Source organism: Thermosynechococcus sp. FA-CM-4201 (assembly GCF_054689355.1).
This window is the reverse complement of the sequence record NZ_CP079920.1, coordinates 1,891,258-1,947,269: the sequence shown is the minus strand read 5'-3', so window position 1 is coordinate 1,947,269 and position 56,012 is coordinate 1,891,258. Positions and strand designations below refer to the sequence as shown.

Annotated in this window: 60 protein-coding genes and 2 pseudogenes (1 of these 62 running past the window's edge); 27 read left to right on the top strand and 35 right to left on the bottom strand. The window is 53.7% G+C overall.

Features of this window, described 5'->3' with window-relative positions; genetic code table 11:
* Nucleotides 1–176, bottom strand: partial view of a leucyl/phenylalanyl-tRNA--protein transferase gene (gene aat / locus KV190_RS09520; RefSeq protein ID WP_460193056.1) — the start only. Its footprint begins 415 nt before the window's first position; the window shows 176 of its 591 coding nt (coding positions 1–176); its start codon is at nt 174–176; its stop codon lies beyond the left edge, outside the window.
* 37 nt (nt 177–213) lie between these two features.
* On the opposite strand from aat, the gene KV190_RS09515 reads away from it, so the two are divergent.
* The 9 genes from KV190_RS09515 (at nt 214) to KV190_RS09475 (ending at nt 8,324) form a co-directional block, all read left to right on the top strand.
* Nucleotides 214–750, top strand: coding sequence for a pentapeptide repeat-containing protein (locus KV190_RS09515; RefSeq protein WP_460193055.1), 537 nt, complete (start codon nt 214–216; stop codon nt 748–750).
* Nucleotides 751–888: 138 nt separating this feature from the next.
* Complete coding sequence (locus KV190_RS09510) at nt 889–1,881, top strand: NAD(P)H-binding protein (RefSeq protein WP_149817603.1); 993 nt, start codon at nt 889–891, stop codon at nt 1,879–1,881.
* Between the two features lie 8 nt (nt 1,882–1,889).
* Nucleotides 1,890–2,810: an NAD(+) kinase gene (locus KV190_RS09505; protein WP_460193054.1), complete on the top strand. Its 921-nt coding sequence runs from the start codon at nt 1,890–1,892 to the stop codon at nt 2,808–2,810.
* 18 nt (nt 2,811–2,828) lie between these two features.
* Complete coding sequence (ligA, locus tag KV190_RS09500) at nt 2,829–4,901, top strand: NAD-dependent DNA ligase LigA (protein WP_460193052.1); 2,073 nt, start codon at nt 2,829–2,831, stop codon at nt 4,899–4,901.
* Nucleotides 4,902–5,059: 158 nt separating this feature from the next.
* Nucleotides 5,060–5,746 carry a V4R domain-containing protein gene (locus KV190_RS09495; protein WP_460193051.1) on the top strand — a complete coding sequence of 229 codons (687 nt, stop codon included), beginning with the start codon at nt 5,060–5,062 and terminating at the stop codon, nt 5,744–5,746.
* 45 nt (nt 5,747–5,791) lie between these two features.
* Nucleotides 5,792–6,265, top strand: a complete 474-nt coding sequence (locus KV190_RS09490; protein ID WP_460193050.1) for an allophycocyanin — start codon at nt 5,792–5,794, stop codon at nt 6,263–6,265.
* A 21-nt stretch (nt 6,266–6,286) separates the two neighbouring features.
* Nucleotides 6,287–6,757, top strand: a complete 471-nt coding sequence (locus KV190_RS09485) for an allophycocyanin (protein WP_460193049.1) — start codon at nt 6,287–6,289, stop codon at nt 6,755–6,757.
* Nucleotides 6,758–6,901: 144 nt separating this feature from the next.
* Nucleotides 6,902–7,789, top strand: coding sequence for a PRC-barrel domain-containing protein (locus tag KV190_RS09480; RefSeq protein WP_460193048.1), 888 nt, complete (start codon nt 6,902–6,904; stop codon nt 7,787–7,789).
* Between the two features lie 16 nt (nt 7,790–7,805).
* A complete protein-coding gene (locus tag KV190_RS09475; RefSeq protein ID WP_460193046.1) occupies nt 7,806–8,324 on the top strand; it encodes a DciA family protein in 519 nt (172 codons plus the stop codon).
* Here the strand turns inward: KV190_RS09475 and cysE are convergent.
* The 3 genes from cysE to KV190_RS09460 form a co-directional block, all read right to left on the bottom strand.
* Nucleotides 8,321–9,061: a serine O-acetyltransferase gene (cysE, locus tag KV190_RS09470; RefSeq protein ID WP_460193045.1), complete on the bottom strand. Its 741-nt coding sequence runs from the start codon at nt 9,059–9,061 to the stop codon at nt 8,321–8,323. The genes KV190_RS09475 and cysE overlap by 4 nt on opposite strands.
* A 75-nt stretch (nt 9,062–9,136) precedes the next feature.
* On the bottom strand, nt 9,137–10,747 hold the full coding sequence (cimA, locus tag KV190_RS09465) for a citramalate synthase (RefSeq protein WP_460193043.1): 1,611 nt from the start codon (nt 10,745–10,747) through the stop codon (nt 9,137–9,139).
* Entirely contained in the window at nt 10,744–11,298 is a 555-nt protein-coding gene (locus KV190_RS09460; RefSeq protein WP_460193042.1) for a late competence development ComFB family protein, read from the bottom strand. The genes cimA and KV190_RS09460 overlap by 4 nt, the downstream gene beginning before the upstream one ends.
* Before the next feature lie 114 nt (nt 11,299–11,412).
* On the opposite strand from KV190_RS09460, the pseudogene KV190_RS09455 reads away from it, so the two are divergent.
* Nucleotides 11,413–11,628: pseudogene (locus tag KV190_RS09455) on the top strand (Uma2 family endonuclease); the annotation flags it as partial.
* A 9-nt stretch (nt 11,629–11,637) separates the two neighbouring features.
* Here the strand turns inward: KV190_RS09455 and xcsA are convergent.
* From xcsA to KV190_RS09440, 3 genes are read right to left on the bottom strand one after another with little or no spacing between them, the layout of a single operon-like run.
* Nucleotides 11,638–13,848 carry a cellulose synthase XcsA gene (xcsA, locus tag KV190_RS09450; protein WP_460193040.1) on the bottom strand — a complete coding sequence of 737 codons (2,211 nt, stop codon included), beginning with the start codon at nt 13,846–13,848 and terminating at the stop codon, nt 11,638–11,640.
* A 31-nt stretch (nt 13,849–13,879) separates the two neighbouring features.
* On the bottom strand, nt 13,880–14,959 hold the full coding sequence (locus KV190_RS09445) for a PIN/TRAM domain-containing protein (protein WP_149819124.1): 1,080 nt from the start codon (nt 14,957–14,959) through the stop codon (nt 13,880–13,882).
* Nucleotides 14,960–15,008: 49 nt separating this feature from the next.
* Entirely contained in the window at nt 15,009–15,971 is a 963-nt protein-coding gene (locus KV190_RS09440; protein ID WP_460193039.1) for an HMA2 domain-containing protein, read from the bottom strand.
* A gap of 105 nt (nt 15,972–16,076) precedes the next feature.
* Between KV190_RS09440 and KV190_RS09435 the strand changes: the two genes are divergently transcribed.
* From KV190_RS09435 to KV190_RS09425, 3 genes are read left to right on the top strand one after another with little or no spacing between them, the layout of a single operon-like run.
* The gene (locus tag KV190_RS09435; protein ID WP_460193037.1) at nt 16,077–17,099 is read left to right on the top strand and encodes an ABC transporter ATP-binding protein; all 1,023 of its coding nucleotides are present in this window, start codon (nt 16,077–16,079) and stop codon (nt 17,097–17,099) included.
* A complete protein-coding gene (locus tag KV190_RS09430) occupies nt 17,099–17,509 on the top strand; it encodes a hypothetical protein (RefSeq protein ID WP_460193036.1) in 411 nt (136 codons plus the stop codon). Before KV190_RS09435 ends, KV190_RS09430 begins: the two co-directional genes overlap by 1 nt.
* 3 nt (nt 17,510–17,512) lie before the next feature.
* Nucleotides 17,513–18,652: an LptF/LptG family permease gene (locus KV190_RS09425; RefSeq protein ID WP_460193035.1), complete on the top strand. Its 1,140-nt coding sequence runs from the start codon at nt 17,513–17,515 to the stop codon at nt 18,650–18,652.
* Here the strand turns inward: KV190_RS09425 and KV190_RS09420 are convergent.
* The 5 genes from KV190_RS09420 to ndhO all read right to left on the bottom strand — a co-directional run bounded on the left by KV190_RS09420 (nt 18,649) and on the right by ndhO (nt 23,493).
* Nucleotides 18,649–19,830 (bottom strand): M20 family metallopeptidase, encoded by a 1,182-nt coding sequence (locus KV190_RS09420; RefSeq protein ID WP_460193034.1) that lies wholly within the window; start codon nt 19,828–19,830, stop codon nt 18,649–18,651. The two genes, KV190_RS09425 and KV190_RS09420, sit on opposite strands and share 4 nt — an antisense overlap.
* A gap of 38 nt (nt 19,831–19,868) precedes the next feature.
* A complete protein-coding gene (locus tag KV190_RS09415) occupies nt 19,869–20,351 on the bottom strand; it encodes a CYTH domain-containing protein (protein ID WP_460193032.1) in 483 nt (160 codons plus the stop codon).
* Nucleotides 20,352–20,354: 3 nt separating this feature from the next.
* Complete coding sequence (locus KV190_RS09410) at nt 20,355–21,818, bottom strand: carotenoid oxygenase family protein (RefSeq protein WP_460193031.1); 1,464 nt, start codon at nt 21,816–21,818, stop codon at nt 20,355–20,357.
* Nucleotides 21,815–23,170: a folate/biopterin family MFS transporter gene (locus tag KV190_RS09405; protein ID WP_460193030.1), complete on the bottom strand. Its 1,356-nt coding sequence runs from the start codon at nt 23,168–23,170 to the stop codon at nt 21,815–21,817. The genes KV190_RS09410 and KV190_RS09405 overlap by 4 nt, the downstream gene beginning before the upstream one ends.
* A 110-nt stretch (nt 23,171–23,280) precedes the next feature.
* Entirely contained in the window at nt 23,281–23,493 is a 213-nt protein-coding gene (gene ndhO, locus KV190_RS09400; protein ID WP_181494778.1) for a photosynthetic/respiratory NAD(P)H-quinone oxidoreductase subunit O, read from the bottom strand.
* Nucleotides 23,494–23,750: 257 nt separating this feature from the next.
* Here ndhO and KV190_RS09395 point away from each other — a divergent pair, with 257 nt between their 5' ends.
* Nucleotides 23,751–25,181: a mannose-1-phosphate guanylyltransferase/mannose-6-phosphate isomerase gene (locus KV190_RS09395; protein ID WP_460193028.1), complete on the top strand. Its 1,431-nt coding sequence runs from the start codon at nt 23,751–23,753 to the stop codon at nt 25,179–25,181.
* Between the two features lie 15 nt (nt 25,182–25,196).
* Here KV190_RS09395 and KV190_RS09390 read toward each other — a convergent pair whose 3' ends face one another.
* Nucleotides 25,197–25,646 (bottom strand): divergent PAP2 family protein, encoded by a 450-nt coding sequence (locus KV190_RS09390; RefSeq protein WP_460193027.1) that lies wholly within the window; start codon nt 25,644–25,646, stop codon nt 25,197–25,199.
* An 84-nt stretch (nt 25,647–25,730) separates the two neighbouring features.
* Here KV190_RS09390 and KV190_RS09385 point away from each other — a divergent pair.
* Nucleotides 25,731–26,411 (top strand): annotated as a pseudogene (locus tag KV190_RS09385) (RNA-guided endonuclease InsQ/TnpB family protein); the annotation flags it as partial.
* Here KV190_RS09385 and crtE read toward each other — a convergent pair.
* From crtE to KV190_RS09350, 7 genes are all read right to left on the bottom strand, one after another.
* On the bottom strand, nt 26,410–27,333 hold the full coding sequence (gene crtE, locus KV190_RS09380) for a geranylgeranyl diphosphate synthase CrtE (protein ID WP_149819144.1): 924 nt from the start codon (nt 27,331–27,333) through the stop codon (nt 26,410–26,412). The pseudogene KV190_RS09385 and the gene crtE sit on opposite strands and share 2 nt — an antisense overlap.
* A gap of 10 nt (nt 27,334–27,343) precedes the next feature.
* Entirely contained in the window at nt 27,344–28,264 is a 921-nt protein-coding gene (gene folD / locus KV190_RS09375; protein ID WP_302677668.1) for a bifunctional methylenetetrahydrofolate dehydrogenase/methenyltetrahydrofolate cyclohydrolase FolD, read from the bottom strand.
* A gap of 162 nt (nt 28,265–28,426) precedes the next feature.
* A complete protein-coding gene (locus tag KV190_RS09370; RefSeq protein ID WP_149819148.1) occupies nt 28,427–28,762 on the bottom strand; it encodes a hypothetical protein in 336 nt (111 codons plus the stop codon).
* Complete coding sequence (locus tag KV190_RS09365; RefSeq protein WP_149819150.1) at nt 28,759–28,956, bottom strand: DUF454 family protein; 198 nt, start codon at nt 28,954–28,956, stop codon at nt 28,759–28,761. The genes KV190_RS09370 and KV190_RS09365 overlap by 4 nt, the downstream gene beginning before the upstream one ends.
* A gap of 77 nt (nt 28,957–29,033) precedes the next feature.
* Nucleotides 29,034–29,678, bottom strand: coding sequence for a pentapeptide repeat-containing protein (locus tag KV190_RS09360; protein ID WP_460193025.1), 645 nt, complete (start codon nt 29,676–29,678; stop codon nt 29,034–29,036).
* A 5-nt stretch (nt 29,679–29,683) separates the two neighbouring features.
* Complete coding sequence (locus tag KV190_RS09355; protein ID WP_460193023.1) at nt 29,684–30,145, bottom strand: Fur family transcriptional regulator; 462 nt, start codon at nt 30,143–30,145, stop codon at nt 29,684–29,686.
* Nucleotides 30,146–30,279: 134 nt separating this feature from the next.
* Nucleotides 30,280–30,579: a TMEM165/GDT1 family protein gene (locus KV190_RS09350; protein WP_460193021.1), complete on the bottom strand. Its 300-nt coding sequence runs from the start codon at nt 30,577–30,579 to the stop codon at nt 30,280–30,282.
* A 162-nt stretch (nt 30,580–30,741) separates the two neighbouring features.
* On the opposite strand from KV190_RS09350, the gene KV190_RS09345 reads away from it, so the two are divergent.
* The 3 genes from KV190_RS09345 to KV190_RS09335 all read left to right on the top strand — a co-directional run bounded on the left by KV190_RS09345 (nt 30,742) and on the right by KV190_RS09335 (nt 33,302).
* Nucleotides 30,742–31,722: a hypothetical protein gene (locus tag KV190_RS09345; protein WP_460193019.1), complete on the top strand. Its 981-nt coding sequence runs from the start codon at nt 30,742–30,744 to the stop codon at nt 31,720–31,722.
* Entirely contained in the window at nt 31,719–32,045 is a 327-nt protein-coding gene (locus tag KV190_RS09340; protein ID WP_460193017.1) for a hypothetical protein, read from the top strand. The genes KV190_RS09345 and KV190_RS09340 overlap by 4 nt, the downstream gene beginning before the upstream one ends.
* Nucleotides 32,046–32,159: 114 nt before the next feature.
* The gene (locus tag KV190_RS09335; protein ID WP_460193016.1) at nt 32,160–33,302 is read left to right on the top strand and encodes a histidine kinase; all 1,143 of its coding nucleotides are present in this window, start codon (nt 32,160–32,162) and stop codon (nt 33,300–33,302) included.
* Here KV190_RS09335 and KV190_RS09330 read toward each other — a convergent pair.
* Nucleotides 33,299–34,258: a hypothetical protein gene (locus KV190_RS09330; protein ID WP_460193015.1), complete on the bottom strand. Its 960-nt coding sequence runs from the start codon at nt 34,256–34,258 to the stop codon at nt 33,299–33,301. The two genes, KV190_RS09335 and KV190_RS09330, sit on opposite strands and share 4 nt — an antisense overlap.
* 107 nt (nt 34,259–34,365) lie before the next feature.
* A complete protein-coding gene (gene lpxD, locus KV190_RS09325) occupies nt 34,366–35,388 on the bottom strand; it encodes a UDP-3-O-(3-hydroxymyristoyl)glucosamine N-acyltransferase (protein WP_460193013.1) in 1,023 nt (340 codons plus the stop codon).
* Between the two features lie 204 nt (nt 35,389–35,592).
* Between lpxD and KV190_RS09320 the strand changes: the two genes are divergently transcribed.
* A complete protein-coding gene (locus tag KV190_RS09320) occupies nt 35,593–35,778 on the top strand; it encodes an NblA/ycf18 family protein (RefSeq protein ID WP_024125509.1) in 186 nt (61 codons plus the stop codon).
* A 231-nt stretch (nt 35,779–36,009) separates the two neighbouring features.
* Here KV190_RS09320 and KV190_RS09315 read toward each other — a convergent pair whose 3' ends face one another.
* Entirely contained in the window at nt 36,010–36,756 is a 747-nt protein-coding gene (locus tag KV190_RS09315; protein ID WP_460193011.1) for a hypothetical protein, read from the bottom strand.
* Nucleotides 36,757–36,989: 233 nt separating this feature from the next.
* Between KV190_RS09315 and KV190_RS09310 the strand changes: the two genes are divergently transcribed.
* Entirely contained in the window at nt 36,990–37,271 is a 282-nt protein-coding gene (locus KV190_RS09310) for a hypothetical protein (RefSeq protein WP_460193010.1), read from the top strand.
* Nucleotides 37,272–37,317: 46 nt separating this feature from the next.
* On the top strand, nt 37,318–38,040 hold the full coding sequence (locus KV190_RS09305; RefSeq protein ID WP_460193008.1) for a superoxide dismutase: 723 nt from the start codon (nt 37,318–37,320) through the stop codon (nt 38,038–38,040).
* Here KV190_RS09305 and KV190_RS09300 read toward each other — a convergent pair.
* The 4 genes from KV190_RS09300 to rpsP are packed head-to-tail and all read right to left on the bottom strand — an operon-like array spanning nt 37,985 to nt 39,802.
* Entirely contained in the window at nt 37,985–39,007 is a 1,023-nt protein-coding gene (locus tag KV190_RS09300; RefSeq protein ID WP_460193007.1) for a PhoH family protein, read from the bottom strand. The two genes, KV190_RS09305 and KV190_RS09300, sit on opposite strands and share 56 nt — an antisense overlap.
* 9 nt (nt 39,008–39,016) lie before the next feature.
* Nucleotides 39,017–39,190 (bottom strand): 30S ribosomal protein S21, encoded by a 174-nt coding sequence (gene rpsU, locus KV190_RS09295; RefSeq protein ID WP_015126245.1) that lies wholly within the window; start codon nt 39,188–39,190, stop codon nt 39,017–39,019.
* Between the two features lie 3 nt (nt 39,191–39,193).
* Complete coding sequence (locus KV190_RS09290; RefSeq protein WP_181494762.1) at nt 39,194–39,547, bottom strand: KH domain-containing protein; 354 nt, start codon at nt 39,545–39,547, stop codon at nt 39,194–39,196.
* A gap of 3 nt (nt 39,548–39,550) precedes the next feature.
* Nucleotides 39,551–39,802, bottom strand: coding sequence for a 30S ribosomal protein S16 (gene rpsP / locus KV190_RS09285; protein ID WP_149819178.1), 252 nt, complete (start codon nt 39,800–39,802; stop codon nt 39,551–39,553).
* Between the two features lie 106 nt (nt 39,803–39,908).
* Between rpsP and fabD the strand changes: the two genes are divergently transcribed.
* Together fabD and KV190_RS09275 are read left to right on the top strand one after the other, a co-directional pair.
* On the top strand, nt 39,909–40,799 hold the full coding sequence (gene fabD, locus KV190_RS09280) for an ACP S-malonyltransferase (protein ID WP_460193005.1): 891 nt from the start codon (nt 39,909–39,911) through the stop codon (nt 40,797–40,799).
* Nucleotides 40,796–41,431 (top strand): lysophospholipid acyltransferase family protein, encoded by a 636-nt coding sequence (locus KV190_RS09275; protein ID WP_460193004.1) that lies wholly within the window; start codon nt 40,796–40,798, stop codon nt 41,429–41,431. Before fabD ends, KV190_RS09275 begins: the two co-directional genes overlap by 4 nt.
* On the opposite strand, the gene gap is transcribed toward KV190_RS09275, so the two are convergent.
* The 8 genes from gap to KV190_RS09235 all read right to left on the bottom strand — a co-directional run bounded on the left by gap (nt 41,428) and on the right by KV190_RS09235 (nt 50,731).
* The gene (gene gap, locus KV190_RS09270) at nt 41,428–42,450 is read right to left on the bottom strand and encodes a type I glyceraldehyde-3-phosphate dehydrogenase (RefSeq protein WP_460193002.1); all 1,023 of its coding nucleotides are present in this window, start codon (nt 42,448–42,450) and stop codon (nt 41,428–41,430) included. The genes KV190_RS09275 and gap overlap by 4 nt on opposite strands.
* A gap of 23 nt (nt 42,451–42,473) precedes the next feature.
* Nucleotides 42,474–42,809, bottom strand: coding sequence for a rhodanese-like domain-containing protein (locus KV190_RS09265; RefSeq protein ID WP_460193000.1), 336 nt, complete (start codon nt 42,807–42,809; stop codon nt 42,474–42,476).
* Nucleotides 42,810–42,861: 52 nt separating this feature from the next.
* Entirely contained in the window at nt 42,862–44,409 is a 1,548-nt protein-coding gene (locus tag KV190_RS09260; protein WP_460192998.1) for an NAD(P)H-quinone oxidoreductase subunit N, read from the bottom strand.
* A 95-nt stretch (nt 44,410–44,504) separates the two neighbouring features.
* Nucleotides 44,505–46,598, bottom strand: coding sequence for a protein kinase domain-containing protein (locus KV190_RS09255; RefSeq protein WP_460192996.1), 2,094 nt, complete (start codon nt 46,596–46,598; stop codon nt 44,505–44,507).
* 43 nt (nt 46,599–46,641) lie between these two features.
* Entirely contained in the window at nt 46,642–47,541 is a 900-nt protein-coding gene (locus tag KV190_RS09250; protein ID WP_460192994.1) for a S66 peptidase family protein, read from the bottom strand.
* 1 nt (nt 47,542) lies between these two features.
* Entirely contained in the window at nt 47,543–48,079 is a 537-nt protein-coding gene (locus tag KV190_RS09245) for a DUF2808 domain-containing protein (RefSeq protein WP_460192992.1), read from the bottom strand.
* A gap of 3 nt (nt 48,080–48,082) precedes the next feature.
* The gene (locus KV190_RS09240) at nt 48,083–48,604 is read right to left on the bottom strand and encodes a transcriptional repressor (RefSeq protein ID WP_181494752.1); all 522 of its coding nucleotides are present in this window, start codon (nt 48,602–48,604) and stop codon (nt 48,083–48,085) included.
* A 195-nt stretch (nt 48,605–48,799) separates the two neighbouring features.
* On the bottom strand, nt 48,800–50,731 hold the full coding sequence (locus tag KV190_RS09235; protein ID WP_460192991.1) for a transglycosylase domain-containing protein: 1,932 nt from the start codon (nt 50,729–50,731) through the stop codon (nt 48,800–48,802).
* Between the two features lie 175 nt (nt 50,732–50,906).
* On the opposite strand from KV190_RS09235, the gene tyrS reads away from it, so the two are divergent.
* From tyrS to KV190_RS09215, 4 genes are all read left to right on the top strand, one after another.
* Nucleotides 50,907–52,133 (top strand): tyrosine--tRNA ligase, encoded by a 1,227-nt coding sequence (tyrS, locus tag KV190_RS09230; RefSeq protein ID WP_460195262.1) that lies wholly within the window; start codon nt 50,907–50,909, stop codon nt 52,131–52,133.
* Nucleotides 52,134–52,200: 67 nt separating this feature from the next.
* A complete protein-coding gene (locus tag KV190_RS09225) occupies nt 52,201–52,509 on the top strand; it encodes a hypothetical protein (RefSeq protein ID WP_460192990.1) in 309 nt (102 codons plus the stop codon).
* 8 nt (nt 52,510–52,517) lie between these two features.
* Entirely contained in the window at nt 52,518–55,256 is a 2,739-nt protein-coding gene (locus KV190_RS09220; protein WP_460192989.1) for a M16 family metallopeptidase, read from the top strand.
* Between the two features lie 4 nt (nt 55,257–55,260).
* A complete protein-coding gene (locus KV190_RS09215; protein WP_460192988.1) occupies nt 55,261–55,983 on the top strand; it encodes a cytochrome c biogenesis protein CcdA in 723 nt (240 codons plus the stop codon).
* Nucleotides 55,984–56,012: the final 29 nt, after the last annotated feature.

The following is a 56,012-nucleotide window of genomic DNA, read 5'->3' as shown; positions in this document are numbered from 1 at the left end:
TTGAGCACTCGCTGCAAAGACTTCGGATAGCGAAACCGCTCATCAAGGGGAATCAATGCCCGCTGGCGGCTGGTGTACCACTCTAGATCATCGCCTTCCCCCATGAGAAAGTAGCCTTCGGCATAGCCATCATCAATAAAGGTATCGCGTACCCACTCGGCCTCAGAAATCTCCATGCTGATACTCTGGACAGTAGAAGCTTGATATGCGTTGATGTTGCCTATGCTACTCTCATCCTCGGCTGTCATGACAACCATTAGCCGTTACTGGCGCTGGTGTGTAGCACTGCTATTGGCCATCCTGTGGATTCTGCTCACCCCTACGGGAGCGATCGCCGAAGATTACACGAAAGAAGCCCTGATCAATATGGATTTTTCCGGGCGGGATTTGCGGGGGTCAGAATTCACAAAAGCCAACCTCTTCCACAGTAACCTCAGCCACACCAATCTTCAGGGAGTGAGCTTCTTTGGTGCCAACATGGAAACGGCTAACCTTGAAGGTGCCGATTTACGCTACGCCACATTGGACACCGCACGGCTGACCAAGGCCAATCTCACCAATGCCATCCTTGAAGGTGCCTTTGCCTTTAATACCAACTTTGACGACGCCATTATCACCGGTGCTGACTTTACCGATGTAGAACTGCGGGAAGACGCCCAACGCAAGCTCTGCAACGTTGCCAGTGGCACCAATCCCGTGACGGGGCGCAAAACATGGGAAACGCTCCACTGTGAAGACTTTGCCTCTTAATCCGTCTGCGTTTGCTCAAGAGACGATGATCCCCAAGGGCAGGCTATGCGATTGTCCGTAGGAGACGCTGCGCGATCCCCTGTGTCGGGAATTCTGATAAAGTATTACAAAAGTTAAGATTTATGACTAGAGTTTTTCATGAACGTTTTTATTGTTGGCGGTACGGGTACCCTAGGGCGGCAAATTGTGCGCCGTGCCTTAGATGAAGGACATCAGGTCTATTGTTTTGTCCGCAGTCCAGCCAAAGCCACGTTTCTGCGGGAATGGGGTGCCACCATTCTTCAGGGAAACCTCTGTGCTGCCGACAGTATTCTTGAGGCATTGCAGTACGCCAAAGCCTCGGTGGTCATTGATGCCTCTGCCACTCGCCCCACTGATACCCTAACCATCGAAGCCGTAGATTGGCAGGGCAAAGTCAACTTGATTCAGGCTGCTCAAGCCGCTGATATTGAACACCTGATCTTTTTCTCGATTATGGGAGCGCAGGACTATCCCCATGTGCCCCTGATGCAAATCAAACACTGTACCGAAGACTTCTTACGCGAATCAGGGCTAAATTACACGATCCTGCGTCCCTGTGGCTTCTTTCAGGGCTTGATTGGCCAATATGCGATCCCGATTCTGGAAAATCAATCGATTTGGGTTTTGGGAGAGTCCACCGCCATTGCCTACATGGATACTCAGGACGTGGCCAAATTTGCCGTGCGTGCCATTGATCGGCCTGCCACCTATGGCAAAACCTTTGACCTAGCGGGCACCCGCGCTTGGACAGCGGATGAAATTATTAAGCTGTGTGAAAATCTCTCAGGCCAAGAGGCAAAAATTACCCGTTTGCCCATTGGGGTGTTGCGAGCCGCACGGCAGGCCACCCAGTGGTTTCAGTGGACATGGAACATTAGCGATCGCCTTGCCTTTACGGAAGTGATTGCCAGTGGTCAAGTCTTCAATGCCCCGATGGAAGAAGTCTATCGCACCTTTGACCTCGATCCCAGCGAAACCCTGACCCTTGAGGCCTATTTACAGGACTATTTCACCCGAATTCTGCGTAAACTCAAAGAATTGGATTACGAAAAAGCCAAACAGAAAAAATCTGGACGCAAAAAACGCAGTCCCTTTAAGTCCACCCCCTAGGAGTTGCTGTGAAGGCGGGGATCATCTACAACGAAGGCAAACCCCTTGCGGTCGAATTGGCTACCCATGTCCGTCAAATTTTAGAACTTCAGGGCTGGGAAGTGCACATGGCCACGGGAATTGGGGGCATTCTTGGCTATTCTCGTCCCGATAGTCCCGTTTGCCATACCCCCATTGATCAACTGGTGCCCCCCGGCTTTGATGCTTCCATGGCCTTTGCGGTTGTTCTCGGCGGCGATGGCACCGTGCTGTCTGCCTTTCGCCAGTTGGCTCCCTGTGAGATTCCACTGCTCACGATTAACACCGGCCACTTGGGCTTTCTTACCGAGGGCTACGTTGCCGATTTAGAACCTGCCCTTGATCAAGTGCTGCGCGGCGACTACACGATTGAAGATCGCACGATGCTCACGGTGCAAGTCCTGCGCGATCAAACCGTTATTTGGGAAGCCCTCTCCCTCAATGAAATGGTGATCCACAAAGAACCCCTGACGGGAATGTGCCACTTTGAGGTGGATGTGGGTGCCCATGCCCGCGTTGATATTGCTGCCGATGGCTTGATTCTCTCCACCCCCACCGGTTCTACCGCCTATGCCCTCTCGGCGGGTGGCCCTGTGATTACCCCCGGTGTGGCGGCTTTACAATTGGTGCCCATTTGTCCCCACTCTTTAGCTTCCCGTGCCCTTGTCTTTGCCAACAGCGAACCCGTGTGGATCTATCCCGCGAACCCCTTCAAGCATCTGATTCTGGTGGTGGATGGCAATGCGGGCTGCTACATTCAGCCAGAGGATCAAGTTTTTGTGCAACGTGCCCCCTACCGTGCCCGCTTTATTCGCCTGCGGGCGCCAGAATTCTTCCATGTGTTGCGGCAAAAACTGGGCTGGGGACTGCCCCATATGGCCAAACCACGCCCCAAGAATAGTCAAGAATAGGACAAATCCCTAGGGCAAATGCTCTCGAAGGAACCCCCGATGACGACAGCAGCCGAACGGATTCAACAACTGCGGCACCTGCTTCAGCGTGCCAGCTACGCCTACTATGCCCTCGATCAGCCGATCATGGAAGATGAAGTCTATGACCAGCTCTATCGCGAACTTCAGGAACTCGAAGCGGCTCATCCTGAGTACATCACCCCCGACAGCCCTACCCAGCGGGTCGGCGAAGCTCCCGTCAGTCAATTTGAGAGTGTTAGCCATCGCATTCCCCTCTATAGCCTCGAAAATGCCTTTACCTTTGCCGATATGGTGGCGTGGCAGGAACGCTGGCAGCGCTATTGGCGTAGCCTACGGCGAGAGGAGCCAATTCCGCCAGCGGAATATGTCTGCGAACTGAAAATGGATGGTGTGGCTCTTGCTTTGACCTATGAAAAGGGTTTACTGGTGCGGGGGGCAACTCGGGGCGATGGCCAACGCGGTGAGGACATTACCAGCAATGTGCGCACGATTCGCACCATTCCCCTGCGCTTAGCGGTAGAGAACCCACCGCCGATCGTTGAAGTTCGCGGGGAAGCTTTTTTGCCTTTGGCGCGATTCCATCAACTGAACCAAGAACGCCAAGCCCAAGGAGAAGCTCCCTTTGCCAATCCCCGCAATGCCGCCGCCGGTACCCTGCGTCAACTGGATCCGCGCATTGTTGCCCAACGCCAACTGGACTTCTTTGCCTATGCGCTGCATTTACCTGAAGGGGGTAGCGTTCCTTGGGATGAGAGCCAAGCAGGGGAACCCCAATCGCAGCGGCAAGTGCTCAATGCGCTGCAACGCCTCGGCTTTCGGGTCAATCCCCACAATGCCGACTGTCCTGACCTAGAGGCCGTGAAAGCCTACTACGACTACTGGCAAACCGCACGCCACCAACTGCCCTATCTGACCGATGGCATTGTGGTCAAGCTCAATGATTTAACGCTGCAACAGACCCTTGGCTTTACACAAAAGTTTCCCCGAGGTTGTATTGCTTGGAAGTATGAACCGGAGCAGGCAATTACCGATGTGGTGGCGATTACGGTTCAGGTGGGACGCACCGGTGCGCTTACCCCCGTCGCTGAACTGGTGCCAGTGCAATTAGCGGGTACCACGGTATCACGGGCAACGCTGCACAATGCAGACTACATTGCCGAATTGGATTTGCACATTGGCGATAAGGTGGTGATCCACAAAGCCGGCGAAATCATTCCAGAGATTGTGCGGGTCTTTCCGGAATTGCGACCAGCAACGGCTCAACCCTTTACAATGCCCACCGTGTGTCCTGAATGTCATCAGCCGGTAGTGCACCCTGCCAACGAAGCTGTGAGTCGCTGTGTCAATCCGCGGTGTCCGGCGATCGTGCGCGGCCAAATCCTTCACTGGGCGAGTCGGGATGCTTTGGATATTCAAGGGTTAGGGGAAAAGCTGGTACAGCAATTGGTGGCCAAGGAATTGGTGCACACCCCTGCGGATCTCTATCGCCTGACGGCAGCACAACTGTTGCGCCTCGAGCGCATGGGTCAAAAGTCCGCTGCTAAATTGTTGCAGGCGATCGCCGACTCGAAACAACAACCGTGGCCACGGGTGCTCTACGGCCTAGGCATCCGCCATGTGGGGAGTGTGAATGCCCAAGTGCTTGCCGAGCAATTCAAGTCTGTTGAGGAGCTGGCCGCTGCTACTGTTGACGATTTGTGTGGGGTCTATGGCATTGGTGAGGAAATTGCCCACGCGGTTCACGAGTGGTTCCAAGACCCAGCGCACCAAACCCTCATTGCTGATCTCAAAGCCTTGGGGCTACAACTGGCGGCGGCGATCGCCACTGCACCAACAACGGGGCAATCCCTTGCGGGCAAACGTTTTGTGATTACAGGCACCCTGCCCAGCCTCACCCGTGAAGCGGCCAAAACCCTGATCCAGCAGCATGGCGGTCAAGTGAGTGAGAGTGTCAGTCGGCAAACAGATTATCTGGTGGTGGGTGAAAAAGCGGGGAGTAAACTGCGACGCGCTCAAGAATTGGGCATTCCCTGCATCAATGAAACAGAACTTATAGAAATGTGTCGTTAGACAAAAAATCAGTGGGAGTACGGAGTCACGACCCTGAAAAATCTTTTAGCCTAAAAAGTGTGGCTGCTTAGTACCTAACGTTCAAGCACAATAGGGGGCAATTCGCTGATCTTATGGTTTCTGTCACGCCGTCTCGACCTGCTGGGAGTGCCAATGCTATGACCCCTGCTCAGGGCTATCAGCATCAGTTACACCAAACTCATCCGACGCGCACCAATCACTATAGCCTGCGGGACTACCTGCAATTTGATAGCCAACGGGGCAGCATTACCGACTGGTATGATCAGCGGATCGCTCTAGCGACAGAAGACTTTGTCATTGGCCTCGTGCAAGGTCTCGAAGAGGAAGTGGGCCCTGCCTCTGCCCTCGTCATGTACAAAATTGGTGAAGAGTGGGGCAAACGCGATGCGGTGGTCTTTAAGCAACACTTTGAGCAGGAGTACCAGCGCGAACTACGCAAGGCTGCTTTGACATTTATCCTAGAGGCTTGGTGGTGGCCCTTTACAACCCTAGGCTGGGGCAACTGGGAAGTGGATCTCACGGAGCAAAAGAATGGTTTTATGTTCATCAATATCTTTGACTCCGTGGTGGCTCGCACCCTTGGGGATGTGGGTAAACCAGTCTGCTACATCTATGCTGGTCTGTTTGCGGGCTTCTTTACGGGATTGATTCAAAAGCCCCTGAGTTGTATCGAGTTGCAGTGCTATGCCATGGGGGAAACCTACTGTAAGTTTCTCGTCGGCAAACAGGATCGCATTGATGCTGCCGCCTTCTGGCAAAACGAAGGAGCCACGGCACGGGATATTGAAAAACGCCTGCGCCAAGGGGAGTTGGTGAAACGATAAGCCACAGGTGAGTGTGTTCATTTATTTTCTAGCGAGGGTTGCCTTATGTTCCGTCAGTTGAATCACTTAACCGTTGTTGCCGATGGTCGCTATGCCCGTCCTGAGGAATTAAACTTTCTGCGGGACTATCTGGCCTCGGTGGAGACTCGCATCAGTGCCTACGAAAAAATCCGCGCTGAGGCGGAAATGATGGCGGATAAAATTCAATCCATGCAAAAGGCAGAAAATCCCCGCTGTTTTCATCTCATCAATGGCGATCGCTCAGAAATTTGCCGTCGTGACTTGGTGGATACGATTCGCCTGTGCGCTTCGGCCATGCTCTTTTCTGAGCTAGATTTGCTGCGGGATAACTTCCTGCTGTGGTATCGCACCATTGTCAAATCCTTTAACTACGAGGCGTCTTCCTCCTCCACCTATGGCAAGTACCTGCCGAACATGATGAAGCAACTGCTCACACCCGAAGAACAACGGGTGATGCAGCCTGTTCTTGCCCTTGGCAGTTCAATTTTGTCAGAATAGAGTTGTTGTGGGGTGGGACTTATGCTGCGTCAACTGGAAAAACTCAGCCTTCAGGCCGATGGCCGCTATGCCAGTGCCAAGGAACTAGACTTTCTCAGAAATTATCTAGCAGCAGCGGAGCAGCGCATTAGTGCCTACGAAAAAATCCGCGATGCTGAAGAGAAAATCCTAGATCAGGTGGAGCAGCAACTGCGCGCCAAAAGTCCCCATATTTTCCGCAAGGGCAATCATGACTATTCCGCCGTGTGTCGGCGCGATCGCAAGCATGTGCTGCGCCTAGCGGCAGCGGCAATGTTATTTGCGGATTTGGATGCCCTGCGGGATGGCTTCTTGCTGTGGTACCGCACAATCATTAAGGCCTTCAAGGATGAGAAGGTGGCGCAAGTGACGTACCAAGTCCTGCCCCAAGCAGTCAATCAAGTGCTCTCGGGCGAGGAAACACCGTTAATGCAACCTGTGATGGCACTGACCCAGTCCATCCTAGGGGAATAGACTCACCTCAGCAGTGTGGCAAAAATGCGCTAGCCTAGAAGCACCGATTGCACGGGGCAATTTATCACTCCTGCGATCGCCTTTGGCGTACCATTGGTATTCGCCGCTATAGTATTACTAAGATTCATTGGGATACACAAAGGCATGACCATATCGGCGCAATTGCTGCAACGGGCAGATTTGATCGGTACACAGGTAATTACCCGTGATACTGGTCGGAAGTTAGGCGTCATTAATCAAGTTTGGGTCGATATTGACCAGCGGCAAGTGGTGGCCTTGGGGGTACGCAATACCCTCTTTACAGGGGAGCAACGCTACATTCTTCTCGACAGTATTCGCCAAATTGGCGATGTCATTCTCGTTGAGCACGATGATGATGTCACTGAGGCTCTCAATACCTACAACTACAGCACACTGATTGATAGTGAGATTGTCACCGAAACCGGCGAAGTGCTGGGTAAGGTACGGGGCTTTAAGTTTGATCCCGAAACGGGCGACATTACAGATTTGATTTTGGCTTCCATTGGCTTACCTTGGATTCCGGCTCAACTAATTAGCACCTACGAGTTGCCCATTGAGGAAATTGTCAGCACCGGGCCTGATCGCATTATTGTCTTTGAAGGGGCAGAAACCCGCCTGCGGCAATTAACTGTGGGTCTCTTAGAACGGGTCGGCTTGGGGGCACCCCCTTGGGAAAGCGACGAGGACGAGTACTATCAACCCGTTACGCCGAGCAGTAATCAATTGCCCTCCGGGGCGCGATCGCCGGTCTATCCTCCCCAACGCAGCCGCAGTGATTACGAAGCCGATTGGGAAACCGCTCCCCGGCGTCGCCGTCGCCAGCCCGAGTATGTGGAGTATGAGGAAGAGGAGTATGAGTACGAAGAGCGTCCCCGCTCGCGTCAAGTTAAGCCTCCAGCTCAAGCCATGCCGGTAGAACTGCCGGAATCGGAACCCACTGCCGATCCTTGGGAAGAACAACCGATTCGCCTTGAGCAGCGGCAGAAGCAAGAGGAATACGATCACGAATAGTCGGGAATAGTCCACGATGGCCTATGTCCCACTGGCCACGGTACTTCAGCAATGGCAGCAGGCTCCTGAGTGGCAGCAGCCGCAACAGTTCTTGCGTCTCTTGGAGCATTGGCCAACGCTGGTGGGGACGATTGTGGCGGCGCACACTGTACCGCTAGAACTCACCAGTCAAGGGGTTTTGCTAGTGGCGGTGGCCAGTAGTACTTGGGCACATCATCTGATGTTCTCGCGATCGCCCCTCATGGCCAAAATTCAGCAGACCCTAGGCATTCCCCTCAGTGATATTCGCTTTTCCAATCGCGACTGGCAACCCCAACGCTCGGCGATCGCCAGCCATGAGGCCTTACCGAAAGTCGGAAATCCTCCCATTGTGGCGCCTGCTGCCACTCCCCAAGAGGCTTTTCAACGATGGCAAGCCCAAGTGCGCCAGCGATCGCGAGACTATCCCCTCTGCCCCCGCTGTCAGTGCCCTACGCCCATCAAAGAATTGCAGCGCTGGGGACTCTGTGGCCTGTGTGCGACGCGGCCAACCTAGATGCCAGAGCCGTTGAGAAACTCTTCAATGGGGCGATCGCTGAGGCGGCAGGCTTGACCTTGGGAGGCTTGTAAATGTCCTTGCACCAAGGCAGGCACCTTTTCCTGCTGTTGCAGTGTTTGCACCTGTTTCTCGAGGAGTTCAATGCGATCCAAGAGATAGCGAATTGCTTCGGCCTCAGAGTCCGGCAATTGACCGTGTTCCAAGGGGGCAATTTTGGCACCTGCACGATAGACAATTCGCCCGGGAATTCCCACCACTGTACAATCCGAGGGCACATCCCGCAGCACCACAGACCCTGCGCCAATGCGCACATTGTCCCCAATCGTGAGGTTGCCCAACACCTTTGCCCCGGCACCGACAACCACATTTTCACCGAGGGTGGGGTGCCGCTTTCCGGTTTCTTTACCGGTACCGCCGAGGGTGACTCCCTGATAAATCAAACAGTAATTGCCCACAATCGCGGTCTCACCAATGACGACCCCCATGCCGTGATCAATGAAGACGCCCTTGCCAATCGTGGCGCCGGGGTGAATTTCAATCCCCGTCAGCAGGCGAGCAATGTGGGAAATGAACCGGGGGATAAAGGGAATACCCCGCCGCCAAAGCCAGTGGCTCAACCGATGGAGAACAATGGCCTGAAGTCCGGGATAGCAAAAAACAACCTCTAACCAATTGCGGGCAGCGGGATCCCGCTCAAAGATAATTTGGAAATCTGCTTTGAGGGTGCTGAGCACACGCGGCTCCTTGGCAGTGATGCAACCTAAACACCAGTTTCGATCTTAGCGGATTTTGCCAAGGTCTAAGAGACTTCAGGAGGCCACCACAGGGGAAGGCTGCGATCGCCGAGTGCGCTGTAGGCCATATTCGAGGGCTTCAGCAACCGCTTGGTAGGAGGCTTCAATGATATTGGCAGAGACACCCACCGTTGCCCAGCGATCGCGCCCATTACTGGATTCCACCAGCACCCGTGTCTTGGCTGCCGTGCCCGCATGACCATCTAAAATCCGCACCTTGTAATCCGTCAGGTGAAACTCGGCAATCTCTGGGTAAAAGGACATCAAGGCCTTGCGCAGCGCCTGATCTAATGCTGAGACAGGGCCATTGCCCTCTGCCGCCGTGAGCATCTCCTCGCCATTGACGTCAACTTTGACCGTGGCCAAAGACTGGCTGCGAATCGTGGCCTCCAGTTGACGGGAATCGGTGCGGCAAAAAACATCAAAGCCTTTGAGGGTAAAGGGTCGCTGGCGTTGCCCTAGAAGCTCCTGAATCAGCAGTTCAAAGCTCGCTTCCGCCGCTTCAAATTGATAGCCTTCGCTTTCTAGGTGCTTAATCCGCTCCAAAATCGTCCGACTCAGGGGATGCTGCCGATCCAACTCAAAGCCGAGTTCACTGGTTTTCGCCAAAATATTGCTAATGCCCGCCTGCTCAGAAATAATAATGCGCCGTTGATTGCCCACCAAATGCGGCTCAATATGCTCGTAGGTACGGGGGTTGCGCTGCACGGCACTGACATGGATTCCCCCCTTGTGGGCAAAGGCCGATAGTCCCACATAGGGCGCGTGATCATCGGGGGCAAGGTTGACAATTTCACTGACATGGCGGCTGACTTCCGTTAGTGTCGCCAACTGCTCTGGGGTAACACAGTGATAGCCGAGTTTCAATTGCAGATTGGGAATTAATGTACACAGATTGGCATTGCCACAGCGTTCGCCATAGCCGTTGATCGTTCCCTGCACCATCCGCACACCACTTTGCACCGCCGCAAGGGCATTGGCCACTGCCGTCCCCGCATCATTGTGGGTGTGAATCCCCAGACAATCAAGACCACCAAAGTGTGCCATCACTTCTGCCACCACGGCCTGAATTTGATGGGGCAAGCAACCACCATTGGTATCACACAGAACGAGCCATTCTGCCCCAGCGGCCAAAGCCGTTTCAAGGGTTTGTAGGGCATAGTCTGGATTGGCAAGATAGCCATCAAACCAATGCTCGGCATCGTAGATCACCCGCCGTCCTTGGGAGCGGAGGAACTGGATTGAGTCGGCGATCATGGCGCAGTTCTCCGCCAATGTGGTCTTAAGACCCTCGGTGACATGGAGATCCCAAGATTTACCAAAGAGGGTCACCCAGCGGGTACCGGCTGCTAGGATCGGCTCAAACATTGGCTCTTCTGCTGCCTTGCGGCCGGGGCGACGAGTGGCACAAAAAGCAACAATTTCTGCCTGTTGGAGGGGCGTTTCCTGCAACTGCCAAAAAAACTGTACGTCCTTGGGATTGGCTCCCGGCCACCCCCCCTCAATAAAGGGAATCCCGAGGCGATCCAGTTGACGGGCAATCCGCAGTTTATCCTCGAGAGAGAGGGAGAGACCTTCCCGCTGGGCGCCATCGCGGAGAGTGGTATCGTACAGCCAAATTTTCACTGTGCTGACTCTCCCTTGGGACGCTCATAGTCATTGGCGTAGGCTTGCAGCAGAGAACTGACTTGGGTAAAGACCTCTTTGCCGGAGGTTTTGCCAATGGCCGATCGCTCCGGATGAAATTGTGGCCGCGCCATGCTGTGGTTAATGGCTTCTTGGACTTGGGTGCGAATCAGATCCATGAGTTCCTCTTCAGCCCGCTGGCGTTGATACTGTGCGCCCTCTTCGGTTGTAGCGTAGAGTGGGGGAAGGCGGTTGAGGGCGTAGGCGGCAATATCTCCCAAATCAAGGGCGCATTCTTGCTCCGCTTCAATGGCAGCAATACGGGTAATTGCCTCGGTGAGCACCAGTTCTTCCATGACGTTGATAAATTGCTTGCGGGGGACAGCTACCACTTGCCCCGTCAATAGGGCACCCATGAGGCGATCCAACGCCATGTAGTCTTCCACGGAGAGCTCTGTGGCTTTATCACAAATACGTCCTACTTCTGCCTCCTGCGTTGGCGTGAGATAGCCATTGCGGAGTGCTTGTTCAACAATCTCTTGAATCCCCATACGTGTTTCCGCTGTAATTGCTGTAGGGGCAGCCCCCCACTCAAATTTAGTATATGCCGAGGAACTGCCAAGGGCAGGGGCAATTTTGCATTTCGCTATTGGGGATGGGCGATCAATGAACGGCGCGATCGCCAGCTTAAGCTCAAACTCTACTCCACTCAGGGCGTACTGGAATATTGGATTGCCGATTGGCGGCGCCAAACCGTGGAAATCTTTCGTCGTGAAGCGGGACTGCTCAAACTTGCTCTCACGCTTTATCGAGAGGATACGTTGACCTCTCCCCTATTGCCAAACTTTTATTGTTTCCTAGGACAAATTTTTGAGCCGTGAGCCTATCGCTCAGTTATTGCTGTAGAGGCTAAAGAGCGATCGAAAGTCGAAGAGACGAATCAACATGGGCAAAAAGGCATCTAGGCCATTGGGGGCTTTGGGTTTGTGCCACCATGTGAGACCACCATAGAGCAGTTGTACAAGGTGTCGCTGTGCCTCATCACTGACCTCTAAAAAGCGCAGGTAAATACAGCACCGCTCCTCTTCAGTGCGGGTACGAACCACGGCTGCGGTGACGCTAAAGTCCTGTTCCAAAAAGGTCAGTGTGCCGACGGTATCTCTTGGGGCTTCGATAAAACGCCCTGCGGTCAGCAATAGGGCAGCGCCTGTCTCAGACACATCGCGGGTATAGCCCCAGTAGGTTTGATCCCCCAGTTGGAAGCGACACACGGTGCAAACGGGAAAGCGATCGCTCTGACGGCGAGTGGGCTGATCAATGGAGGACAAAACCGCAATCAAGGCAATAAAGGCGTTGTAGAGCGTCCAAGCCAGCATCACCTCTAACCCCGCCCGTTCATACTCCATTGGTGGCCAGATATGAAGCCAGTAACCCCCATAGCGGATAAAGACCCCCACCCCGACCGCAATCACAAACGCCGCCAGCGGCCATGTATAGCGCAAATTCAACCGCTTCCGATTGGAGAGGGTACCCTTGTTGGTGACAATGCTGCCAATTTTGCCAAAGGGATTGCGGAGGATTTTAATCAGTTGCACCATCCCCGGAAAGGCAAAGGTGACCTCATAGACTTCACCCCAGACGGAAAAATACCGCCCTTCTGTTGCCCAGCTAAAGGTGGCGATCGTCAGCAGCGTATAGGGCAGCGCATAAAAGAGATACTCACTAAACGTGGCCACCGTCAGGGAAATACCCGTCATCAGGCTCAAAAAAGGACCGATGAGAAAGCAGGTGCGGATGAAGGGGTTAATGTTGTGCAAGAGCAGCGAGAGGTGGCAACTGCGCTGAAACCACGACAGTTTTGACCAAATGGGGAGATCATCGCCACAGAAATAGATTTGCATATTCCCCTGTAGCCACCGCAGCCGTTGCTCGAGATGGTCTTGGAAGTTGCGAGGAGACTCCCCCATGCTGAGGATTTCATTGAGGTAGACGAGGCGATAGCCAGCGATCTGCATTTTGGTTCCCGTTTGGAAATCCTCAACCACACAGCGGGTGTAGTATCCGCCCACGGCTTCTAGGTCACGACGGCGCACCACATAGGAGGTACCGCAGCAAATAATGGCATTGCCAAAGTCCCGCCCCGGCTGAATAAAGCCAAAAAAGTACTCCATATCGCCGGGCATCATAAACTCAATGCCAAGGTTTTGGGAGTGGTAGTCAGGGTTAAAGAAGTGCTGGGGCGTCTGCACCATGGATACGTGATCATCTTGAAAGAAGCCCACGGTGCGGGTGAGGAAGTTCTGAAAGGGAATAAAGTCGGCATCAAAAACGGCAATCAGTTCACCCGTGGTGTATTTCAGGGCATGGTTGAGGTTGCCTGCTTTGCGGTGTTCATTGGTGGGGCGGGTGAGATAGTTGACCCCGAGATGTTCACAGAGATCCGCAATTTCCGATCGTCGACCATCGTCGAGGACATAGATACTTTTATTCCTGTAGTTGATCGCCTGACAGGCCACAATCGTCCGCCGCAAAATATAGGGGGGTTCATTGTAGGTGGGAATGAAAATATCCACACTGGGGCAGTATTCACCACTGAGAACCGCCTGCTGATAGTAATTGGCCTGTCGCGATCGCCATGCGGTCGTCAGCCATGCCGTCTGATAGAAGTAAAGCAAATAGGTGAAAAAGTACAGCAGCTCAAGACCATAGAAGCCAATACTGGCAGTAAAGCTCAACCAGTGGGCATCATTGAGGGTCACCCAGGCCCGCCACACCAGATAGCGGCAGCCAAAGAGAATCACAATGAAGCGAATAATCAAGCGTGTGACATTGTTGCTGGGAATAAAATTGAGGGCGATCGCCACCATCCCCGCCAGAACCACCGGCCACCAGGCACTCAACTCATCCTCAGGCATTTGCAAGAGAGTAGGTAAAGGTCGCAACTGGTCTGGGTTCACCAGATCAATGGGAAAGAGCGTCGGTCGCCACACCGTCGCCAACAGCACCCCAAAGAGGAATAGGATGCTGAAAACAAAAAGACCCCAGACCCACGGTGAAACCAGTTGCGGGGGTGAAGTGGGCTTGGGTGGTTCATGGGTCATAAGGAGACCCCCTAGGGGAAAAAGAGGGAATTTAGGCCATCGTTGGCATTTGCAGACGGGCAAAAATCATGCGGCCTGCCGAGGTTTGCAGGGCACTGGTCACAACCACCGACAACTGATCGCCAATGTGATCCACCCCCTCTTCGACAACCACCATCGTGCCATCCTCAAGGTAACCCACCCCTTGCGCCGGTTCTTTCCCTTCCTTGAGAATTTTCAACTCCAGCGTATCGCCGGGGAGATAGATGGGGCGCAGGGCTTGCGCTAACTCGTTGACATTAAAGACATCCACTTTTTGGAAGCGGGCAACTTTGTTCAGATTCAAATCATTGGTGACAAGGGTGCCATTGATCTCTTGGCAGAGGCGCACCAGCTTGGCATCCACCGTTGTTAGTTCTGGATAGTCTGCCGAGTGAATGACAATGCGATCGCCCAAACTGGCTTGGAGACGATTGAGAACGTCGAGACCCCGCCGCCCACGAATCCGTTTTTGCTCATTCCCCGCATCAGCAATCAGTTGCAACTCCTGAAGCACAAACTGGGGCACAATGATTTGCCCTTCGAGTACCCCGAGATTCAACAGCGCCTCAATGCGGCCATCAATAATGCAACTGGTGTCCAGTACCTTCGCCCGGGCAGGTTTGAGCATCCCCTCAGCCAAGAGGCTGCTGGCAACGGCATTGGGGTTAATTAACCGCAGCAGGGCAGGCCCGTGACTATCGGCCAAGGTAGTTCCCGAATAGGCAAAGACAATACTGGTGAGAACAGCAATCAGGGGCTTAATAAAGGAAAAATCCTTGGGAATGGGCAACAGGAAAATCGGTGCCAGCATCAAGTTGGCCAAGAGCAACCCCACCACCAGACCCACGGCCCGCGACAAGAGCGTTTCTGGGGGCAATTGGCGGATACTGCGCTCAAGACGATGGTAAAGGGACTGCAACAATAAACCAAGGGCAATGCCAACAATGGCGCCAAAGCCAGCCATGACCCACTGCAATCCCCGCACATTGGCCACTTGAGCAAGAACCGTTTCGGGGAGGAGGTCAATGCTGTTGAAGCCAACGGCAATTCCCATCACGACGATAATGAGGAGTAAGATGGTATCGAGCATTAGTTCGCTCCTGTCGCGCTGGACATCTCCATAGGCCATTACTTTAGGATTATACTTTTTTCTCTTTTGCTGCGGTGTTGGACTGTTGCATATCGAGATGACGACTAATGCGGGTACCGGCTCGAATGCCCTCAGCTTCGGCTTGAGGCCCCAGAATGGCTCGTGCCATCATGCCACCGAGGGTCGCCAAGAGTGTTTCCTTGGTAAAGGTTTGACTGGTTTTCACCCACCACTCTAGGAAAAGATGCAGGGAGGGGGGAGGAGGTTCCTCAGGGGATGGCTCGGCTAACTGTCGCCCGATATCTTCCCCCAGTTGGGAACCCACCATATTGCCCACTACCCGCCCGACGGTTTCGCCCACAGGCCCCAAGACCACTTGCCCCGCCAAGCCACCAGCAATTTCACCAGCGGTTCCCCCAATTTTGTCACCCGTGCGAATCTCCAAGGCTGTCGCGACCCGTTGCGGCGTTTCTTCAAGGGCAGTAAATTGCAGTTGGGTGATTTGCTCCGTGGCTTCCATCCCCAGTCGCGCACCGATGACACCGCCAACAAAGGTGCCCACTTGCACCCCCATGACCGCACCCGCAGGCCCCATAAACAGGCCACCCGCCGTTCCCCCCACCATGCCACCGAGAATATCGCCCACATGGCCGCCCATGAGAAATCCGCCCATGGAGGTGAGTTTGTTGCCCACTTCTTCGGGTTCGAGATCAAAGGCGCGGGTGAGGTTTTGCAAGCCCTTATTGCCTTGGCCAATGATCTGGACATCGCCCCAAAATTGAATCGCCGCCAGCAGTTGTAGGGGCGTGATTTGCTCGAGGTGATACTCAATGGTAATTGAGGCGGCAAGGGGGTTAACGTGAACAGATTTGATCCCTGGGAGGGTTTTCAGGTAGGCACTCAGGGAATCACGAAAGGCCACATCCGTTTTCAGTTCTTGAATCCGCAATCGCAGGCGATCGCCCGTGAGGTGCATGACTTCGGCAATCGGCGCAGTTTCGGCACTGGCCATGGGAAACTCACCCAATAGGCTCTAGTTGCTGTTGTAGCACGCGCACCAAAGCAAGGGGGAATATCTGTCAAAATGTTAAGGGAATCGCGCACAGAGTGAATGACCATGACAGCCACAGTAAAGGTCGAACATCTGAAGAAGTCCTACGGTGCCATTACAGCGGTGGCCGATGTCTCCTTTAGCGCCCATCAAGGGGAAATTTTTGGGCTGCTGGGGCCGAATGGCTCAGGGAAAACGACAACACTGCGCTGTCTGTGTACCCTCTCGCGACCCGATGCTGGGGTGTTGGAAGTCTGTGGTCTTTCGGTACTCCACCAACCCCATTTAGTGCGCCAAAAATTAGGCTATGTGGCCCAAGAGGTGGCGCTTGATAAAATCCTCACGGGTCAGGAATTTCTAGAATTGCAGGCGGCGCTGTACCACATTCCCCGTGCCCTGATTCCCGAGCGCATTGAAGCCGTGCTGGCACGGTTGGATTTATTGGCATGGCGCGATCGCCAGTGTGGTACCTACTCGGGTGGCATTCGCAAACGCTTTGATCTGGCGGCGGGACTGCTGCATCAACCCCAAGTGCTTGTCTTGGATGAACCCACCGTTGGCCTCGACATTGAAAGTCGCCAAGTGATTTGGGATGTGCTGCGGGATCTCAAGGCCCAAGGACTAACGATCATCTTGACCAGCCACTATCTTGAGGAAGTGGATCTCCTCAGCGATCGCTTGGCGATTCTCGATCAGGGGCGGGTGATTGCCAGTGGCTCCCCCGAGGAACTCAAGGCCAATATTGGTGGCGATCGCGTCACGTTGCGGGTGCGGGAATTTACACCGCGTCAAGAGGCTCAAATGGCCCAGGCCCTTCTCAGTCAATTGGACTGCGTGAAATCGGCACTGATTAATGCCAACCAAGGCAACTCTTTGAATCTAGTGGTCACAGATGCCAACGTGGCGATCGCAGCCATTAGAACAGCGCTAGAGGAAGCAGGACTCCCCCTCTTTAGCTTGGCGCAGTCACGACCCAGTTTAGATGATGTCTACTTGGCCGCCACGGGTCAAACCCTCTTGGATGCCGACTTGGCAGCAGCAGCGCAGCGGGACAGCAAACAGTTGAAAAAAGAGGCCATGCAACGCTAATGGGGCAGCCAATTCTTTGGGTTCATGGAGACTGCCTCGACCCCACAGCGCCCATCTTTGAGCGCTATCCCCACGCGCCGGCCATTTTTGTTTGGGATGTAGCGCTCCTCAAGGAGTGGCAAATACGCCTGAAGCGGCTGGTTTTTCTCTATGAGTGCCTGCTGGATCTCCCCGTGGCAATGTACCGGGGTGAGGTAGCCCCCTTGGTGAATGCCTTTGTTGAGGTGCACGGCGGCGATCGCGTGGTGACAATGGCCAGTCCTAGCCCTCGCTTTCGCGCCATTTGTCAGCAGTTGGCCTATCCGCTGGAGATCCTAGAGCCAGAACCCTTTGTCACGTTACCTGCCAATGCCGATTTGAAGCGATTCTTTCGTTATTGGAAGTTGGCGAAACCCCAGTTAGGCCTGTAAAAGATGCTGGCGATCGCCCGATCCCTTGAGAAGATACCTTGGCAGCCGCGAGTCTCCCTGTTGGATCGCTATATCCTGCGGGAGATGATTCGCCCCTTTGTCTTTGGTTTTGGCATTTTTACGGCGATCGCTGCCGTTATTGGTACGGTGTTCTACCTCATTCGCAATATGGTGGAGCACAACCTTGGTATCCTCAGCGCCCTTCAAGTCTTTTTTCTGCGTTTGCCCACCTTTGCAGTGCTAGGCATTCCCATGGCGATGCTCTTTGGTTCGCTGCTTGCCTATAGTCAACTCTCCCGCCGCAGTGAACTGATTGCTTGTAAAAGCTGTGGGGTGAGTCCGCTGCGTCTGGTGCGACCGGCGCTCTTAGCGGGGTTCTGTGCCTTGCTCTTCACCTTTGCCCTCAATGAACTGGTGGCTCCCCCGATGGCCTACCGTGCCATCAAGACCTTGGAAGTGGCGATTCAACGCCCGCAACCCACCTTTCAGACCCGCAATATCTTCTACCGTCGTTTTGCTGGCGGGCAGCTTCAGCAACTCTTTTTTGCCCATCGTTTTGATGGCGAGGTCATGGGTCAAGTGACGGTATTGAACTTTGAGCAGGGACAACTGCGGGAGATTATTACGGCGAAGGAAGCCCAGTGGCAGGGTTCAGCGTGGCTGTTTCGGCAGGGCACCTACCACCACCTGACCCGCGATCGCGACTATGACGTGGCCGAGACCTTCTCAGAACAAACGTTTGCCTACCCGCGCACGCCCCTTGATTTAGCAATGGAAACGCGAGCACCAGAGTTTATGACCAGCCGCGAAATCTATCAGTACTTGCAAGTTTTGGCAGAAAGTGGCGATGCCAAACGTCTGCGGCAGTGGCGGGTGCAGTTGCAGGAAAAGCTCTCCCTTCCCTTTTTGTGCCTGAGTTTTGCCGTTGTCGGTGCCGTTTTGGGCATCAGTTCTCCTCGCCAAGGACAGGGGCGTGCCTTTGGTCTCAGTGTGGCGATTATTTTTGGCTATTATGTGGGGGCATTCATTTTCACCGCCTTTGGCGAAGGGGGAGCCGTGTCGCCCATCGTGGCCAGTTGGTTACCGAAGGTTATCGTCAGCGCGATCGCCCTCGGGATGCTCTACCACGCCAATCGTCACTAGTAGGGAATCTGCCAATAGCGACAGGCTGCATGGGCAAGGGTCATCACGCCCACGGGAATGGCCTGTTCGTCCACATCAAACTCTGGGTGATGCAGGGGATAGTTGGGGCGATCGCGAAACCCCACCCCAAGGCGAAACATCGCACCGGGGGCATGCTCTAGGTAAAGGGCAAAATCCTCTGCCCCAAGGGACGGTTCCGGCAAAATATGCACATGGGGGGCACCCACCACATCAGTCGCCGCCTCCGCCAGCAGTTGCGATAGGTAGGGTGTATTCTCCACCCCTGGTACGCCCCGCCGATAGTGGAGCTTGTAACGGGCACCGTAGGCATGGCAGACATTGGCCACAATTTGCTCAATCCACGTCGGGAGTGTGGCGCGAGTTTCCGGATGGAGCGATCGCACCGTTCCCTGAAGCGTCACCTGATCGGCAATGACATTGGCAGCCCGTCCCCCTTGAATTTTGCCAAAGGTGACCACCACAGGCCGCAGGGGATTCTGCGTGCGGCTAATGGCCTGTTGCAGAGCGCTGATCACTTGAGCAGCAATCCAAATCGCATCCACCGCTTCATGGGGACGCGCACCGTGACCCGATTCTCCCAAAATCGTTAATTCAATGTCATCGGCAGCCGCCGTCAACGCACCATAGCGCACCGCCACTTCCCCTGCTGGAATGGTGGGAAACACATGGAGCGACAAAATGGCACTCACCTCTTTCATAGCGCCATCGGCAATCATCCAACTCGCCCCTTGGGCAATTTCTTCCGCAGGCTGAAAAATAAACCGTACGCGGCCGGGGAACTCTTCCTTGAGTGCTGCTAGCACCATTGCCGTGCCCAGACCCACTGTGGTGTGGACATCATGACCGCAGGCGTGCATCACCCCGCTATGTTTCGAGCTAAACTCTAGGCCGGTGCGCTCTTGAATTGGCAGGGCATCCATATCAGTGCGAATGGCCAAGAGCCGCTGTTCTTTGGGATTCCCCTCCAGTTCAGCAATCACCCCCACTTTGCCCACATCCTGCTGTACCGTTAAGCCGGCAGAGGAAAGTACCCCCGCCACATAGGCAGCGGTTTGATGTTCTTGGCCACTCAATTCGGGGTAGCGGTGCAGATGGCGACGAATTTCAATGAGACGGGGGGTGAGGGTTTGGGTAATCTGGCGAATGCGAGCAAGCATAGCGAAGCCGTGGCGATATTTTTGTATCCTATCGAATCTCAGGCATTGCAGCTTGCCCACTCCTGATAGGGGTGCTCTGCTAAGTAGGCATTGGTATAGCGGGGGTCGTCGGTCACTTCAAGGCCGATCCAAGGGGGTAAAGTCAGGGGATAGTCAGCACGGGGCAGTTCAATTTCTGCCAAAATCAGGCCAGCACAGGCGCCAGTAAATTCATCCACTTCCCAACACAAATCACCCGCGGGGATGCGATAGCGGTTTTTCTGGATGATCGGTTGTAGGCACAATTCCTCGAGGAGTTCCCTTGCATCAGCAACGGGGATAGCATACTCATACTCGCGGCGTTGGCCACCACTGGCTTTTCCCTTGATCGTGATCCATGCTTGGTCACCCGCAAGACGCACGCGCACGGTGCGCTCAGGAACCGTGGACAGGTAGCCTTGGGCAAATTGAACCACACGGGTGGCTAGCGATCGCCATTCTTCACCTGTGACAAGGAACTTGCGCTCAATTTCGATGCCCATTGCCTAGACCGCTGTGGTAAACGAACCGTGGAGACCATAGGGAATGTGGTGTTTCAAGCGCAATCGTGCCACTGGCCCGGCGCTAATGGCTGCCGCATCAAAGATGAGTAACTGCGATTTGTGGCAACTGGCATCATACACCACCTGCAAGAGCCAGCCATCCTCTTCCCCTTGGGCACCCTGCCAGAGAAAGTCACCCTTTTGCAGACCCCGCGGGACAAAAATCGGTTCACTGGCAAAGCCACGCGGCGCCGCCGACCAAAATTGTTCCTTGCCCGTCTGGCGATCGCACCGCCACAGTGCTTGGAGAGGCGCATTAGTTTTCGGATCATGCCCTGCTGCCAAATAGGTGTAGCGATAGGGTTGCCCCACCTTAGCCGGATGCACCACGGGAAATTCACAGGGGCGATCGCTCACCACTTGCCAATCCACAGCCTTGGTTTTGGGGTTCAATTGAATCCGCCACAGCAAGCTCGAGGGTAGCGCCGCAAAATTCACCTGCCGAAAATCCGTGCCCGGTTCTAGATTGGGAAAGTGGCTGTAGGCAATGGACTCCACATGAATTTCATCCCCAGCTTCGTAGGCATTGGCATGGTGAAAGACAAAACAGGCGGGCATCGTCAACATCTGGGGAGTCCCACCCCGACGAGGCAGCAGCCAAACCCGTGTCGGTTCCTGAGCATTGAATTGAATGCACTGGGCAGCGCCCCGCAGTCCCAGCAGATAGGGCAGCGGATTTAACTGCACCGGATTTTGAAAGACAATGGCGTAGTTGGGGGTAAGGGCAAAGTCATGAATAAAGGCAAACCCCGGAATCTGAAATACGGGTTGCGAGACACACTGACCGCTGGCATCAAATTCATAGAGCGTAATGCGGGTGCTGAGGCCGGGCTTGACACCAAAATTCACGAGCCGCTGCGTCTGAGGATCAAAGCGGGGATGCGCTGCAAAGGCATCACTTTCCTTAAGGAGACCTTCTAGGTTATCGAGGCCAATGGTTTCTAGGGTCACAGGGTCAAGGCGGTGGGGCAGACTCGCTTCCCAGAGCGCCAGTAATTTACCCCCCCAATAGATCACATGGGTATTGGCAATGTTTTTGACCCGGGTATCTAGGAAATTGGCCAGCCACCCCCCCGGTTTTTGGGTGCCAAAGACACCGCGATAGAGAAGGCGATTGGCCTTTTCCTCCGCCAAAAATCCAGCGGTACGTACGTAGCGATTGCGAAAATGCACCCGTCCATTCTCAAAACGAAAGGCACAGATCATGCCGTCGCCATCAAAGGGATGGGCTAAGGGCACTCCCCCACGCTCCAACAGTCCAGGTCCATTGCGGTAGAGCGTCCCCACCAAATCCGTGGGCACCGTCCCTTCAACATCCTCAATCCAATAGTCATACTCTTGGGTGAGGGATTCGGTTCCCCCCCGCCAGTCCGCCATCGTGTAGGGGCGATCTAAAACTCCAGTCATGAGACACTTGGCTCCAACTCAACAGTGACAGGGGATTGAGAGGCGGGCGCGGGCACCTGCTGCGGCAACCAGTTCAACAGGGGTAGGGGCAATAGCGTACTCAGGTTGGTAATGAGCACCAGCAACCACAGGCGATCGAAGTTGTGCTCAGTAATCCCCAGCCAGTGGGTCAGCAGTGCCCCCAACTCATGGGAGACCAGATTGGCGAGGTTGCTAATGGACATCAGCAGTGCAAAGAGGGTGGCTTCAATCCCCGGCGGACACAGCCGCGCCGCCAACACCAGTACCGGCATAAAGGCAATTTGCCCCATGACTGCCAAAATGAGGCTATCCCCCAAGCTAAACCACTGGTCACTAATGCCCCATTGGCGATTGAGGTGGGTGACCAAAATCAAGCTAGAGAGTCCCAAAAAGGCTGAGAGAATCGTACTCCAGAAAAAAATCGTACGAATGGGCAGCGTTTTCAAGTAGCGCTGGAAAATCCACACCCCCAAGAGGGAAGCGATGCTGGTGACAAGGCGCACCCGCCCCAAAAACTCCGCTTCAAAACCCAATTCATTCGTTGTGAAGAAAAAGAAGGCTGATTCCGAGCCGGGGGTCGCCTGCCAGAGGAAGAGGAAAGCCACCGGCAACCAAATCCGTTTTTGCATCATTGCTTGGCGCACACGGTTGATGTGCTTCCAAGTTTGACGCAGTTGGGGTCGAGCCGTGACCCGTGCTTCGGCGATCGCCCACGCAACCCCCGACACCAAGAGCGGAAACACCGCCGTAATTTGAAACACTGTACGCGGACTAAACCACTGCAACAGTTGGCCACTAAAGTAAGCGGTGAGGATACCCCCCACGGCAGTCGCTGCCCAGCTTAGGGATTGCAGGGTTCCCATTTCAGTCACTGATTCTTGGCGTGCCCGTTCAACCACCAGTGAATCCACAATCACATCACTGAGGGCGATCGCGATCGATGCTGCTAGAATCGCTGCCGTTGCCTGCCAAGGGGTAGTCACCCACGTCCCCAAGCTCAACCACGCCCCACAGCCCAGCAAACCCGACAGGACAAGATAGGAGCGGCGGCGAAATCCCAAAAGCGGCACGCTATCAGAAATGAGGCCAAACACCGGCTTAATGACCCAAGGCAGCGCAGCCACACCCATCAATGCTGCCACTTCCGCCGGCGACAGCCCCAACTCATCCTTAAAGAAAAAGCTAATGGCCAGCCGTGCTAAGCCCAAAACCCCTTGGACAAAATACACCAGCAAAATGGCTAAGAGTTCGCCACTGGGTTCTTGCCCAAAAAGGAGCGTCTCCTTGAGCCACTGAAACCAGCGTTGAGGTTGCGAAGGTTGAACTAACATTACCAAATGTTAAGCAACAGCATTGCCTCCATCATATCCAGACACGCTGAAAATTGCTAACACTGGTGCTCTTCACTGGCTTACAGACTAGCAGGAGACCCTAATTGGGGTTATTTGGCGACCTCTAGTTGATCGAGGCGCAGCCAAACTGTAGGGGTGGGCACTGGAAATTTAATCTGCGCATAGTCACCGCGAATCTCCACCACTTCACCGCGTCCCTCAAAGAGATAGGGGGGATAGCGATGATCACTGGCCAAGGCCTCAACACTATTGGCCAATTTTTCAGCAACGACCTTTACCAAATCTCCCTTTTTAATCGCCATAGGAAACCCTAACGCTGATCAGCCCACATTCTATCCTAAGGAGAATCGCCAAGGGCTTTATGTCTATTGATGACTGAAATTACCAAACCTTAACCAAGGGGAAACGCCACCTCAACGCTTCACTGCCATTCATTGGGCACTGCCAAAACAGTAGCCCCTAGAAAATAAGCAACAAAAAGAACAGGGATCTGGACCAAGACCAAGTTCTTTGGCGATACACTACGCTTAGGCACCATAGTACCTAAGGGAAACCTTGCATGGACTGTATTCCAGTGATTCTATCGGGGGGAGCCGGAAGTCGCCTTTGGCCATTATCGCGCCAAGCCCATCCCAAGCAGTTTATGCGCTTAACTGCCGAAGGGCAGAGTCTGCTACAACAAACGTGGCAACGCTTGCAGGGTTTACCCCACGTGCAACCGCCAGTGGTGGTAGCCAATGAAGCCCATCGCTTCCTTGTAGCGGAACAATTTCAAGAGCTAGGGGTGACGCCAACGCGGATTTTGCTTGAACCCTTGGGGCGCAATACGGCTCCTGCCATTACTCTTGCTGCCCTTTACGTCACAGAAGTCCTCGCTACCGATGCCATTCTTTTGGTGCTACCAGCGGATCATTTAATTCAGGATGTTGCCGCCTTTCAGCAGGGGCTACAACGGGCACTTGCACCCGCCGCCAAAGACTGGTTAGTGACCTTTGGCATTACCCCCACCTCTCCCCATACAGGCTACGGCTACATTCGGCGGGGGGACGCTCTCAGTGATGTCCACACCTATCGGGTAGCAGAGTTTGTGGAAAAACCTGATTTGGCAACGGCAGAGGCTTATCTGGCGGATGGCCATTACCTTTGGAATAGCGGTATGTTTCTCTTCCGCGCCCAGAGCTTCTTAGCAGAATTGGCACAGCAGCAGCCAGACATTTTGCACCATTGCCGCTTGGCACTGCGGGAGGGGCAGGAGGATTTGGACTTTATCCGCTTGGCCAAAGCACCCTTGAGTCAGTGTCCCAGTTTATCGGTGGACTATGGGGTGATGGAAAAGACGCAAAAGGCAGCGGTAGTTCCCCTAGAGTGCGGCTGGAGTGATGTGGGGTCTTGGTCAAGTCTCTGGGAGGTGACACCCAAGGATGAATTTGGCAACAGTTGCCGTGGCGATGTCCTCACCTATGGCAGCAAAGATTGCTTTGTGCATAGTCAACACCGCTTGGTTGCCCTACTGGGGGTGGAAAACCTGATTATTGTAGAAACCGCTGATGCCGTTCTCATTGCCCATCAGGAGGCGGCACAACAGGTGAAACAAGTGGTGGAGCAACTGCAAGCCCAAAAGCGCAGTGAGGCCTACAATCATCGCGTCGTCTATCGCCCTTGGGGACACTACGACTCCATTGACACGGGTCATCGCTTTCAAGTGAAGCGGATTACGGTCAAGCCGGGGGCGAGTCTTTCGCTCCAGCAGCACCATCACCGCGCGGAACATTGGATTGTCGTCAGTGGCACAGCGGAGGTGACCTGCAATGGCAAGACGTTTCTGCTGACGGAGAATGAGTCCACCTATATCCCTGTGGGCGCTGTGCACCGCTTGGCCAATCCGGGGAAAATTCCCCTTGAAATGATCGAGGTGCAGTCGGGAGCCTACCTTGGCGAAGATGATATTGTCCGCTTTGAGGATCGCTATGGTCGCGAGACAGGGCGATGACCGCTGGGCAACCCCTTAGACCGCTAGCCAAGCGATCGCCACGCCAAGGGCGGAACCCACAATGACTTGAATGGGGGTGTGCCCCAATAACTCCTTGAGGCGGGCTTCTGCCAATTCGTGCCCATCTTGGAAAAATTCATCAACAATTTGATTGAGAATGCGGGCTTGTTTGCCGGCCGCTTGGCGCACCCCAGCCGCATCGTACATGACAATGCAGGCAAAGACAACGGCGATCGCAAACTCAATGCTATCCCAGCCCCGCTGCAGCCCCACCCCAGTCGCCAGAGCAGTAACAAGGGCGGAATGGGAACTGGGCATCCCCCCCGTTTCCACCAGAACGCGGAAATTGAGCTTGCGGTGTTTGGCAATGTCAATCAGTAACTTGAGTATTTGGGCGATCGCGCTGGCGGCGAAAGCAACCCAGAGGACATGGTTAGCCAGTAGCTCACGAAGACCGTCCATCATAAACTTCGCAAGGGGATTACCACTATAGCGTAGCCTAGTGGTACGCGGAATTGCGGGTCTGTCCTTGAGATTATAATTGACAGCATGATTCTCACCTACGAGTACCGCATCCGACCCAACAACCACCAAGAAGCTGTGCTGCTACTCTGGCTAGAGCTGCTACGGCGACACTGGAACTACTGCTTGGGACAAAGACTCGATTGGTTGCATCGCACTCGCTGCTTCATTGATTGATGCTCTTTAGTTTCTCAGCCGATAGGCGAGATTCCTGAATATCCAACCTACTACTCTCAAGCAGCACAACTGAAACAGACGAAAGAATTATTTCCTGAGTACAAGCAGATTTATCACGAGGTACAACAACAGAATCTGCTGCGGCTAGATAAAGCATGGCAGCGTTGGCTATTTCCTGATACCACTGGCAAACGGAGTGGCAGACCCAAGTTTAAGAAAGAAGGGGAACTCCGCTCATTCACGTTCCCAAGAGTCAACTGTCCCAAAGCGGGTGTGCACATCACAGGACAGACCATCAAGTTCAGCAAGATAGGTGAGATGCCCATTATTCTGCACCGTCCTTTGCCAGAGGGATTTACGCCCAAAACCTGTACTGTTGTCCAGAGAGCGGATGGCTGGTATGTGTGCATCACGCTGGAGGACAAGACCGTGCCCGCACCTGCTCCAAAGGATAAATCCGAGATCAAAAACGCCACTGGCATTGACTTGGGGTTGAACAGTTTCTTGGTGACTGCTCAAGGAGAAATCGTTAATGACTGCGGCTGGTAATGTAGTCGGCGATCGCCTGCAAAGGAACGGCGGCTGCCCCATATACAGCCAACTCTGCCTTCGCCTCTGCCACCAAGCGTTCAGCCTCTTGGCGAGATTTTTCCAGACCCCACAGGCGGGGGTACGTCATTTTTTGGGCGGCCACATCTTTACCAACGGTTTTACCGAGGACATCGCGGGTCGAAGTAATGTCCAAAATGTCATCCACAATCTGGAATGCCAAGCCAATATTTGCCGCATAGCGCGACAGGCGGGCCACATCAGATTCATTCGCCCCCGTCAGTAATGCCCCAGAAACCACAGAGGCCTCCAGTAGTGCCCCCGTTTTGTGGGAGTGGATAAAATGCAGTGTTTCTAGACCAATGTTGGGCTGCCCTTCACACTCCAAGTCCACCACTTGACCGCCCACCAAGCCCGTTGCTGCCACCGCATGCCCCAACCGCGCCACAATTTTCAGCAGATATTCTGCGGGCACGTTTTTCGTTTGCTCCACCACATATTCAAAGGCATAGGCCAGTAAGCCATCCCCCGCCAGAATGGCAATATCTTCGCCATAGACTTTGTGATTGGTGGGCTTGCCGCGACGGTAGTCATCATTGTCCATAGCCGGCAGATCATCGTGGATCAGCGACATGGTGTGGATCATCTCTAGAGCACAGGCGGTGGGCATGGCCATTTCCACGGTGCCCCCCATCAGTTCACAGGTGGCTAAGCAGAGAATTGGGCGCAGCCGTTTGCCCCCCGCCATCAGTGAATAGCGCATCGCATCGTAAATTTTCTCTGGGTAGGCGACGGGGATCGAGGCTTCGAGGGCAGCTTCCACAAGGGCTTGGCGTTCTTTGAGGTAGGCCTTGAGATCAAATGTGCCGGCGGGATGAACTTGGGGGGGATCAGCGGAAATCATGAACAACTCCTCAGCGTGCGGGCGGCATAGAGGTCAATGAGAGCAGGGGCTTGTGCCAATTGTGACGGCGACAATAGCTCCATACAGTATTGTGCAACAACATGGCAACGGTCATCGGACCGACGCCCCCCGGAACAGGGGTAATATAACTGGCCACAGCACAGGCAGCCTCGTAGTCTACATCGCCCCAGAGACTTGATTTGCCGTCGGGGCGTTGAATGCGATTAATCCCGACATCAATGACCACTGCTCCCGGCCGAATCATATCGGCAGTAATCCGCCGTGGTTGTCCCATCGCTGTGACTAAAATCTCAGCACTACGGGTGACACTGGCGAGATCACGGGTGCGCGAGTGGGCGATCGTCACCGTTGCATTGGCGGTGAGTAACATCAGCGCAAGGGGTTTGCCGACCAAAATACTGCGACCTACGACCACTGCCGAGCGACCTGCAACATCAATGCCATAGGCGGCCAAAAGCTGCATCACTCCAGCAGGCGTACAACTGCGCAGTCCCGGTTCATCACGCACGAGCCGACCGAGATTTTCGGGATGCAGACCATCCACATCTTTATCGGGATGAATCGCGTATAGCAGGGGACGGGGATCAAGGTGGGGCGGCAGGGGCAATTGCAGCAGAATGCCATCTACCCGTTCGTCCTGATTTAGCTCAGTGATTCTGGCCAATAAATCCGCTTCTGTAATGGTGGCCGGTAAATGGGCACCAAAGGATTGAATCCCGACGCGGCCACAGGCCTGTTCTTTGGCACGGACATACACTGCACTGGCGGGATCATCGCCAACCCGCAACACGGCCAACCCGGGCGATCGCCCCCACTGGGCTTGAAACGTCCGCACATGATCAGCCAACTGGCGTTCAATGGACTGGGCTAAGGATTTGCCATCAAGGCAGGCAGCGGAGTTTGCAACCAAAGGACACCTTAAAATTGATCAATCACGAAAGTCTAGGGTTGAGTTGCCGAATGCGTTTCCATCGGTTGGCAACAACATCGAACTAGTTTACCCCAAATGGAGATCACGGGCGCCAGCTTTGATCAAGTTCTTTACTCAGTCGTACCAAGGACTTAACACTTGCTAGGGGCGATCGCCCGAAGGCGACGTTCGCTCGACTTGAATTTTGGCAATAGCAGGGGTGGTACACAGATACGTCAGCACATCCTCTGCACTCATCAGGCGCTTGAGCACCACTTGGCCAATGGTTGAGGCAGGGTCAGGATGGCTGGGCTTCACTTCTACCATGAGAACCATCTCCTCCACTTGGTACAGCCAGAGCTTTTCCTCCCCCTCTAGGATGTAGAGGCAGGTACGGGTGATCACAGGCGATCGCCGCCACGCTTGCTCATTCCAGAGGCCTTGGGGTTCCCAAACGCGGCCAATCTGCCACCCCTCAGTGAGGAAAAAGTATTTCATGCCACGGGTGGCGATTCATTCCCTTGGGCACTGGCGGTCTCCTCAGGTTCCATGGAATTAAAGCAAGCTGCCGCTATCAGCAAAAAAGGCGTTCCTGGCACTAGGGGTAAAATGAAGCCGACAACCCCAATAATCCCAAAAATCACACCAAGAACCATACGTGCTGTATTACGGATGCTTTTAGTCACAGGCATTCCTTTCGAGTTCCAATAGGCGAGGATGATTCACATCTAACCTAGCCTGAACCTTGCTTTTTCACAAGTTGCTGGTGCTAAGCTTTATCGAGAATCGCATCCCGTAGATCCATGCCGTCCATTTCTGCTTTGTAGAGGTTTGCCCCCTTAAAGTTGGCACGGCGGGCATTGGCCTTCGACATCTTGGCCGCAATGAGAACCGCATATTCAAAGTTCGCCTCAATGAGACTGGCACTTTCGAGAATCGCCTCTTGCAAAATTGCGCTCTTGAGATCGGCCAAGTGCAGGTTGGCCTGAAAGAGATTGGCACGGGTGAGGTTGGCATAGGCAAGGGTCGCTTCCACTAAACTCACTCGCCGCAGTAGCGTGCCCACCAAGTTGGCTTGGCGCAGATCGGCCATGGCAATATTTGACTTGTAGAGATCGGCACCCGCTAAGGTAGCCCGCTGTAAACAGGCACCCTGCAAATCCGCCTCAATCAGGTCACTCATGTAGAGGTTTGCGCCAGCCATGTAGGCATCCTTGAGCAAAGCGTTGCGCAGATCAGCCCCCGCTAAATTTGCCTGATCGAGATTGGTATTGGTGAGGTTGTAGAGCTCCAAATTGGCGCCAGTGAGATCGGCTTGTCCCAGATCAGGGCGAATATCACTGTTTTGCTCCCGCCATTGATTCCAAGCGGTAACCCCCTGCTTAAGAAGCTGAAGATGTTGGGGATTGGCCACGGCAGTTATCCTTGGGTACTCGGCTCAGTGTTTTGATAACCGTAAAAATCAATGCGATAGTCAACAATTTTCACGCCAGTTTTTGCTTCAATCTCAGCAATGAGAGAGGAGGGTAGCTCAACATGAACGTCAATAATTTTCTGGCTATCGAGACAATTGACATGGCTGTGGCTATCACTAATATTGCCGTAAAGGCGCCCATCAGCACGCTCAACACACTCAATAATGCCATGCTCGGAAAGGGCTTCGAGATTTTGGTACACCGACGTATGGCCGATATCTTTGCCTGCTTGATTCAGGCGATCGTAGATCTGCCGCGCTGAGAGGTGATCCTTGGCATCCCAGAGCAGTTCGAGAATGGCACGCCGCTGCCGACTGAGGCGCAATCCTAGGCGCTGACAGCGATCGATCGCATCCTCAAGGGAACGAATGGGGGGTAGGGGACTGGGAGCAGGAGACGTGAACACGGCGCTATCCTAAAAAATAAAATTCAAACAGCAGATTTTGCTTAGCTAAGTAGCTTATTGCGGTTAAATCGCAGTTTTAGGGTTATCCATTTGCTAACCTGTAGTCACTATGATAATCAATCCTTTGGTTATAATCAAATTTGCTCCTTGTCAAGGCTGTCAGCCGGTGTTTGAGACAGCAAATAAAACCCCAGAAAGGCAAACATCATGGCAGCGATCGCCTTGACCACTTTCACGGGAATCAATGTGGCAATCCCACTGCCCAAAAGCACACCGAAAAACGTTGTACACACCAAGCCAGAAGCCACGCCTAGAAAGACGGCGGTAGCGGAGCGGGCATTACTCCCCAAAGTAATCGCCACCAGTTGGCTCTTGTCCCCTAGTTCTGACAAGAAAACAATCGCAAAACTCACGGCAAAGGATTGCCAGTCCATCCAATTTCTCCAAAGGGGTTGCTGCTATAGGGCAGATTAACGGTATCGGCAGTTGCGGTCAACGATCACTGGTGGCTCAGGGTGGCAGGATCAGCTTAAAACCAGTTACAATTCTTAACATCAATTCTGCTTATAGCCCTGTTCAAAATGGCGGAGGTGCTCATGTTGAATACCACTACTGATGGATCGAGCGCGATCGCGCCGGACACCACCTCCTTGAGCAGTCTGGCACAAGCTTGGGCAAAGCGCTATATTACCAACCTCAACACCACCGCCCTTGCGGAGGATGATCCAGCGGTGGTTGCCCCTCGGCTCCTAGCCGAATTGCGCAATGCCAGTGTCAAGGCTTGGCAGCGCACCGAAGGCTTCTTGGCTGGAGAGATGATTCGTCATGGCATCCCAGCCGAACTGGTGGATCCTTGGAGCATTTCCAAAGACATCCATGACATTTATCAGCGCACCCTCAAACTCTACGAAGCGGGCAAGGGCACCCAGCAAATGACCGTCAAGGTGGCCAGTGCCATCAGTGAGATTCGCCGCCGCTATACAGCCGTCGATCCGCGGGTGATTGGCTTTGTCAGTATGCAGTTTCACCACACGGGGGTATTACTGCTAGAAGTGGCACCAACGAGCCAACGTCCCATCCTCAGCAGTTTCTTTAAGGTCATTGATGATCACCTCTACATGCCCTTGCACCGTGCCTATAACGCAGCAGCCAACTACGACTACAATCATCCGGCTTTGGCTTTAGTGCGTCATCTGTTGCCCCAGAGCACGGCGATCGCCACCGCTATTTGTGACCGTGTTGCCGAACTCAACCCCCAGCACCGCTGTTTCAGTGGCCCTTTGACCCAAGCCAGTGTGCGTGTTTCCAGTATTCGCGATGTCGAGATGTTCCAAATTTACCTCTGGGTGTGTCTTTTGGAGCAAAGCCTTGAGGCGCTGCAACGGGAACTCTTTCCCCTGTGTTTGATGCTCTATCCTTCCCTGAATGTGACATGGGAACTGGTATTTCAAATGGTGCATCTTTTGGGTAAAGAAATACAAATCCGTGCCGCTGGCTATGATACAAGTGTTTTTACCCCCTACTATCTATCTCTCCGAGAAATGTTTGATCCCAAGATTTTTCAAGGACTCCTATGATTCCCAATTTGCAGCAGGTTTCTCTCTCCCCCATTGCTATTGCGGGGTCTGGTCTGTGGGCGATCGCCCTCTACTGGGGCTTTTATCCCACGGGACAAGCCTTAATGCAGCGTTTAGTGACGTGGCTAGGGGGTGAAGCAAACCAAAGTGCCGAATTCTGGGCAGGGATGGTGGGGCTAATTCCCTTTATTCTGGTGGGGACGGGTTGCTTTATCCTCTGTAGTTTGGGCTTGGGGCAAAGTTGGGCCTTGAGTTTAGGCCTGATGGCAACCATCGGTGGGGCAATCTACGAACTTGGCCGGCGAGATGGCCAGCAATCTTAAGTTGGGTTGCGAGGGAGAATCCGCTAACATTTAGTTAATCTTTTGATTGCTCTCTAGTGTTTCCTGTACGGGAAGCGCCATTCATTGCCCTTGAGAATACTCACCGGTGATTCAATGAAAGCGTCTGCGGATGCCAGTTCTAACCAAGAAACGACACCGCCGCTCAGTTTGCTCCTGTTTGTTGCCAATCGGCCGGGCGATGAAGAGGAAACCGCTGCTATTCAAGCCCACATTCAGCAACTGCCCTCGAACTTTGGCTTTGAGTTAAAAGTGGTGCCCATTGGTGAGCAGCCCTATCTCCTAGAGGAGTACAAGCTGGTTGCCACGCCTGCCTTGATTAAAGTCCGTCCTGAACCGCGTCAAACCCTCGCCGGTCGCAAGTTGCTGCAAAAGGTGGACTATTGGTGGCCGCGCTGGCAGCGGGAAGTTGCCCTTGGCCTACAGGCAGATATGCAAAAGTCGGCAGCGGAGCAGTCTGATTGCTCGATGGAACTTAGCCGCCTAAAGGATGAGCTGTTTCAACTGCGCCAAGAGCGCGATCGCCTTGCCGAACAACTGCAATTCAAAGATCGGATTATTGGCTTGCTGGCTCATGAGTTGCGTAACCCCCTCACTGCTGTTGGCATTGCCCTTGAAACCCTAGAATCCAACCTTCAAGAAGAGAGCACTCAGCAACTCCAGATTGAGGACATCCAACGCCTGTTTCACCATGCCCGCAGTCAAACTCAGATGATGGGACAATTGATTACTGATCTACTCTTAGCGGCGCGCGGGCCTCAAGACAAGCTGCAAATTATGGCACGGCAACTGGATCTGCGACAACTGTGCCAAGAAACGGTTGAGGATGTGCGCCTCAATTTTGAACGTAAAAAGCAACACTTTACCACTGATATTCCCTTGGATTTACCCTTGGTCTATGGCGATGGCGATCGCATTCGTCAGGTGCTTGTCAACCTACTGGATAATGCCTGTAAATACACTCCCGAAGGGGGCAAAATTCACCTCAGTGCCTTTCACCGCATGACTCAAAAAGTGCAAGTGACCGTCTGTGACAGCGGTCCCGGTATTCCCATTGAGCAGCAGGAAAAGATTTTTGGCGAGACGGTTCGCCTTGATCGCGATCGCACCATTGAAGGCTATGGCATTGGCCTTGCCCTTTGCCGCCAAATTATTCGTATGCACTACGGCCAGATTTGGGTGGACTCCCAACCGGGAAAAGGCAGTTGCTTTCACTTCACACTGCCCGTTTATAGCTAGCGCTCTCCTTCCTTGACCATGCGGGCGATCGTTTCAGCACGCAGATAGGGATCAGGCCCAAGGGGCAAAATTTCGTAGAACTCGTTATCCGGCAAGCGCATCAGTTGTAGCGACTCCTGCTCGCGATAGATCACATAAACTCCCGGTGGCCAAGTTTTGGCACTGCGTACCGGCACCGGAATGTCACGACGCTCTTCTCCGACGCAGGCGAGGCGTACGACCTGTGTATTGGGACGATAGACCACCTTATCTTCATGGGTGCGGCGAAATAAAAAGCGATCCAAAACCTTGGGTAAGATCTCTGTTTCTGTGCCCCCCAATTGCAAATTCAACTCTAGCAACTTGTCTTCGAGGGTGAGTTCAATGATGTGGGGTTCAGGGACGAGGGGTTGGGAGTGAATCTCAGTGGTTTCTTGGGGCGGTTCGGCGGTGGGTTTCACCTTCTGGACGATTTGGCTGATGTATTCCAGATCGACCGTCGTGATTTTCTTAAAGGTGACAAACCAAGAGAGCAAACTAATGGCCACTCCCGGTTCCAATGTCCTAATCAAGGTTGCTAGATCCAAGTCATCAAGGCGAATGGCCTTAAGGGCAGCATCGGTTTGACCCAAGACAATGGCTGCATCCCCCGGACTGAGGTGTTTGAGGCTGCTGTAGAGCAAGCGCAGATCAATCGTTTCTTGGCAGCCTTGGGTTGAAATGCGGTAGGTGATGTCGTAGAGCCAATCGAGCGTCACCAAGTCATGGTTGAGCATCCAGAGGGCGACGTTAAAGGCAGTTTGAGGAAAAGCAGCTTGGGCAATGCTTTTGACAATGACTTGGGCGCGATCGCGCTGGAGCAAGGAGAGTAAGGCCGCCTGTTTTTCTGCCTTGGTCGTTAGTTCATGATAGCCAAGGAGCGCTTGGAACAGTTCTTGATCACTGGGCAGTAATCGAGTCGCCGCTGGAGGAGTCATAAACTTAGTGCCGCAGATTCATGTGACCCATTGCCCCTCACCCCATGATGCACGCTAAAAAAAGCAACGCTAGACCTTAATTCCACTATAGAGGCTGGCTCGCGTATCTATGCTGATTCCCCTACCTTTGCTTCCAATTGGCGCACTCGCTTGAGGAGATCTGGCAATTGCTTCACGGCCGCTGAGACCTTGAGGTAGAGGGTTTGATCCATGGCTGGAATCCCCCCCATGCGGCTATCTTGCGGGACAGAGCTACTGATGCCGGATTTGGCGGAGACAATGGTGCGATCGCCAATGGTCAAATGACCGGCTGCCCCCACCTGTCCCGCAAGAACGACATGATTACCAATATGGGTCGAACCCGCTAAGCCCACTTGAGCACAGAGAATTGCATTTTCACCAATAGTGCAGTTGTGAGCCACCATCGTCAGGTTGTCAATTTTCGTACCATTCGCCACAGTGGTCTCCCCGAGAGTGGCGCGATCAATCGTTGTGCCAGCACCAATTTCGACATCATTGCCAATGACCACGGTGCCCACTTGGGGAATTTTATAGTGACGACCATCGGGCAGGGGGACATAGCCAAAGCCATCACCGCCGAGGACAACACTATTTTGCAGGATGACGCGATCGCCCAATTGTACCCGCTCCCGCAGGGCACAGTGGCTATAGATACGGCAATCGGCGCCAATCACCACATCATCGTAGAGTGTGCAATGACTATCAATCACTGTGCGATCGCCAATGCGCACGCGATCGCCAATCACGGTATAGGCACCAATGGTCACCTCAGCTCCCAAGACCACATCGGCTCCCAGAATTGCTGTCGGGTGAATTTTGGCGGAGGGTTTGGGTTGCGGATAAAACCATTCAATACATTTGGCAAAGGCAAGGTAGGGATGGGGCACCCGCAGCAGGGGACAGGCTGCTTCCCCTTGAAAATCGGGACAGACAAACACAGCAGCCGCTTCCGTGGTCTGCAATAGAGCGGTGTACTTCGGATTGGCCAGAAAAGAGATATCCGTGGCTGTTGCTGTTTCTAAGGGGGCTACCCCCAACACTGGGCGATCGCCCTGCTCTGGACAGTCGAGGGTTGCCCCAAACCGTTCAGCTACGTCTGCCAACCGCATCTTGCCGTCCTCATCATCGAACTTGAGTTTTAGCTCAGTCTATCAGGTCTCGTTTATGAAACCGATCAAGAATTTAGTGAAATCGTTCATGCTGAACATTTTATCCTTTGCACGGGTGATATCCATTGAGTGGCAACTTTGTCAATGCGTTTGTTATATTTTTTAACACGTATGCCCGATAACATGGAGCAAGGAGTACGTTCTATGGAGCAACGCTTCCCCGAACTGAATGTTGACCTCAGCTTTGAACAGGAGTTTCAAATGCGGGTGATGGAGGAGCAAGTGAGTGCCATGAGCCTTCAGGAAGCTCGTGAGCTACTGTTGCAAGCCTCTCGCCTACTGATGATGAAAGACAACGTCATTCGCTCCTTGGTCAAACGCGCTGCCTAGGTCACAAATGTGTGGGACGGACCTCTTTCTCCACCTTGCTTCCTCCGTCGAATCAAGTAGGGGATATGGGGCTGCACCACAATTTTTCTGCCCAAGAGTCTTCACACTGGAAAAAGCTTTGTATCGGCGAATCACGCCCATCACTTTTTTCTAAGTTTTTTGTGAGTTTTCTGAAATCTCATTCATCAACCGCGTTTCAGATTGACAGCCCTTTTCTCATTTTTCAGTGCCCTACCACGCACGGGGCTGAAACTGCGGGTCGTTGAGAATTGTCACCCCATCCCCCGACTGCGCCAACACAAACAAGCCTTGCCGATAAGCATAGCGAGCCACATCAGGCGGCACAATCATCCCCGCCACAGCGCCCAAGAGTTTGGTGCCACGATACTGGTGAGCTAGACGGCGAAATTTCGCAATCCGCTCTAAATGTTCATCAACATCCCCTTGGCTGAGTTTTGTTTTCACTTCGACGAGAACGGCTTCATCCGTATTGACCACCAACAGATCAATTTCTAAACTCTCGTTGCCGTCTTGAAGAATCACATCGCTGTAGAGTTGAGAAACAGCAATTCCCCGACTCTGAAATAAGCGCAACACGGCTGGGCGTACTTGCCACTCCACAAACTCCCCAAGGCGATTGCCCAGTTTGCCAATTTGTTGGTTGAGCTGCCGTGCTTCTTCTCGCAATAAGCGTTCAGTCTCTTGGAACCGCCGATCTGTTTCTTGAAATTGCCGTTCAGTCTGCTGAAAAAGCCGATCTGTTTCTTGAAAACGTTGAGCCGTTTCCTGAAATCGCTGTTCAAGCTCTTGAAAACGCCGGTCAGTCTCTTGAAATCGCCGATCTGTTTCTTGAAATCGCCGTTCAGTCTCTTGAAAAAGCCGATCCGTTTCCTGAAATCGGCGTTCTGTTTCCTTTTGAGCCTCCACTAGCTCTGCCAATAATCGCCAAACATCTTCAGGGGTGTATGCCTGTGTCATTCTTGATTGATAATTGCCAACAAACTGGTGTGTACGCCCTACCATCATAACTTAGGAAACAATAGAGAAGCTTGGTAGCCTCAACGCCTCAGTGCGAGGGGACAAAACCCAAAAAGGACTTTAGTCCCAGAGGATATAATAAGAGTGAGGGCTGACCTTGGTGAAAAAAACAAGCAGTTAAAAGAAGACTACTGTAAAAATTATTTGCGATCGCTCCTAAGAGGTATTCATTTATGACTCGTTCACTGCTCCTGAGCGTGGTGTTGCTGGGGATATGTTATCCCTTAGCCACGTTGGCGACTCCCCTACCCCCAATCTTTAATCCCATTTCCCCAACCACTGGCTTTGAATCCTCGGAAATGAACCGCCTTTGGCAAAATCAGTGGCGTTCTAAAGACCGCCGCGAGGCGAGTACGACGCTGCAACCATCTCCTGACAAGGTGCTGCAAATTGAAGTGGATGGCCAACTCCTAACCCCTAGCCAAGCCCAACAACTCCTGCTGCGCCAAGAATAATCCTGAGGGGCTTAGATTATTAGCAGGAACATTTCACGTACTCGCTATGCCCTTAACCCGTCGTCAAACCCTCGGCCTCCTCGTCGGCAGTGCCGCTACACTATGGTTGCGATCGCGCTCAGCCATGGCTGAAGGGGAGCCGTCAGAAATTTATACGCTGCCGCCTTTGCCCTACGGCTACGATGCCTTAGAGCCAGTGATTGATGCGGAGACGATGCAGCTACACCACGACAAACACCATGCGGCCTATGTGAAGACATTGAACAAGGCACTGACACCCTACCGTCAATGGCAGGGGCTACCCATTGAGGATTTACTGCGCCACATTCGCCAACTACCCACCGCCATCCAACAGACCGTACGCAACCACGGTGGCGGTCATGCCAACCATTCCCTCTTTTGGCAAAGTATGGCACCGAATGGTGGCGGTCAACCCACGGGGGACTTGGCCACAGCAATTGCAACCACCTTTGGCTCGTTCTCAGAGTTTCAAACCCAGTTTCAGCAGGCGGGTCTAAAGCACTTTGGCAGTGGCTGGGTCTGGCTTGTGCTGACACCCCAAGGAAATCTGGCCATTACCACTACGCTGAACCAAGATTCGCCGTTGATGCAAGGGCAAGTGCCGATCTTGGGCAATGATTTGTGGGAACATGCCTACTACCTGACCTATCGCAACCGTCGCGATCAGTACCTAGAGGCTTGGTGGCAGGTGGTTAATTGGCCTTGGCTGAGCGATCGCTACGCCCAGACGCGCGCTCTTTTGGCTTAGTTAGGAGTGCCTGCTCATGGCGATCGTAGGCATCAATAATTCGCTCGACAAGGGGATGGCGAATCACATCCCCCTTGGTTAGATAACAAAACGCGATCCCTTCGACATCTTCGAGAATTTGCGTAGCCACACTGAGCCCGGAGGTTTGATGTTCTGGTAGGTCGGTTTGCGTCAAGTCTCCCGTCACCACCAAGCAGGAGTTGAAACCAATGCGGGTCAAGACCATTTTCATCTGGGCAGGGGTGGTGTTCTGTGCCTCATCGAGGATGACAAAGGCATTGTTGAGGGTACGCCCTCGCATATAAGCCAAGGGCGCCACTTCAATCACCCCCCGCTCCATCAGGTTACTAATTTTCTCCGGCTCCACTAGTTCGTAGAGGGCATCGTAGAGGGGGCGCAAATAGGGATCAATTTTTTGCTGTAAATCTCCCGGCAAAAAGCCGAGCCGCTCCCCCGCTTCCACTGCCGGCCGTGTCAAAATCAACCGCTCATAGGTACCCGACAGTAGCGCTTGGACGGCTAGAACGGTAGCCAAGAAGGTTTTGCCGGTGCCCGCTGGCCCAATGCCAAAGGTGAGTGTGTGGCTGCGAATCGCTTGAATGTACTGGCGCTGGCGAAAGGTTTTGGCACGAATAATGTCGCCGCGACGGGTGCGAGCCAGAATATCCTGTTGCAGCTCTTGGAGGGCTTCCCGCTGTTGGGTATCGTAGGCATGGCGGACAGTGAGAATATCTACCCCGGACACAGGACGCCCCTCGCGCCAGAGGGTACCGAGGTCTTGAATCAGTTGTTGGCAGAGTTGGATTTGAGCAGGGGTGCCAGTGATGTAGAGATCCCGTCCCCTTAAAACAAGGGTCGCCCCTGTTTGGGCGGCAAAGATGCGCAGGTTGGCTTCTTGCTCACCGACAAGGGCGATCGCACTCTCAGTGCTGTGGAGGTCAATCGTGAGGCTTTCCCTCGTGGTCATACCCAAGGCTTAGCGATTGCGCTTGCGGGCGGCCTCCTGTTTGCGTTTGCGGCGTAGGCTGGGTTTTTCGTAACGTTCACGCCGTTTGACTTCCGAAAGAATGCCCGCTTTTTGGATTTTTTTCTTGAATCGCCGTAGAGCGGACTCAATGGATTCGTTTTCACCTAAACGCACTTCAGACACGCGCTAACTTTGCCTCCTTGATGATGGATAAGAACGACGACGGGAGCGCCGAGGGCGATCGCTCCCTTGATGATCTATTTTAGGCGTACTTTTGGCATCGTCATAGACATCTAAGTAAACCTGCTGACCGGCGGCTTGGGCAGCAGCCTGTAGAACCGCTCGAATGGCATGGAGATTGCGACCGCCACGGCCATAGACGCGACCCTTATCCTCGCCAGCAAAGGCAAGGCGTACCCAAATGCGAGAATTGGCAGGGGAAAACTCCGCATGCAGCCGCAGGGTTTCCGGTGCTTCCATAAAGGGTTCTAACAGGAAGCGAATCAAGGCAGCGTAGTTGGGGGCAGCCGACTCAGTCATTGCCTATTTTTTGGCAGTTTCGGGGAGAAGATTCGCTTTGACAAACAGCCGCCGCACGGTATCTGTGGGTTGTGCGCCCTGCGCCAAACGCCGCTTGATAGCCTCTTCCTTGAGGCGCACTTCATCACGGATCGGATCATAGAAGCCCAGTTCTTCAAGGGCACGCCCATCGCGGCGATCCGTATTATTCATGGCCACAATCCGATAGGTGGCGTTCCGTTTTTTGCCGTAGCGTTTGAGACGCAGTTTAATCATGTCAGCCTATGGAGATAAAAGGGGCAGGTTTTTATCGACAATTTTCTAGTATAACGGACATCCCAAATCGGGTAAAGTAGATTGCGGTTCGAGTTGAGCACTGCCGATGACAAAGACAGCATGGTTATTTCCCGGCCAAGGGTCGCAACATCCAGAAATGATGGCGGATTTGCTGACGGCCTATCCCCCAGCCAAGGAGCGGTGCGCACAGGCAGCGGCTATTTTGGGGTGGTCGGTCATTGACTGCTGTGCAGGTCGTATCGGTAACTTAGATCAAACCCTCTATACCCAGCCCAGTTTGTTTCTGGTGGAGAGCTTGCTGGTGGATGCCCTCAAGGAACGGGGGGCAAAGGCAGATTTTGTCGCGGGGCATAGTCTCGGCGAATATGTTGCCCTCTATGCGGCGGAGGTTTTTGACTTTACAACAGGACTGAAGTTAGTGCAGCGGCGAGCCGAACTGATGAATGCCGCTGGGGGGGGCAAGATGGTGGCCTTGATTGGCTTTGACCGCGAGCAGTTGCAAGAGGCGATCGCCAGCACGCCCGATGTGGTTCTGGCCAATGATAACCATCCGGGGCAGGTGGTGATTTCGGGGCTGCCGGCAGCGGTGGACGCGGTGCTAGGCAAAATTAAAGTGAAGCGAGCCGTTCCCTTGAATGTGAGCGGGGCTTTTCATTCCCCCTTTATGGCGGAGGCCGCAGCCACGTTTGCCACGCTGCTGGAGGAGTGCACCTTCCACGAGGCGATCTTTCCCGTCTTGAACAATGTCGAACCTGAACCAACCACGGATGCAGCGGTGATCAAGGCACGGTTGCGATCGCAGATGACCGGCTCGGTGCGGTGGGTGGACACCTGTCATGCCCTTGCGGCAGCGGGGGTGACCCAAGCCCTTGAAATTGGCCCCGGCAACGTACTGGCCGGCTTGGTTAAACGCACGACCCCCGAGATCACCGTTACGAGCATTGCCACGATCGCTAGTTTGGAGAGCCTTGGGTGAGTCGCGATCGCGAGCCGCTGATCAGCCTGCTCCTCTACCATCTTTTCAAATGGTCAGTGGTGAGTCCACTCCTGCACACCTATTTTAGGGGGCGCATCTATGGTGCCCATCAGGTACCGCTGCGAGGACCACTGGTGGTAGTGGCCAATCATGCCAGCTACTTTGATCCGCCCCTGATTTCCAACTGTGTGCGCCGACCAGTGGCTTGGATGGCTAAGGAGGAATTGTTCCAGATTCCCATTTTTCGGACATTGATTCGGTGGTATGGTGCCTATCCTGTGAAGCGGGGAGCCGGCGATCGCCGCGCATTGCAGGCCGCCCTCAAAGCCCTAGAACAGGGTTGGGCGGTGGGGGTCTTTTTGGAGGGCACCCGCACCAAGGATGGCCGTATTAATGACCCAAAACTAGGGGCAGCACTAATTGCCGCCAAAGCCCAAGCCCCCCTCTTACCGGTTTGTCTTTGGGGGACACAGGAGATTCTCAAGAAAGGGACATTTCCCCGACCGGTTCCGATTACGGTGCGCATTGGTGCTCCGATTCCGCCGCCAGCTTCGGGCGATCGCGCTGCCCTAGAAGCGGTCACTCAGCACTGCTGCGACGTGATCCACCGTCTCCATGACTTGGGTCGCTAGAGCAGACCATCCTTAGTCGCCATCAATTTGAGGAGATCCACCACACGGCAGGAATAGCCCCACTCATTGTCGTACCAGGCCACCACCTTAAAGAAATTGGCATTGAGTTGGATCCCCGCTGTGGCATCAAAGATACTGGAGCGGCCATCACCAATAAAATCACTGGAGACAACGGCCTCTTCGGTATAGCCGAGAATCCCCTTGAGGTCTCCCTCAGCCGCTGCCTTCATTGCCGCGCAAATCTCGTCATAGCTCGTGGCCTTCTCCGTTTTGAAGGTCAAATCCACCACTGACACATCGGGCGTAGGAACGCGAAAGGCCATCCCGGTCAACTTGCCCTTGAGTTCCGGCAACACCAGTGTCACTGCTTTAGCAGCGCCGGTAGAGGCGGGAATAATATTTTGGCCAGCACCCCGGCCGCCGCGCCAATCCTTCTTACTGGGGCCATCCACCGTCGGTTGGGTTGCAGTGACAGAGTGCACTGTGGTCATTAACCCCTCAGCCAGCCCAAAGGTTTGATGGAGTACCTTCGCCACCGGTGCCAAGCAATTTGTGGTGCAACTGGCATTGGAGACAATCACATCCACCGCTGGATCAAAGGCCGCATCATTAACACCGACGACAATTGTTTTCACCTTATCGGCATCCTTGGTGGGGGCTGAAATCACCACCCGCTTGGCACCCGCTTGTAAATGCTGAGCTGCCCCCTCATAGCCCGTAAATAAGCCAGTGGACTCAACGATATAGTCGGCGCCAACCGATCCCCAAGGCAGTTCTGCGGGATTGCGAATGGCCGTACAAGGAATGAACTTGCCATCAATTTCGATGCCCTCTGCCGTGGCCTTGACGGTTCCGGGATAAATGCCGTGGGTGGAATCGTACTTAAAGAGGTAGGCAAGGTTATCCGCAGGCACGAGATCGTTAATGCCGACAAACTGAATATTGTCGTAGGCAAGACCTGCCCGTAGCACCAAGCGGCCAATGCGGCCAAAGCCATTAATACCGACTTTCAAGGTCATGAAAACTCTCCCAAGGCAATCAACTAATAACGGGGTAGGGTTGGATCCACTGCCGCAGCATAGGCATCAATCCCACCGACAATGTTCTTCACATTACGGAATCCCTGCTGAATCAACCAGTGACCCATTTGCGCCGATCGCACACCGTGGTGGCAGAGGACCAAGGTTTCCCGATCTGGATCAAAGAGCTGGCAAATTTGGGGCGACCATTGGGGAAACGCACTCAAGGGCAAAGGCGTAAAGTGAGGAAGATGGACGATCGCCCACTCCTCTGGTTCCCGCACATCAATGAGTTGCAAGGTATCCGCCTCTGTGGCTAGGCGTTGCGCCAATTCCACCACTGTGATTTGTCCTAGCATGGTTTCCCCTTGATTCTAGGGGGATAGATCGGGGATCGTATTGAAATCATCCTTAAGATTCACCTGCCGGCGGTAGGCTTTGGTAGGCCACCTCAATCACCGTTGGTTGATCAGCCACTTGGGGCACATCCAGTACTGCCGTATTCACCAAGTTAAAGAGGGGATTGGCCAAGATACCCGCTAAGGAGGTGGCAATCACCGTCATCACTAAACCCACCTGCAAAGGACGCATACCAAAGCTTGACCAAGACACCTCTGGGTAGTTTTGCACGGCTGGCGACATTTCTTGGGGTTCCTTGACCACCATCATCTTGACGACGCGGATGTAGTAGTAAATCGAGATCACACTCGTTAATAAACCCAGCAGCACCAGACCATAGGCACCCGCTTGCCAGCCCGCCCAGAAGAGGTAAATCTTACCAAAGAAGCCAGCCAAGGGAGGAATGCCGCCCAAGGAAAGCAGACAGAGGCTCAGGCCAAGGGTAAGCAGGGGGTCTTTTTGATAGAGGCCGGCATACTCACTAATTTGATCGGTACCGGTGCGCAGAGAAAAGAGAATGACACAGGTAAAGGCACCAAGGTTCATGAAGAGGTACACCAGCAGGTAAAAGAGCATACTGGCATAGCCTGCCTCAGTGCCAACGACAAAACCAATCATCACAAAGCCCGCTTGGCCAATGGAGGAGTAGGCCAGCATCCGTTTCATACTGGTTTGGGCAAGGGCAACCACATTGCCGAGAATCATGCTCAGGATCGCCAGCACCGTAAAGATGAGTTGCCATTGATCGGTGACACTGGGGAAGGCCAAGGTCAAAAAGCGAATGGCAAGGGCAAACCCAGCCGCTTTGGAGCCAACGGAGAGAAACGCAACCACAGGCGTAGGGGCACCCTCATAAACATCCGGCGTCCATTGGTGAAAGGGCACCGCCGAAATTTTGAAACTAATGCCGGCAATGACAAACACCAAGGCCACCACCAGACCCAAGGACTCCGCCGAGAGCGCTTGGGCAATTTCTGGTAATTGGGTGTGCCCACCGGAGAGGCCATACAACAGTGATGAGCCATAGAGGAAAATGGCAGAACTGGCCGCACCAATCAGGAGATATTTCAAGGCGGCTTCGTTGGAGCGGCTATCGCGCTTGGTGTAGCCGGTGAGCAAATAGGAGGCAATACTCAAAGTCTCTAGCGCCACAAAGATAAACACCAGTTCTTGGGCGCCGGCAATGAACATGCCCCCCACCGTGGCCGTCAACAGAATCGTCATAAATTCGCCGAGGGAACTGCCCGTTTGCTCAACATAGCGAATGGACATGAGAATCGTGCCCAAGGCTGAAAGGGCAATGAGTCCCCGGAAGAAGAGGCTGAGGTGATCGGAAATAAAGCTGCCAAAAAAACTGACGGTGTCGGGCTGAGTCCACAGGGGAATCATCGTGGCGATCGCTCCCCCTAAACCAACAATGGCAAAGTAGGGGGTCCAGCGATCGGCTTGGCGTCCCTGAATCAAATCTGCTAAGAGGACGACGAGCAGCGTCACAATCACAATGGTTTCCGGCAAAATGGTGCCTGCATTAAGCTGTCCGGCCAGTGTCACCAAATCCATAACTCTTTACGCGCCTTGATGGAATCCCCCATATCTTATCATTCAGATTTTCATTTCACTGTTTGCCAGCGATCGGCTTCTACTTATGAGTGGGATTAGTTTTTACCAATCTCGCTGACTTGCGGATCCGGTTCCCAAATTTGAATCAGGCCACTGGCATGGGCAGCAGCAATTTGTTTGCCCCTAGGGTGCATGGCTAAGCTGGTAATTGCCCCGAGGCGTTGATTGGGAATGCGAGCAAAGGACAAAAGACCTTGACCTTGGTCTTGCCAATACCATAGGCGCAATGTTCCGGCTTCACTGCCAGACGCTAGCAATGACTGATCTGCTGAAAGAACGACCGCCTCAATGGGAGCCATTAACTGCTGACAAAAGACTTCCCGTTGCTGGGGTACCTGCCAGATGCGCATACAGCCATCGTGCCCCCCACTGATCAATAAGCCGCCCTGAAGTGCGAAGACTAGAGATTGGACGGGATAACCATAGCGCTGCTGTCCAAGGGTAGCCCATGGCTTTGGCGTTGCAGCATCCACCAGCCGAATGGTGCCATTGTTGAGACCACAGGCTAACCAGTGACCATCGGGACTCCAAGCAAGGGCGCAGATATGACTTTCAAAGCTCAGTAAACCAATTTGAGCTTGCTCTTCCACGTGCCACAACCGCAATGCTCGATCCTGCCCACCACTGGCAATGAGGGGCAAGTGAGGATGAAAGGCAAGGCAAGTGATCGGGGCGGTTTGCCCTCGTAAGGGAATCTGGCGATCGCTCAAACGGTGCCATACTTTGAGTTGAGCCTGCTCTAAAGCAATTGCGAGCCATTGACCGTCGTGGCTAAGAGCAAGGGTACGAATATCATTGCCAAATTGCCCTAGGGTCATCAGATATTGACTTTGCAACCAAAAGGTGGGTGGCAATCCCAAACCCGCCGCAATGAGTTCACCACTCGGACTAAACAGGACGCTTCTGGGAATGCCGCTGACCTGTAGCCGCACATGGGGCGACCACGAAGAATCTTCATACTGAAGGCATCCCCGACAATGGAGTAGGGGTAGAAGGACAGCCTCTAAAAAGTCCTGAGCTAAATCTGGATCGGCATTGAGGTGCAGCAGTTGTTGCCATAGGCCTTCACCGAGTTGGTATAGCTCATCCAAAACCAAGGAATTGTTGGCTTGAGCGCACAAATTCCACATGGATTCAGTCGTCATCAAGAGTTCTGCCAAGACCTTGGCTGGAAGCTGTTGTTGCCCCAGACACTTTGTAAAAGCGGCGTGCCTATTCGGATTGAGGTAGGAGGCCACCTCTTGTCGGACAATAGTTTGCAGCGCGGGTGAGAGTGGCTGGGAGGGCAAGTTAATCGCTGGTTTATTGGCATCTAAGGCTTCAAGCACCTCAGCAACCGATTGAAAGCGATCGCGATAGTCATAGCAGACCATCCGATCCAAAATACTGGCCAATGTTTCATCAACCGAGCTTTTTAACTGTGATCGCCAATCCAATTCACCGTCTTTGGTATGGTAAACCAAGTCATCGGGGGCACATCCTGTGAGGGCTTGCAGGGCAATGATCCCCACGGCGTAAATATCGCTAGCAAACTTTGGCCGACCGGCAAATTGTTCCACCGGCATATAGGCAGGAGTACCAATAATTCGCGAGACACGGGTGCGACCGTTGGTTAATACTTCCGTTGCCGGCAGTTCTTTGACAGCCCCAAAGTCAATAATCACAATCTGGCGATCGCTATGGCGGCGGAGCAAGTTATCCGGCTTGAGGTCACGGTGAATCACCTGTTGGTCGTGAACAGCTTTGAGCGGCTGTAGGATTTCAAGCAACAGTTGCCGCACCTGTCCTGAAGACCAAGGTTCACCTTCACGAATTTCTGCGCTCAAGGGTGTGCCATCAATGAATTCCTGAACAATAAAGAAATTTTGATCTTCCTCAAAATGGGCATAGAGGGCGGGAATTTGGGGATGACTGCCCAAGCGATGCAGTTGTAGTGCTTCAATTTCAAACATTTGCCGCAAAATCGGCAGTGTCTGTTGATCCACCTCTGTCATGCGAAGCTGCTTGACAACGCAAGGTTGATCAAAACACAGTTTATCCACGGCACGGTAAGTGATGCCAAACCCACCGCACTCGGACAAAACCGCCGTTGTTTGGTAGCGATTTTGCAACAGTCTGAAGTTGGTCATTATTCGCTGATTGGCTTGATTGAGCAACTCTTGTTCTAGCAATCTATCGCATCAATACCCGCAAAGAGCCGCGATCTCCATCTAGCTCAGCCGCCACCCCCACGGGTAATGCAGCATTGACCCCCTCATGGCCAAAGGGCAAGTCACTGACAATGGGAATCCCCAAATCCCCCAAGCGATCGCCCAAAACCTCAATCACGCGAAAATTGGGTTGGGTGGTGGCATCCTCACAGCGACTAAAACGCCCGAGAGCAATCCCCTTAATCTGATGCAACAGACCACTGCGGCGCCACTGCGTCAACAGGCGGTCAATGCGATAGGGGGCTTCACCCACATCCTCTAGGGCCAAGATCACATTCTCAAAAGCTGGGCAATCAGGCGTTCCCAGTAGATGCGTCGCAACTGTTAAATTCCCCGCCAAGAGACGACCCTGCACCACACCGCCCCCCCAACCGGTTCCGGAGAGCGGCTCTAGGGGTTTGCCCCGCACCAGATCAAAAAGCCGCTGCTGACTCCAAAGAGGTTCTGCCGCTAGCGTGGTGAGTACTGGGCCATGGACACCGGCCACCCCTTGGGCAGCATAGCTCCACAGCAGAGCCGTAATATCCGAAAAACCAATCAGCCATTTCGGCGACACCGCTGGCCACTGCCACTGCTCCAACAGACGAGTCGCCCCAAATCCACCCCGCCCGCAGAGAATGCCCTTAATAGAATCATCTTGCAATAAGTGCCGCAGGCGATCGCGCCGCTGTTGATCGGAACCCGCAAGGTAGCCCCAGCCTGTAAAGGCAGCTTCATCGACAATCACCTCATAACCCTGGGCTTGCCAACAGGCCACTCCCTGCCAAAAAGGTTCCCTTTGGCGGAGGACACCACTGGGAAAGGCGACGGCAAGGCGATCGCCCGGCTGAAGCGGCGGCGGTAATGTTGCAAAGACGGTCACGTTAGAAAAAATTAGAATTGCGGTAAAACTGCAAGCGCCCCGTGCCGATATTTTGACCCATGGCGCGATCGCCCCCCCGAGGAAAGGCGGTCACAGCAAAAAGATACGTCCCATCCCATTGGGGATTGCGCACAGGAGCAACCTCAACCCGCAGGTACGACCCCGGTGGCACAGGGGGATCAAAGGTCACTGTGAGCAGCGCTGAATTGCCATCAAAGGTCACCTCGCCCAAGGGAATCGACTGGCGGGAGCGATCGCCGATAAAGGCACGGGTACGTTGGGGCAAAAAGTAAATCGTCTCAATGCCGGGCAGTTGCTGAATGTCAAGACGAGCCAGGGGTTCGCCTGCGGTAGTTGGTATCTGCACAATGAAGTTGTAGGTGGTATTCGTCAGCCACACTTGAGGATAGCGGGTATTGGCTTCAATAAAAATGGGCGGCTGATCAAAGGCCACCCGACCATCAGGAAACTCAACCCCGAGGCTCTGAGGGGTCAAAGCAGCTATGCCAACAAGGGCGATCGCTAGGAGCCGTCCCATGCCTTATTTACCCCGCGAGGGGGGTTCTGTGCCGTGGGCGATCGCGCTACTACAGACCCAGTTTTCCGGCAGGCCGGGGTAACCGCGCCGCAACGCCTCTGGACAAATGGTATAGATCGTCAGTTGGCAATCAATCAGTTGCAGACCATACTTCTCCGTTTGCTTCAAGGCCTGCTTGAGAATAGAGTCATTATCAAACTCGGTCGTGCGGTTACATTGCACACACACCATGTGGTGATGGTGGTGCGGAGACATTGTATTGAGTTCGTAGTGCTTGTGTCCCTCAGCCAGTTCCAACTCCCGCAGAATACCCATCCGTGACATCAACTTCACAGTGCGATAAACGGTGGATAAACTAATGGAGTGTCCCTGTTTGCGCAACTCATGGTGCAGGTCTTCAGCGCTCAGGTGATTGCCCTTAGGCAGATTCTGGAAAATATTGAGAATGGTTTCTCGCTGTGGCGTCAACCGCCAGCCCTTCTCATTCAGTTCTGCCTTTAAGGCTGCTGCTGTATAAAGTGGCATAGGAGATTCGCTTGATCTGCCGATATTGGTTTGCATGATAGCCGACAACAAGTGTCATTTGCAACAACCGCAACTTATTGAGAATAATTACAATAGTTTTACTGAACTTTCTGCAAATCAGTTGCAACGCCTAAGCAGAATCCAAGCAATCATCAATGGGTTGAATAGTCTAGAACCCAGTTCAAAAACCAATTTTTAATTTGTTTGCCGTTGCGGCTTGGGTCGCTGGAATTTTGACATCGGGGTAAAGTCTTCGACGGGCACATCCTTGAGCGCTTGACTCATGAAATCCCGCCAAATGGGTGCCATAAAGCCACCCCCCGTTGCTCCCTGCCCCAAGGGCGCATAGTTGTCATTCCCTGCCCAAACAGCCGCTGCGAGTTGCGGCACATAACCAACAAACCAAATATCCCGCTCCGAAGAGGTAGTACCTGTTTTCCCTGCGGCGGGTCGGCCAATGTTGGCTGCTGTCCCTGTCCCACTGGTGATCACACTCTGCATCGTATTGTTTAGGGCGGCAGCGGCCCAAGGATCAAGCACGAGTTTAGGGCGCGGTGTGTGATCCAAGAGCAAATTGCCATTGTTATCGGTGACTTGAATAATCGTCGTGGTGGGGGATTGCCAGCCATTGTTAGCAAATGTGGCATAGGCAGCGGCCATTTCCAAGGGCGTGAGATCCACAGCCCCCAAAGGCAAGGAGACGACAGGAAGCATGGGACTGGTAATGCCAAGGGTACGGCAAATTTCAATCACGCGCTCAATGCCCACCTCTTGGCCAAGCACAATCGCAGGAATATTGCGGGATGTGGCCAAAGCCATGCGCATGGACATCCCACCCATAAAGGAGCCATCGTAATTTCGCGGCACATACCACCCACTGCCATCGCGATACCTAACGGGTGAGTCGTTAATTCCAGAATCGGGCGTGTATTTGCCACTGGCATAGGCAGCATAAAAGACAAAGGGCTTAAAGGCAGACCCCGGCTGACGCATCGCTTGGGTGGCGCGATTAAACTGACTGCGGTTGTAGTCCACACCGCCCACAAGCGCTTTGACATAGTGCGTTCGTGGATCCACCGCCGCCAAGGCCAACTGATCGGCGCGCACACCACTGCCCCGTAGGGTTTGATAGCCGCGTTGGATTGCCTCTTCGGCCATTTTTTGCACCTTGACATCAAGGCTACTTTGTACCCGCATTCCCCCACGGATGACCGCTTCACGACCAAATTGGCGGGTCAACTCCTGCAAGACAGCATCCGTAATCCAAGGGCTACGACTGCGCTGGAAGGAGGTAATTTCCCCCAGCTTGATCGGTTCTTGGGCAGCGGCAGCCGCCTCTTGGGGGGTAATCCAATCCAATTCCACCATCCGATCCAGCACCAATTGCTGTCGTTCCTTGGCGAGGTCAAAATCCACAAAGGGGCTATAGGCCTCTGGTGCTTGAATAATGCCAGCCATCATGGCGGCTTCGGCAAGCGTGAGATCAGCGGCATTTTTTTTGAAGTAGCTTTGGGCTGCGGTTTGTACGCCGTAGGTATTGTGTCCCCAATAGACCTGATTGAGGTACATCTCCAAAATTTCGTCTTTGCTGAAGATCTGCTCGAGGCGCATCGCCAGAACAGCCTCAGCCACTTTACGGCTGATGGAGCGATCTTGAGATAAAAAGAGATTTTTCACCAATTGCATCGTCAGGGTAGAGCCACCCTGTACGGTACGCCCCGAGGTGAGGTTGACCATCAAGGCACGGGAAATACCAATGGGATTAATACCGCGATGCTGGTAGAAGCTACTGTCTTCGATCGCCATCACAGCCAGCTTCAAATTGGGTGAAATTTCGCTGAGGGGAACGACTTCGCGGTTTTCTTCATCGTGAAGGCTGACAAGGAGGGTGCCCTTGGCATCGTAAATGTGCGTCGTTTCACTGGGAATGTAGCCCCGCAGCGATCGCACATCCGGCAGATTCCGAAAGCTAATGGCCAAGCCCAGCAGGCCACCCCCGATCGCCGCACAACCAAAGGTCATCCCGACAAGAAAGGTGCGGTTGGCAATTCGCAGTACCCCACGCCAGAAGTTTTCATCTTGGGGGCGGGTTTGGGAGGGGTGTTTGCCAAGGGTAGTAGTGGACACGACAGTCGCTTCCTCACGCCAATTATTTTTTACTTCGTATATGATTTTTTTATTGGGATAAAAGTAAGGGATGGCAAAATTGCCGCGCGATCGCAATTGATTGCTATCATAGCCATCCTAGACCAGAAAATGTCCTCACCCAAATCAAATGCCCAATCCAATGCCCAATCAAGTGATGTCTTCAGACCTTGAGGCCACAATTGCACGGTTACAGCGCGGCGTTGTCGAAACGTTTCCCCATGTCCCTGATTCCACCAAACCCGAAGAAAATCTCTGGGCCTATTTGCGGCAAACGGAGCGCCCACTGCGAATTAAGTTTGGCATTGACCCTACGGGCAGTGAAATTCACCTCGGTCATAGCATTGTCCTACGCAAGTTACGCCAGTTTCAGGATGCGGGGCACTGTGCCGTGCTGATTATTGGTGACTTTACGGCTCAAATTGGCGATCCCACAGGAAAGTCGGAGGTGCGCAAACAACTCACCCCTGAGGAGGTAGCAGCCAATGTGCAAACCTACCTTGAACAGGTGAAGCCTATTTTGGATTTTGAGACCCCCGGCCGCTTAGAAATCCGCTACAACTCGGAGTGGCTCGCCAAACTGGATTTGCGCAAAATTCTCGAGCTACTGGGAACGATGACTGTCAGCCAAATGCTGGCCAAGGAGGGGTTTGCCGAACGCTACGCCAACGAAACGCCCATTTTTCTCCATGAGTTTCTCTATCCATTGATGCAGGGCTATGATTCAGTGGCAGTGGCCGCAGATGTCGAGTTGGGGGGGACGGATCAAAAGTTCAATATTGCTGTCGGTCGCGATTTACAGCGGCACTTTCGCTTGCCCACGGTGCAGTTTGGCCTATTGATGCCGATCCTAGTGGGCACCGATGGGGTACAGAAAATGTCCAAGTCCCTTGGCAACTATGTGGCGCTTACGGAGTCGGCAGCCAGTATGTACTCCAAGCTCGAAAAAATTCCCGATGCCTTGGTGAACCAATACATTGAGTTGCTCACGGATTTGCCCTTGGACAGTTTGCCCACCAATCCCCGCGATCGCCAGAAAGCCTTGGCCCTAGAAGTCGTGAGTCAATATCATGGCCGCGATCTCGCCCTGCAAACCCAAGCGGAACTCGCCGCGATCGTCACCCAAGGGCAAACAGCACAGGCGGGATCAATTCCAGAGTATTCCCTTGGGGAGTTTCAGTTTCCTGTGAAGCTGACCTATGTACTCAGTCATACCAAGCTCTGCCCCAGTAGCAGCGAAGCACGGCGGCAAATCCAAGGGGGTGGCGTCCGCCTCAACAGTGAAAAAATTACCGATGTGGACTTTACCCTCACCGCACCGGAACCCTATGTCAACCAAGTGCTGCAAGTGGGCAAGAAAAAATTCCTGCGCTTTGTGCCCTAGGTGCTTTTTCACCTTCTCTGCCAAGATTCATTCAAGATAGAGATAGAACGTTCAGGGGAGAGCGCAGATGAGTGAGCAGGAATTTCAAGCCAAGGTACTCAGTGAGTTGCAAGCATTGCGCACAGATGTGGAGAAACTGCAAGCAGATGTCACTAATCTTCAGACTGACCTACACAAGCTGCAAAGTGATGTGAGTGAGTTAGCCACTCAGGTGAAAAATCAAGAGTACAAGTTTGAGGTCTATCAACGGGGAACTGATGCCATGGTGCGGATGGCAACAACGATTATTATTGCGGCGGCATCAGTAGTGGTTCTGTCGAGTCTTTCCCCGGCGATTACAGCACTTGTGAGCGCGATCGCCCACCAAGGGAATTAACTGCAACGATGACCCTAGGGCTGGTTCCACGATTCGTTAAAATCTTCTTATTTATTGGCTTGATGCTCTTGAGTAACAGTTTGGCTGTGATTTTTCCCCTGCACACGGTAGAAGGACTCGGTAGTGGTGTGACCAAAACGGTTTTAGACAATGGCCTCACGGTGCTGATCAAAGAGATTCCCACCGCACCCGTCGTCAGTTTGCAGGTGTGGTATCGTGTGGGTTCTCGCCATGAACCCAAGGGAGAAAACGGGATTGCCCACCAACTAGAGCATTTGATGTTTAAGGGCACCAAGAGCCGTCCCGTACAGTTTGGTCAGTTGTTTTATGCCCTTGGCAGTTCTTCCAATGCCTTTACCAGCTACGATATGACCGCCTACCACCACACAGTGCGGGCTGACCAACTGGAGCCACTGCTGATTCTCGAGGCGGATCGCCTGCGCAATACCCTGATGACCCCCGATGCCCTTGAGAGTGAAAAGCGAGTGGTGATCTCGGAGCTGCAAGGCTATGAAAATAGCCCTGAATATCGCCTCAGTCGTGCCGTAATGGCAGCCCTCTATCCCCATCATCCCTACGGTTTGCCAGTGGGAGGAACGGCCAGTGATGTGGAGCAGTTTACGCTGCCAGCGGTGAAAAGTTTTTATCACCAGTACTATCGCCCCGATAATGCGGTTGTGGTCATTGCTGGCGATGTCCGTCCGCCAAGGGCACTGGAACTAGTCAAGAACACCTTTGGGCAGATTCCTCGGCCAACCGACCCCCTGAAGTCTCCTTCATTACCGCCACCAACGGCAGGTCAAGCCCAGCGAATTCGCCTGACAGAACCGGGGAGTGCGCCGCTATTACAGATGTTGGTACCGATTCCAGCGATGACCCATCCAGATCAGGCGGCTTTGGATGTGCTGGATATGCTCCTCAGTGGCGGACGCAGTTCGTACTTGTATCAGGAATTGATGGAAACCGGTCAAGCCAGTTCGGCCTACTCCTATGTGGCAGCGTTACAGGAGGGGGGCTGGTTTGAGATTGGAGCGATCGCGGCCCCGGAGCAATCCCTTGAGACCATTGAGCAAACCATTGGCCAGATTCTCAACCAACTCGCGCAGCGTCCCCTCACCGCAGGTGAATTGCAACGTGCCAAACAGCAGCTTAAGGCCAATTTTATTCTCCGCAATCGCGACATTGATGCCCAAGCCAGTCAACTGGCCAATGATGAAACGCTGACGGGAGATTACCGCTTTAGCGATCGCCACCTTGCGGCCATTGAAAAGGTCACGGCTGCGGATGTTCAACGAGTGGTGCAAACCTACTTTGGGCGCGATCGCTGGATTGTGGGGGAATTTATTCCCAGTGAATTTGCCGATGTCGAGCTGGCAGGTCGGCCGGGTGCCCAAACCACCGCCCATAATCTTGTCGGTGAGCCAGTGGATCCGCAAACCATTGCCGCCTATTTACCCCAAGGGAGTGGGCAGGCTGCCCCTGAGGTCAAAAAAAACGGGGTGGAAACCTTCACCCTGAAAAATGGCCTGCGGGTGCTCTTATTGGTGGATCGCAGTACACCAACGATTACGCTGGCGGGGCGCATTGATGCGGGGACGGCCTACGATCTGCTGACGCAACCGGGGGTGGCCAACCTCACTGCTGCCAATCTGCTCAATGGCACGCGGCGCAAAAATGCCCTGACACTGGCACAAACCCTTGAGGATCGCGGCATTAGCCTAGAATTCAGTGCCTTCCGTGATGGCGTGGATATTGAGGGCTATGCCTTGGCCAGTGAACTGCCGACGCTGTTGCAAACCCTTGGTGAAGTCCTTCAAGAAGCCACCTTCCCAGAAGCGGAGTTTAAGCTCAGCCAACAACGCTATCTCACGGCCCTGAGTCTTGAGGCGGATGATCCTGTGCGCTGGGGACGCCGTGTGCTGCAAGAAACCCTCTATCCCGCCAATCATCCCCTGCATCCCTTTGCCACCCCTGAATCTGTACAGGCGATTCAACGCCAAGACCTGTTGAACTTTTATCGTGCCGCCTATACGCCAGATCACACGATTTTGACCCTCGTGGGAGATTTTGACCCAGTGGAGGTGCGATCGCGCCTCAATGAAATTTTTGGCTCTTGGCAACCCCAAACGGATCCCCTATCCCTAACCTTTCCTGCGGTTTCGCCGCCCGAGCAAACCCTCTTTAAGAATGCGGTGATTGCCGGTAAAAGCCAAGCGATGACCTATCTGGGGGCGCCGGGGATCGATCGCCGCGATCCTCGCTTCTACGCAGCGATGCTGATGAATCACATCTTGGGGGGAGACACGCTGGCCAGTCGCTTGGGCACCGAGATTCGCGATCGCCAAGGCTTGACCTACGGCATCTATAGCTTCTTTAGTGCCAGTCGGCAGGCAGGGCCTTTTATCATCCAACTGCAAACGGCTCCCGAAGATACCGCTAAGGCGATTCAAGCCACGCTGCAACTCCTGCGGGAGGCACGCCGCCAAGGATTCACTGCTGCCGAATTGGATGCGGCCAAGCGCAGCCTCAGCAATACCTACATTGTGGAGTTGGCCAATGTGGATGTGGTGGCACGGACGCTGTTGGGAAATGCCAGTGTGGGCTTACCGCCAGAGGAATTGCAACAGTTTAGCGATCGCCTGAAGAGCGTCACATTGGATCAGGTGAATCAAACGCTGCGAGACCTCATTGATCCAGACCACCTCGTAATTGTCACTGCCGGTCCAACCGTTTCCTTTAACCCCTAAGACGATGGCCAGCCTTAGCCTAGGACTCTACCAACTGGAACAGTGGGCCAACCAATGGGTGACGGGTCAACTGAGTGATCTGACCGTGATCAGTGTCGGTATTGTCTTTCTCGCGGGACTCCTCACCAGTTTGACGCCCTGTACCCTCTCGATGCTGCCGATTACGATTGGTTATATTGCTGGCTACGCCACAAAGCAAAATGGCTCCGTCGTCCGTCAATCTCTTTGGTTTGCGCTGGGGCTTGCTAGCACGCTAACGGTTCTGGGCATGGTGGCTGCCGTTGCGGGTCGCATTTATGGTCAAGTGGGCTGGGGGCTGACGATTATTGTCAGTGTGGTGGCGATTCTCATGGGCTTAAACTTGCTTAATGCCCTACCGTTGACATTTCCCCGCAGTCGCTTCCTAGAGGAACTACCGGATCGCGTCCCTGCGGGCTTACAGGCCTATACCCTAGGGGCCACCTTTGGCTTGGTGGCAGCACCCTGTAGTACCCCTGTCTTGGCAACACTCTTGGCGTGGGTAGCAACAACCCAAAAGCTTCTAGTGGGGGCAGGTTTGCTCTTGGCCTACACCACGGGCTATGTTGTGCCCTTGATCGTGGTGGGGACTTTTAGTGGTGCGCTGCAAAAGCTGCTGGCTCTGCGGCAGTGGTCGAGTTGGATCACGACCTTGAGTGGCGTGCTACTCATTGCCTTTGGGGTCATTGCTTTGGCCATTCGGCTCTAGCGATCGAGGGTCTTCGGATTTTCCGTTAG

Excerpts from the sequence above, each read along its gene's own strand:
- KV190_RS09515 (WP_460193055.1), top strand. The coding sequence starts at position 214 with ATGTTGCCTATGCTACTCTCATCCTCGGCTGTCATGACAACCATTAGC.
- KV190_RS09510 (WP_149817603.1), top strand. The coding sequence starts at position 889 with ATGAACGTTTTTATTGTTGGCGGTACGGGTACCCTAGGGCGGCAAATT.
- ligA (WP_460193052.1), top strand. The coding sequence starts at position 2,829 with ATGCTCTCGAAGGAACCCCCGATGACGACAGCAGCCGAACGGATTCAA.
- KV190_RS09495 (WP_460193051.1), top strand. The coding sequence starts at position 5,060 with ATGACCCCTGCTCAGGGCTATCAGCATCAGTTACACCAAACTCATCCG.
- KV190_RS09490 (WP_460193050.1), top strand. The coding sequence starts at position 5,792 with ATGTTCCGTCAGTTGAATCACTTAACCGTTGTTGCCGATGGTCGCTAT.
- KV190_RS09485 (WP_460193049.1), top strand. The coding sequence starts at position 6,287 with ATGCTGCGTCAACTGGAAAAACTCAGCCTTCAGGCCGATGGCCGCTAT.
- KV190_RS09480 (WP_460193048.1), top strand. The coding sequence starts at position 6,902 with ATGACCATATCGGCGCAATTGCTGCAACGGGCAGATTTGATCGGTACA.
- KV190_RS09475 (WP_460193046.1), top strand. The coding sequence starts at position 7,806 with ATGGCCTATGTCCCACTGGCCACGGTACTTCAGCAATGGCAGCAGGCT.
- KV190_RS09460 (WP_460193042.1), bottom strand. The coding sequence starts at position 11,298 with ATGGGGATTCAAGAGATTGTTGAACAAGCACTCCGCAATGGCTATCTC.
- xcsA (WP_460193040.1), bottom strand. The coding sequence starts at position 13,848 with ATGACCCATGAACCACCCAAGCCCACTTCACCCCCGCAACTGGTTTCA.
- KV190_RS09445 (WP_149819124.1), bottom strand. The coding sequence starts at position 14,959 with ATGCTCGATACCATCTTACTCCTCATTATCGTCGTGATGGGAATTGCC.
- KV190_RS09440 (WP_460193039.1), bottom strand. The coding sequence starts at position 15,971 with ATGGCCAGTGCCGAAACTGCGCCGATTGCCGAAGTCATGCACCTCACG.
- KV190_RS09435 (WP_460193037.1), top strand. The coding sequence starts at position 16,077 with ATGACAGCCACAGTAAAGGTCGAACATCTGAAGAAGTCCTACGGTGCC.
- KV190_RS09430 (WP_460193036.1), top strand. The coding sequence starts at position 17,099 with ATGGGGCAGCCAATTCTTTGGGTTCATGGAGACTGCCTCGACCCCACA.
- KV190_RS09425 (WP_460193035.1), top strand. The coding sequence starts at position 17,513 with ATGCTGGCGATCGCCCGATCCCTTGAGAAGATACCTTGGCAGCCGCGA.
- KV190_RS09420 (WP_460193034.1), bottom strand. The coding sequence starts at position 19,830 with ATGCTTGCTCGCATTCGCCAGATTACCCAAACCCTCACCCCCCGTCTC.
- KV190_RS09415 (WP_460193032.1), bottom strand. The coding sequence starts at position 20,351 with ATGGGCATCGAAATTGAGCGCAAGTTCCTTGTCACAGGTGAAGAATGG.
- KV190_RS09410 (WP_460193031.1), bottom strand. The coding sequence starts at position 21,818 with ATGACTGGAGTTTTAGATCGCCCCTACACGATGGCGGACTGGCGGGGG.
- KV190_RS09405 (WP_460193030.1), bottom strand. The coding sequence starts at position 23,170 with ATGTTAGTTCAACCTTCGCAACCTCAACGCTGGTTTCAGTGGCTCAAG.
- ndhO (WP_181494778.1), bottom strand. The coding sequence starts at position 23,493 with ATGGCGATTAAAAAGGGAGATTTGGTAAAGGTCGTTGCTGAAAAATTG.
- KV190_RS09395 (WP_460193028.1), top strand. The coding sequence starts at position 23,751 with ATGGACTGTATTCCAGTGATTCTATCGGGGGGAGCCGGAAGTCGCCTT.
- KV190_RS09390 (WP_460193027.1), bottom strand. The coding sequence starts at position 25,646 with ATGATGGACGGTCTTCGTGAGCTACTGGCTAACCATGTCCTCTGGGTT.
- crtE (WP_149819144.1), bottom strand. The coding sequence starts at position 27,333 with ATGATTTCCGCTGATCCCCCCCAAGTTCATCCCGCCGGCACATTTGAT.
- KV190_RS09370 (WP_149819148.1), bottom strand. The coding sequence starts at position 28,762 with ATGAAATACTTTTTCCTCACTGAGGGGTGGCAGATTGGCCGCGTTTGG.
- KV190_RS09365 (WP_149819150.1), bottom strand. The coding sequence starts at position 28,956 with ATGCCTGTGACTAAAAGCATCCGTAATACAGCACGTATGGTTCTTGGT.
- KV190_RS09350 (WP_460193021.1), bottom strand. The coding sequence starts at position 30,579 with ATGGACTGGCAATCCTTTGCCGTGAGTTTTGCGATTGTTTTCTTGTCA.
- KV190_RS09345 (WP_460193019.1), top strand. The coding sequence starts at position 30,742 with ATGTTGAATACCACTACTGATGGATCGAGCGCGATCGCGCCGGACACC.
- KV190_RS09340 (WP_460193017.1), top strand. The coding sequence starts at position 31,719 with ATGATTCCCAATTTGCAGCAGGTTTCTCTCTCCCCCATTGCTATTGCG.
- KV190_RS09335 (WP_460193016.1), top strand. The coding sequence starts at position 32,160 with ATGAAAGCGTCTGCGGATGCCAGTTCTAACCAAGAAACGACACCGCCG.
- KV190_RS09330 (WP_460193015.1), bottom strand. The coding sequence starts at position 34,258 with ATGACTCCTCCAGCGGCGACTCGATTACTGCCCAGTGATCAAGAACTG.
- lpxD (WP_460193013.1), bottom strand. The coding sequence starts at position 35,388 with ATGCGGTTGGCAGACGTAGCTGAACGGTTTGGGGCAACCCTCGACTGT.
- KV190_RS09320 (WP_024125509.1), top strand. The coding sequence starts at position 35,593 with ATGGAGCAACGCTTCCCCGAACTGAATGTTGACCTCAGCTTTGAACAG.
- KV190_RS09315 (WP_460193011.1), bottom strand. The coding sequence starts at position 36,756 with ATGACACAGGCATACACCCCTGAAGATGTTTGGCGATTATTGGCAGAG.
- KV190_RS09310 (WP_460193010.1), top strand. The coding sequence starts at position 36,990 with ATGACTCGTTCACTGCTCCTGAGCGTGGTGTTGCTGGGGATATGTTAT.
- KV190_RS09305 (WP_460193008.1), top strand. The coding sequence starts at position 37,318 with ATGCCCTTAACCCGTCGTCAAACCCTCGGCCTCCTCGTCGGCAGTGCC.
- KV190_RS09300 (WP_460193007.1), bottom strand. The coding sequence starts at position 39,007 with ATGACCACGAGGGAAAGCCTCACGATTGACCTCCACAGCACTGAGAGT.
- KV190_RS09290 (WP_181494762.1), bottom strand. The coding sequence starts at position 39,547 with ATGACTGAGTCGGCTGCCCCCAACTACGCTGCCTTGATTCGCTTCCTG.
- rpsP (WP_149819178.1), bottom strand. The coding sequence starts at position 39,802 with ATGATTAAACTGCGTCTCAAACGCTACGGCAAAAAACGGAACGCCACC.
- fabD (WP_460193005.1), top strand. The coding sequence starts at position 39,909 with ATGACAAAGACAGCATGGTTATTTCCCGGCCAAGGGTCGCAACATCCA.
- gap (WP_460193002.1), bottom strand. The coding sequence starts at position 42,450 with ATGACCTTGAAAGTCGGTATTAATGGCTTTGGCCGCATTGGCCGCTTG.
- KV190_RS09265 (WP_460193000.1), bottom strand. The coding sequence starts at position 42,809 with ATGCTAGGACAAATCACAGTGGTGGAATTGGCGCAACGCCTAGCCACA.
- KV190_RS09260 (WP_460192998.1), bottom strand. The coding sequence starts at position 44,409 with ATGGATTTGGTGACACTGGCCGGACAGCTTAATGCAGGCACCATTTTG.
- KV190_RS09255 (WP_460192996.1), bottom strand. The coding sequence starts at position 46,598 with ATGACCAACTTCAGACTGTTGCAAAATCGCTACCAAACAACGGCGGTT.
- KV190_RS09245 (WP_460192992.1), bottom strand. The coding sequence starts at position 48,079 with ATGGGACGGCTCCTAGCGATCGCCCTTGTTGGCATAGCTGCTTTGACC.
- KV190_RS09240 (WP_181494752.1), bottom strand. The coding sequence starts at position 48,604 with ATGCCACTTTATACAGCAGCAGCCTTAAAGGCAGAACTGAATGAGAAG.
- tyrS (WP_460195262.1), top strand. The coding sequence starts at position 50,907 with ATGTCTTCAGACCTTGAGGCCACAATTGCACGGTTACAGCGCGGCGTT.
- KV190_RS09225 (WP_460192990.1), top strand. The coding sequence starts at position 52,201 with ATGAGTGAGCAGGAATTTCAAGCCAAGGTACTCAGTGAGTTGCAAGCA.
- KV190_RS09220 (WP_460192989.1), top strand. The coding sequence starts at position 52,518 with ATGACCCTAGGGCTGGTTCCACGATTCGTTAAAATCTTCTTATTTATT.
- KV190_RS09215 (WP_460192988.1), top strand. The coding sequence starts at position 55,261 with ATGGCCAGCCTTAGCCTAGGACTCTACCAACTGGAACAGTGGGCCAAC.